The organism is Paraburkholderia domus (genome assembly GCF_905220705.1).
GTDB lineage: Bacteria > Pseudomonadota > Gammaproteobacteria > Burkholderiales > Burkholderiaceae > Paraburkholderia > Paraburkholderia domus.
Genome location: NZ_CAJNAT010000036.1, coordinates 1 through 57,130, shown reverse-complemented (window position 1 = coordinate 57,130; position 57,130 = coordinate 1). Strand labels below are relative to the sequence as shown.

The 57,130-nt window shown below is 62.5% G+C and carries 53 protein-coding genes and 1 pseudogene (1 of these 54 cut by a window edge); 29 read left to right on the top strand and 25 right to left on the bottom strand.

Going from position 1 to position 57,130, the window contains the following annotated elements; all coding sequences use genetic code 11:
* Together KHO31_RS34405 and KHO31_RS34400 are read left to right on the top strand one after the other, a co-directional pair.
* A protein-coding gene (locus tag KHO31_RS34405) for an alpha/beta fold hydrolase (protein ID WP_201086566.1) crosses the window boundary here: on the top strand, positions 1–2,041 show its 3' portion. 1,370 nt of this gene lie to the left of the window's left edge; the window shows 2,041 of its 3,411 coding nt (coding positions 1,371–3,411); the start codon falls outside the window, past its left edge; the stop codon is at positions 2,039–2,041.
* Positions 2,042–2,139: 98 nt separating this feature from the next.
* Positions 2,140–2,919 carry a hypothetical protein gene (locus KHO31_RS34400; protein ID WP_201082225.1) on the top strand — a complete coding sequence of 260 codons (780 nt, stop codon included), beginning with the start codon at positions 2,140–2,142 and terminating at the stop codon, positions 2,917–2,919.
* A gap of 19 nt (positions 2,920–2,938) precedes the next feature.
* Here the strand turns inward: KHO31_RS34400 and KHO31_RS34395 are convergent, their stop codons facing one another.
* Positions 2,939–4,399, bottom strand: a complete 1,461-nt coding sequence (locus KHO31_RS34395; RefSeq protein WP_236071650.1) for an FAD-binding oxidoreductase — start codon at positions 4,397–4,399, stop codon at positions 2,939–2,941.
* Entirely contained in the window at positions 4,396–5,385 is a 990-nt protein-coding gene (locus KHO31_RS34390; protein ID WP_201086567.1) for an isopenicillin N synthase family dioxygenase, read from the bottom strand. Before KHO31_RS34390 ends, KHO31_RS34395 begins: the two co-directional genes overlap by 4 nt.
* 274 nt (positions 5,386–5,659) lie before the next feature.
* Between KHO31_RS34390 and KHO31_RS34385 the strand changes: the two genes are divergently transcribed.
* From KHO31_RS34385 to hutC (KHO31_RS34365), 5 genes are all read left to right on the top strand, one after another.
* Complete coding sequence (locus KHO31_RS34385; protein WP_201082229.1) at positions 5,660–6,487, top strand: transporter substrate-binding domain-containing protein; 828 nt, start codon at positions 5,660–5,662, stop codon at positions 6,485–6,487.
* 111 nt (positions 6,488–6,598) lie between these two features.
* Positions 6,599–7,249, top strand: a complete 651-nt coding sequence (locus tag KHO31_RS34380) for an amino acid ABC transporter permease (protein WP_201082231.1) — start codon at positions 6,599–6,601, stop codon at positions 7,247–7,249.
* A 30-nt stretch (positions 7,250–7,279) separates the two neighbouring features.
* Positions 7,280–7,942, top strand: coding sequence for an amino acid ABC transporter permease (locus KHO31_RS34375; protein WP_211621313.1), 663 nt, complete (start codon positions 7,280–7,282; stop codon positions 7,940–7,942).
* 19 nt (positions 7,943–7,961) lie between these two features.
* The gene (locus KHO31_RS34370) at positions 7,962–8,831 is read left to right on the top strand and encodes an amino acid ABC transporter ATP-binding protein (RefSeq protein WP_321207338.1); all 870 of its coding nucleotides are present in this window, start codon (positions 7,962–7,964) and stop codon (positions 8,829–8,831) included.
* Positions 8,832–8,883: 52 nt separating this feature from the next.
* A complete protein-coding gene (gene hutC / locus KHO31_RS34365; protein ID WP_211625415.1) occupies positions 8,884–9,684 on the top strand; it encodes a histidine utilization repressor in 801 nt (266 codons plus the stop codon).
* Between the two features lie 26 nt (positions 9,685–9,710).
* On the opposite strand, the gene hutC (KHO31_RS34360) is transcribed toward hutC (KHO31_RS34365), so the two are convergent.
* The 8 genes from hutC (KHO31_RS34360) to KHO31_RS34325 all read right to left on the bottom strand — a co-directional run bounded on the left by hutC (KHO31_RS34360) (position 9,711) and on the right by KHO31_RS34325 (position 17,449).
* Positions 9,711–10,394 (bottom strand): histidine utilization repressor, encoded by a 684-nt coding sequence (gene hutC / locus KHO31_RS34360; protein WP_144025849.1) that lies wholly within the window; start codon positions 10,392–10,394, stop codon positions 9,711–9,713.
* A 215-nt stretch (positions 10,395–10,609) separates the two neighbouring features.
* Positions 10,610–12,253, bottom strand: a complete 1,644-nt coding sequence (locus KHO31_RS34355; protein ID WP_201082237.1) for an HAL/PAL/TAL family ammonia-lyase — start codon at positions 12,251–12,253, stop codon at positions 10,610–10,612.
* A 54-nt stretch (positions 12,254–12,307) separates the two neighbouring features.
* Complete coding sequence (locus KHO31_RS34350) at positions 12,308–13,099, bottom strand: ABC transporter ATP-binding protein (RefSeq protein WP_115777702.1); 792 nt, start codon at positions 13,097–13,099, stop codon at positions 12,308–12,310.
* 34 nt (positions 13,100–13,133) lie between these two features.
* On the bottom strand, positions 13,134–13,889 hold the full coding sequence (locus KHO31_RS34345; RefSeq protein WP_211625413.1) for an ABC transporter permease: 756 nt from the start codon (positions 13,887–13,889) through the stop codon (positions 13,134–13,136).
* Positions 13,890–13,904: 15 nt separating this feature from the next.
* Positions 13,905–14,627 (bottom strand): ABC transporter permease, encoded by a 723-nt coding sequence (locus KHO31_RS34340; protein ID WP_201082241.1) that lies wholly within the window; start codon positions 14,625–14,627, stop codon positions 13,905–13,907.
* 91 nt (positions 14,628–14,718) lie between these two features.
* The gene (locus KHO31_RS34335) at positions 14,719–15,543 is read right to left on the bottom strand and encodes a transporter substrate-binding domain-containing protein (RefSeq protein WP_236555793.1); all 825 of its coding nucleotides are present in this window, start codon (positions 15,541–15,543) and stop codon (positions 14,719–14,721) included.
* 326 nt (positions 15,544–15,869) lie between these two features.
* The gene (locus KHO31_RS34330) at positions 15,870–16,550 is read right to left on the bottom strand and encodes a methyltransferase family protein (protein ID WP_201082246.1); all 681 of its coding nucleotides are present in this window, start codon (positions 16,548–16,550) and stop codon (positions 15,870–15,872) included.
* A gap of 59 nt (positions 16,551–16,609) precedes the next feature.
* On the bottom strand, positions 16,610–17,449 hold the full coding sequence (locus tag KHO31_RS34325) for an arylamine N-acetyltransferase family protein (RefSeq protein ID WP_201082248.1): 840 nt from the start codon (positions 17,447–17,449) through the stop codon (positions 16,610–16,612).
* A gap of 501 nt (positions 17,450–17,950) precedes the next feature.
* On the opposite strand from KHO31_RS34325, the gene KHO31_RS34320 reads away from it, so the two are divergent.
* From KHO31_RS34320 to KHO31_RS34295, 6 genes are all read left to right on the top strand, one after another.
* Complete coding sequence (locus KHO31_RS34320) at positions 17,951–19,450, top strand: carbohydrate porin (RefSeq protein WP_407945981.1); 1,500 nt, start codon at positions 17,951–17,953, stop codon at positions 19,448–19,450.
* A 100-nt stretch (positions 19,451–19,550) separates the two neighbouring features.
* Positions 19,551–20,702: an NHL repeat-containing protein gene (locus KHO31_RS34315; RefSeq protein ID WP_201082250.1), complete on the top strand. Its 1,152-nt coding sequence runs from the start codon at positions 19,551–19,553 to the stop codon at positions 20,700–20,702.
* Between the two features lie 81 nt (positions 20,703–20,783).
* A complete protein-coding gene (locus KHO31_RS34310) occupies positions 20,784–22,142 on the top strand; it encodes a Dyp-type peroxidase (protein WP_201082252.1) in 1,359 nt (452 codons plus the stop codon).
* Positions 22,143–22,230: 88 nt separating this feature from the next.
* Positions 22,231–23,262 carry an iron ABC transporter substrate-binding protein gene (locus KHO31_RS34305; RefSeq protein ID WP_201082254.1) on the top strand — a complete coding sequence of 344 codons (1,032 nt, stop codon included), beginning with the start codon at positions 22,231–22,233 and terminating at the stop codon, positions 23,260–23,262.
* On the top strand, positions 23,263–24,867 hold the full coding sequence (locus tag KHO31_RS34300) for an ABC transporter permease (RefSeq protein WP_201082256.1): 1,605 nt from the start codon (positions 23,263–23,265) through the stop codon (positions 24,865–24,867).
* A 40-nt stretch (positions 24,868–24,907) separates the two neighbouring features.
* Positions 24,908–25,966, top strand: coding sequence for an ABC transporter ATP-binding protein (locus tag KHO31_RS34295; protein ID WP_201082258.1), 1,059 nt, complete (start codon positions 24,908–24,910; stop codon positions 25,964–25,966).
* Between the two features lie 26 nt (positions 25,967–25,992).
* Here KHO31_RS34295 and KHO31_RS34290 read toward each other — a convergent pair whose 3' ends face one another.
* On the bottom strand, positions 25,993–26,856 hold the full coding sequence (locus KHO31_RS34290) for a LysR substrate-binding domain-containing protein (protein ID WP_201082259.1): 864 nt from the start codon (positions 26,854–26,856) through the stop codon (positions 25,993–25,995).
* Between the two features lie 101 nt (positions 26,857–26,957).
* On the opposite strand from KHO31_RS34290, the gene KHO31_RS34285 reads away from it, so the two are divergent.
* On the top strand, positions 26,958–27,878 hold the full coding sequence (locus KHO31_RS34285) for a DMT family transporter (RefSeq protein ID WP_201082260.1): 921 nt from the start codon (positions 26,958–26,960) through the stop codon (positions 27,876–27,878).
* Positions 27,879–28,009: 131 nt separating this feature from the next.
* On the opposite strand, the gene KHO31_RS34280 is transcribed toward KHO31_RS34285, so the two are convergent.
* Entirely contained in the window at positions 28,010–29,308 is a 1,299-nt protein-coding gene (locus KHO31_RS34280; protein ID WP_201082334.1) for an MFS transporter, read from the bottom strand.
* Between the two features lie 187 nt (positions 29,309–29,495).
* On the opposite strand from KHO31_RS34280, the gene KHO31_RS34275 reads away from it, so the two are divergent.
* Genes KHO31_RS34275 through mdcH form a run of 8 tightly spaced genes read left to right on the top strand, consistent with a single transcriptional unit; the run spans position 29,496 to position 36,658 of the window.
* On the top strand, positions 29,496–30,269 hold the full coding sequence (locus KHO31_RS34275) for a GntR family transcriptional regulator (protein ID WP_201082264.1): 774 nt from the start codon (positions 29,496–29,498) through the stop codon (positions 30,267–30,269).
* Positions 30,270–30,277: 8 nt separating this feature from the next.
* On the top strand, positions 30,278–31,948 hold the full coding sequence (gene mdcA, locus KHO31_RS34270) for a malonate decarboxylase subunit alpha (protein WP_201082266.1): 1,671 nt from the start codon (positions 30,278–30,280) through the stop codon (positions 31,946–31,948).
* A 2-nt stretch (positions 31,949–31,950) separates the two neighbouring features.
* Positions 31,951–33,048 (top strand): triphosphoribosyl-dephospho-CoA synthase, encoded by a 1,098-nt coding sequence (locus tag KHO31_RS34265; protein WP_236071647.1) that lies wholly within the window; start codon positions 31,951–31,953, stop codon positions 33,046–33,048.
* Positions 33,036–33,350, top strand: coding sequence for a malonate decarboxylase subunit delta (locus tag KHO31_RS34260; protein WP_201086571.1), 315 nt, complete (start codon positions 33,036–33,038; stop codon positions 33,348–33,350). Before KHO31_RS34265 ends, KHO31_RS34260 begins: the two co-directional genes overlap by 13 nt.
* A complete protein-coding gene (locus KHO31_RS34255; RefSeq protein ID WP_201082274.1) occupies positions 33,347–34,222 on the top strand; it encodes a biotin-independent malonate decarboxylase subunit beta in 876 nt (291 codons plus the stop codon). The genes KHO31_RS34260 and KHO31_RS34255 overlap by 4 nt, the downstream gene beginning before the upstream one ends.
* Complete coding sequence (gene mdcE / locus KHO31_RS34250; RefSeq protein WP_201082276.1) at positions 34,219–35,034, top strand: biotin-independent malonate decarboxylase subunit gamma; 816 nt, start codon at positions 34,219–34,221, stop codon at positions 35,032–35,034. The genes KHO31_RS34255 and mdcE overlap by 4 nt, the downstream gene beginning before the upstream one ends.
* On the top strand, positions 35,034–35,726 hold the full coding sequence (locus tag KHO31_RS34245; RefSeq protein WP_201082278.1) for a malonate decarboxylase holo-ACP synthase: 693 nt from the start codon (positions 35,034–35,036) through the stop codon (positions 35,724–35,726). Before mdcE ends, KHO31_RS34245 begins: the two co-directional genes overlap by 1 nt.
* A complete protein-coding gene (gene mdcH / locus KHO31_RS34240) occupies positions 35,726–36,658 on the top strand; it encodes a malonate decarboxylase subunit epsilon (RefSeq protein ID WP_201082279.1) in 933 nt (310 codons plus the stop codon). The genes KHO31_RS34245 and mdcH overlap by 1 nt, the downstream gene beginning before the upstream one ends.
* Positions 36,659–36,699: 41 nt before the next feature.
* Here the strand turns inward: mdcH and KHO31_RS34235 are convergent, their stop codons facing one another.
* From KHO31_RS34235 to KHO31_RS34225, 3 genes are all read right to left on the bottom strand, one after another.
* The gene (locus KHO31_RS34235) at positions 36,700–37,020 is read right to left on the bottom strand and encodes a type II toxin-antitoxin system PemK/MazF family toxin (RefSeq protein WP_201082281.1); all 321 of its coding nucleotides are present in this window, start codon (positions 37,018–37,020) and stop codon (positions 36,700–36,702) included.
* A complete protein-coding gene (locus tag KHO31_RS34230) occupies positions 37,014–37,262 on the bottom strand; it encodes an AbrB/MazE/SpoVT family DNA-binding domain-containing protein (RefSeq protein ID WP_074287847.1) in 249 nt (82 codons plus the stop codon). The genes KHO31_RS34235 and KHO31_RS34230 overlap by 7 nt, the downstream gene beginning before the upstream one ends.
* Before the next feature lie 123 nt (positions 37,263–37,385).
* Entirely contained in the window at positions 37,386–38,324 is a 939-nt protein-coding gene (locus tag KHO31_RS34225) for a LysR family transcriptional regulator (RefSeq protein WP_211625411.1), read from the bottom strand.
* Positions 38,325–38,497: 173 nt separating this feature from the next.
* Between KHO31_RS34225 and KHO31_RS34220 the strand changes: the two genes are divergently transcribed.
* Positions 38,498–39,277, top strand: coding sequence for a putative hydro-lyase (locus tag KHO31_RS34220; protein ID WP_201082285.1), 780 nt, complete (start codon positions 38,498–38,500; stop codon positions 39,275–39,277).
* Positions 39,278–39,354: 77 nt separating this feature from the next.
* Positions 39,355–40,656, top strand: a pseudogene (locus KHO31_RS34215) (MFS transporter).
* Positions 40,657–40,678: 22 nt separating this feature from the next.
* On the opposite strand, the gene yjfF reads toward KHO31_RS34215, so the two are convergent.
* The 5 genes from yjfF to KHO31_RS34190 form a co-directional block, all read right to left on the bottom strand.
* Positions 40,679–41,779, bottom strand: a complete 1,101-nt coding sequence (gene yjfF / locus KHO31_RS34210; RefSeq protein ID WP_201082289.1) for a galactofuranose ABC transporter, permease protein YjfF — start codon at positions 41,777–41,779, stop codon at positions 40,679–40,681.
* Entirely contained in the window at positions 41,776–42,807 is a 1,032-nt protein-coding gene (locus KHO31_RS34205) for an ABC transporter permease (RefSeq protein WP_201082291.1), read from the bottom strand. The genes yjfF and KHO31_RS34205 overlap by 4 nt, the downstream gene beginning before the upstream one ends.
* Positions 42,804–44,423: a sugar ABC transporter ATP-binding protein gene (locus tag KHO31_RS34200; RefSeq protein ID WP_201082298.1), complete on the bottom strand. Its 1,620-nt coding sequence runs from the start codon at positions 44,421–44,423 to the stop codon at positions 42,804–42,806. The genes KHO31_RS34205 and KHO31_RS34200 overlap by 4 nt, the downstream gene beginning before the upstream one ends.
* A gap of 209 nt (positions 44,424–44,632) precedes the next feature.
* On the bottom strand, positions 44,633–45,619 hold the full coding sequence (locus KHO31_RS34195; protein WP_201082300.1) for an ABC transporter substrate-binding protein: 987 nt from the start codon (positions 45,617–45,619) through the stop codon (positions 44,633–44,635).
* Between the two features lie 360 nt (positions 45,620–45,979).
* A complete protein-coding gene (locus KHO31_RS34190) occupies positions 45,980–46,579 on the bottom strand; it encodes an alpha-ketoglutarate-dependent dioxygenase AlkB family protein (protein ID WP_211625409.1) in 600 nt (199 codons plus the stop codon).
* Between the two features lie 146 nt (positions 46,580–46,725).
* Here KHO31_RS34190 and KHO31_RS34185 point away from each other — a divergent pair, with 146 nt between their 5' ends.
* A complete protein-coding gene (locus KHO31_RS34185) occupies positions 46,726–47,310 on the top strand; it encodes a malonic semialdehyde reductase (RefSeq protein WP_211625407.1) in 585 nt (194 codons plus the stop codon).
* A 23-nt stretch (positions 47,311–47,333) separates the two neighbouring features.
* Here KHO31_RS34185 and KHO31_RS34180 read toward each other — a convergent pair whose 3' ends face one another.
* Positions 47,334–47,663: a hypothetical protein gene (locus KHO31_RS34180; RefSeq protein ID WP_201082306.1), complete on the bottom strand. Its 330-nt coding sequence runs from the start codon at positions 47,661–47,663 to the stop codon at positions 47,334–47,336.
* Between the two features lie 367 nt (positions 47,664–48,030).
* Here KHO31_RS34180 and KHO31_RS34175 point away from each other — a divergent pair, with 367 nt between their 5' ends.
* Positions 48,031–49,194 carry a metallophosphoesterase gene (locus KHO31_RS34175; RefSeq protein ID WP_211625405.1) on the top strand — a complete coding sequence of 388 codons (1,164 nt, stop codon included), beginning with the start codon at positions 48,031–48,033 and terminating at the stop codon, positions 49,192–49,194.
* Between the two features lie 125 nt (positions 49,195–49,319).
* Here the strand turns inward: KHO31_RS34175 and KHO31_RS34170 are convergent, their stop codons facing one another.
* Positions 49,320–49,844: a hypothetical protein gene (locus KHO31_RS34170; protein WP_211625403.1), complete on the bottom strand. Its 525-nt coding sequence runs from the start codon at positions 49,842–49,844 to the stop codon at positions 49,320–49,322.
* Between the two features lie 651 nt (positions 49,845–50,495).
* Between KHO31_RS34170 and KHO31_RS34165 the strand changes: the two genes are divergently transcribed.
* Positions 50,496–51,203 carry an MgtC/SapB family protein gene (locus tag KHO31_RS34165; RefSeq protein ID WP_201082312.1) on the top strand — a complete coding sequence of 236 codons (708 nt, stop codon included), beginning with the start codon at positions 50,496–50,498 and terminating at the stop codon, positions 51,201–51,203.
* A 162-nt stretch (positions 51,204–51,365) separates the two neighbouring features.
* Complete coding sequence (locus KHO31_RS34160; RefSeq protein ID WP_201082314.1) at positions 51,366–51,620, top strand: GlsB/YeaQ/YmgE family stress response membrane protein; 255 nt, start codon at positions 51,366–51,368, stop codon at positions 51,618–51,620.
* A 65-nt stretch (positions 51,621–51,685) separates the two neighbouring features.
* On the opposite strand, the gene KHO31_RS34155 is transcribed toward KHO31_RS34160, so the two are convergent.
* The 3 genes from KHO31_RS34155 to KHO31_RS34145 form a co-directional block, all read right to left on the bottom strand.
* Entirely contained in the window at positions 51,686–53,200 is a 1,515-nt protein-coding gene (locus KHO31_RS34155) for an acetyl-CoA hydrolase/transferase family protein (protein WP_201082316.1), read from the bottom strand.
* A 192-nt stretch (positions 53,201–53,392) separates the two neighbouring features.
* The gene (locus KHO31_RS34150) at positions 53,393–53,608 is read right to left on the bottom strand and encodes a hypothetical protein (protein WP_201082318.1); all 216 of its coding nucleotides are present in this window, start codon (positions 53,606–53,608) and stop codon (positions 53,393–53,395) included.
* 170 nt (positions 53,609–53,778) lie between these two features.
* Positions 53,779–55,944: an FUSC family protein gene (locus tag KHO31_RS34145; RefSeq protein WP_211625401.1), complete on the bottom strand. Its 2,166-nt coding sequence runs from the start codon at positions 55,942–55,944 to the stop codon at positions 53,779–53,781.
* A 199-nt stretch (positions 55,945–56,143) separates the two neighbouring features.
* Between KHO31_RS34145 and KHO31_RS34140 the strand changes: the two genes are divergently transcribed.
* Positions 56,144–57,130: LysR family transcriptional regulator (locus tag KHO31_RS34140; protein WP_211625399.1), on the top strand; the 987-nt coding region annotated here is incomplete at its 3' end.

Sequence of the window (57,130 nt, the reverse complement as noted above, 5' to 3'; positions counted from 1 at the left end):
GACCGTCGAAGAAACGCTCGAGAAGTCGCAGGTGCCGCTCGGCGGCAAATATGTGCGCAACCCGATTTCGACAAAAATGCTCAAAAACCGCATCGTCACCGTGCATCCGCTCGGCGGCTGCGGGATGGGCGAGAACGCGGAGCGCGGCGTCGTCGACCATGAGGGTCGGGTTTTCAGCGGCACGACAGGAAATGCGGTACACGAAGGCCTGTATGTGATGGATGGCGCTGTCATGCCGATGTCGCTCGGCGTCAATCCGCTGTTGACGATTTCCGCGCTAGCGGAACGCAATTGCGCGCTGCTCGCCGACGCACGAGGCTGGAAAATCGACTATCTGGCCAAGGGTACAGCCAGCACGCCGACGCCCCCAAAAATCGGCCTGCACTTCACCGAAACGATGATCGGCACCTACACGCCGGCGGTGGCGGGCGCAGCCGCCACCAGTCCGATCGAATTCACGCTCACCGTCGAATCAGACGATCTGGCCGACATGCTGAGCAATTCGCAACATCTGGCCCACACCACGGGCACGCTGACCTGTCCTGCACTCTCCGCGCAACCGATGACGATCACGGGCGGCACCTTCAACCTGTTCGTGGTCAACGAATCGGACGTGGACGAGCGCAACATGAATTACCGCATGAGGCTCGATTCCACCGAAGGCAAGACGTACTACCTGAGCGGACAGAAGATCATCACGCGTACGTCACCGATCAATCTATGGGATCAGACCAACACGCTCTACGCCGAAATTCGCGAGTCGGTGCAAGCGGATGCGCCTGCGATCGGCAAAGCAACGCTGATCATCACGCCCGAGAATTTCCTCAAGCAGCAACGCACGCTCGAAGTCACCAATGCCCCCGATCTGACAACGCGCCTTGAATGGACCCTGAAGTTCGGCAAGTTTTTTGCGGGCGTGCTGTTCACCGAATATGGCGGCGTGGCGGCACCCCTGCAGTTTTACGATCCGAAGGCGCCGCCGCGTCTGAAGCGCGTGCTGCGCGCACCCGTGCCGCAAATGGTCTTCTTCGACACGCCCGATGGGACCACGCTGCGACTTACACGCTACGCCGGGCCGCCCGACAAACCACTGCGTCCGGTGCTGTTGATCCACGGCTCAGGCGTATCGAGCCGGATCTTTTCCACCGATCTGACGCCGACCAACCTGGTGGAATATCTCTGTGCAGCGGGTTACGACGTGTGGCTCGTCGATCTGCGCGTCAGCATCGAAATGCCGAGCGTGCTGGTGCCGACCAACGTCGACAAAGTCGCTCGCGAGGACATTCCGGCCGCGGTCGCCAAAGTGCGGGCGTTGACCGGCCTGCCGGACATTCAGGTGCTGGGCCACTGTATGGGTGGGTTGGCGCTCACGATGTCCCTGCTGTATGGCCTCGAGGGCGTGCGCTCGGTCGTTATCTCGCAGGTCTCGGCGCATCCGGTGCCAGGCACGCTGGAAAAGATCAAGTGCGGGCTGCACGTCCCGGACATCATGGAACATCTCGGGGTACTCGACCTGACCGCATTTACGGAGCACAGGTCGTGGCCCCACAACCTGCTCGACGAAGCATTGCGGCTCTACCCGATCAATCACAAACAGGGCTGCGGCAACCCGATCTGCCATCGGGCGACCTTCCTTTACGGCCTGCTCTACGAACATGGACAATTGAACGAGACGCTTCACTCGAACCTGCAGGAATTGCTCGGTGTGCATGACGTCGAGGTGTTCAAGCATCTCGCTGCAATGGTGCGGGCGGGCAAGGTTGTCGATGCAGAAGGCAGAGACGTCTACCTGAGCGGCGCGGACGGCATGAGGGGTCTTGAAGGCATGCGCCTGCCGATCGGCTTCATCCACGGTGAAAAAAACGAAACCTATCTGCCGAAGAGCACCGCGCTCACGTACGACATGCTGGTCAATCGCTTCCCCGAGCAGCCGTATGAGCGGCATCTGATTCCCGGCTACGGACACATCGACTGTATCTTCGGCAAAAACGCAGCGGTGGATGTTTATCCGGTGATTGCCAGGTATCTGAATGCGCATTGATGAAGGTTGAGTGAAGCGCTCTCCATAGCATGAGAGAATCCGGCTGAGACCGGCGCGTGCAGCCGCACATCGATCCCATCAACCACTAGAACAATGCTATGGAACAGTTGACCTTCGGGGCCTGCATCAAGAAAGGATGGATCAGTTCGTGGCAAGCCGTCACGCAGATGCCCTGGTTGTTCCTCGGCGTTTGCGCCGTGTTCGCCTGCACGTCGCTGCTGACCGCGCAACGCCCCTCCGCCGCTGCCGGCGATATCGACACGATGACGCGCGTCGGCCACGGCCTGCTTTCGCTGGTCTGGCTCGTGCTGCAACTGGTGGTATCCGGCACGCTCACCATCAAGGTCCATCGCTTTGTGCTGCTCGGCGAAGGCGCGCACCCGCTCGTGCCGCTGAACGGCAAGCCGCTTGGCCGCTATGCGCTGGTGTGGCTCGCCGTCGTGCTGGCCATGCTGGCAATGGCGGGGCTCACCTATATCGCCGTGCGGGCGTTCAAGATGGGATTCCTGGTTTATGTGCCGCTGCTACTCGTTTATGTGTTCGTGCTCATCCGGCTAAGCCTGCTTTATCCGTCTATCGCACTCGGCAGCCGGCTCACCCTGCGCGCGGCGTGGCAGGACAGCCGTGGGCACGTATGGAGCATCATCGGTGTAGGCTTCGTCACATACCTGCCGCTCTTCATCGTCACCGCCCTGTTCTTCATCGCCGCCGGCCCGAAGATACTGCACGCGCACCAGACCCAAGGCATCGCCGTCATTGCGATCGTTCAGGCGCTGCTCAATGCCGTGTTCATCGTGTTCGCCGCGGCCTCGCTGTCGTGGCTGTACCGGCGTTACGCCCGCGAACTGCTGACGCACGCGGAAAACGCTCCGCAGTAAATCGCGCGGCGCGTCCCGCTCAAAACAGCTTGCCCGGATTCAGAATGCTGTGCGGGTCGAGCGCGTGTTTGATCGCCACCATGGCGGCCAATTCAGCCGGCGAGCGCGAGATCGGCAAGAACTCGCGCTTGAGCAAGCCGATCCCATGTTCCGCCGACACCGAGCCGTGCAACGGCCCGAGCATCTCGTAGACGAACGCGTACACCGCATGATGATCGACGCCGGGGATCGAATGGCCGTCGACAGTGACATGCAGATTCGAATCGCCGATATGGCCGAAGAAATACGACGCGTTGCCCGGCCAGCGCTGATCGAGCGCCGCGCGGCAACGGTCGACGAAAGCACCGATCTCGCCGATGGGCAAACTCACGTCGAAGTTGATCGCATCCAGCCGCACCGGAAACTCGGCGGTGCACTCGCGAATCGCCCATAACGCCCGTACGTCGGCGACCGATTGCGCGATCACCGCGTCACGGATCGCATTGGCGTCGAGCGCTTCAGTCAGCGCGGCGGAGAAGCGTTCGCCGTCGTCGCTTGCGTCGAAGCTCGCGTGTTCAATCAGTGCATAGAGCGGGTGCGCGTCGGAAAATGGCGAGCGCGTACCCGTCAGCTTCACGCCGAAATCGTAGAAATCCGGCCACATGATCTCGAACGCACCGATGTCGTTGCCAAAACGCGTCGACAGGCGGCGCAGCAAGTTCACGGCGGCAGCGTAATCGTCGAGTGCGACGAGCGCCGTGTGGCGCGCCGCGCGTTGCGGATGCAGTCGCAGCACCGCGCGCGTGATCACGCCGAGCGTGCCTTCCGACCCAATGAACCAGTGTTTCAGGTCATAGCCGGTGTTGTTCTTGACCATCTTGCCGAGCGAAGTCAGCACGTCGCCGTTGGCGAGCACGACTTCGAGGCCTAGCACCTGATCGCGCGCGGTGCCCGACTGGATCACGCGATTGCCGCCCGCGTTGGTCGCCAGATTGCCGCCGATCTGACACGAGCCACGTGCGCCCAGATCGAGCGCAAGTTCGAAGCCGGCTTCGGCGGCGGCTTCCTGTGCGGTTTGCAAAGTGGTACCGGCGCGCACGGTTAGCGTCGCCGAAGCAGTGTCGATTTCTTCGACGCCGTTAAGCCGTTCAAGCGACAACGCAATATCGGTCGCGCGCGCAATCGCGCCACCCGCGAGACCGGTCATGCCGCCCTGCGGCACCACCGGTTGATGCGCCGCGTGGCAAATCGCCAGCGCGCGAGAGACTTCTTCCGTACTGCGCGGCAGGAGCAGCGCGGCGGGGCGCGTCGGATCGTGGCGTGTCCAGTCGGTCATCGCGTGTTCACCGATCTGCTCGCCAACCCGCACCGCGTCGGCACCGAGCGCGGCACGCAGCGCGTCGAGCGTTGCGGAAAGCGGCGCTGCGCTGTGAGTTGCGCCTTTGTGCGCGCTACTGCTTGCGCTGCTCGTTGCGCCGTTTGCCACACTGTTATCTGTCATGCAGGGGTTCCTTGCGTTCCTTCAACTGCCGCTTTCTTCCGATAACCCATCGAATCGTTGATCCGCCCGAGGATATAGTCACCCGCGGCGACCGGCTGGTACTTGAGGTCGGCGTCGCTTGTGCCGAGTTCCCGTGGATCGACCGTCGCGCCGTAAGTGGGATCATAGAACGTCGCAATCGAATAGCGCTCGCGCCCCGACGCATTGATCACGCGATGCAAGGTGGAGCGGCAGCGATCATTAGTCCAGCGTGCCAGCAGATCGCCGACGTTCACCACAAAGCTGCCTTCGATCGGCGGCGCATCGACCCACGTATCGTTGGCGATCTCACGCACCTGCAAGCCGCCCACCTGATCCTGCCACAACAAGGTAATGCAGCCGTAGTCGGTATGCGGCGCGACGCCGAATTGATCCGCGTCCGACTGGGGTGGCTGCGGCGGATAGTAGACCATCTGCGTGCGCTGCATCCGCTTCGTATAGCGTGGCGCGAAAAAATGCTCGTCGACGCCGAGACTGAGCGCCACGGCCCGCAGCAGATCGGCGCCGCATGCGGCGACCGCTTCGTAATAACCGTAAAGCGCGGGCCGCAATTCAGGCATGAAATCCGGCCAGTTGTTCGGCCCACGCAGCGCCTGTCCGGCGAGCACATCGGGATCGTCCTCCGGCAACTCGAGGCCGATGCTGAAGAACTCCTTATAGTCGGGGCGCTTGGCCTGATACATGGTCGCGTCGCCGAGCGCGTTGAAACCTCGATGCCTTTGATTGACCGCCGCGCGCCGCTTCGTCTCAACAGGAAATGCAAAGAACGTACGCGCCGCCTGTTCGACCGCATCGATGGCCGTTTGTGGCACGCCGTGATTGACGATGTAGAAGAAGCCAATCGTCGTGCACGCTTCGCGGATTTCGTGCGCCACGCGCGTCAAAGCCTGCGGGTCGCCGGCGCGAACGCCGGCAAGATCGATGATCGGAATGCGGGTCACGGGCATTGCGTTGCTCCCTGGTAGGCCGGCCAATTCAACTGACGAAACACGCTTGCAAATCGTTTCCAACAAGCTCGCGCGTCTCGCGCACCTTCGTTGTATATACCGCCAAAAGCGCACCTGCAAGTTGCTTCACGGAGCTTCACGTAAGGGCTTTTCTCTACTCGCGTGATTATTTATTTTGCGTGGAAAGTGCGGTATATACTGCCTCGAATGACTCGCGCGGGGTCCGCTGACGAACCGCTTTCGCGCGACACCGCTTTGCCAACCGGAGAATCCCATGAGCATCCTTGCAGGCTGGAAGTGTCGTTTGGTCGTGCTGGCGCTGTGCGCCGCAAGCGTCACCGCCCACGCGGAAGATCAGCTCGCCAAAGTGAAGAAAGCAGGCGAACTGGTGGTCGGTACCGAGATGCAGTTCGCGCCCTTCGACTTCCTTGAGAACGGCCAGCAAGCAGGTTTCAATAAGGATCTGTTCGCCGAGATCGGCAAGGAAATGGGCGTGAAGGTGCGCTTCATCGACTTGCCGTGGCCGAGCGTGCTGCCTGGTCTCGAAGCCGGCAAGTTCGATATGGTGGGCGGCCCGCTGACCGTCACCAAAGCGCGCATGGAACGCTACACGTACACCTTGCCGATCGCGGACGCCACCGACGCGCTGCTCAAGCGCGCCAACGATACCGCCGTCAAGCAATCGTCGGATATCGCGGGCAAGACTGTCGGCGCGGGCAAAGGCTCGGCCCAGCTCGACCAGTTGAAGACGTACGTCGCCACCTTGCCGAAGCCGCCTGAAATCCGCGAATACGTCGACAACAATCAGGCCTACGCCGATCTCGCCGCCGGTCGCATCGCGGCGGTCGCGAACTCGATGACCAACATTGCGTACGTCGCCAAACAACGCCCCGAAACTTTCGCCGTGGTACAGCCGCCGTTCGGCGCGAAAGTGTACTTCGCTTACTGCCTGCGTAAAGACGCGGATAGCAAGTCCCTCGCCGATGCTTTCAACGCGGCGCTCGTGAAAATGCACAACGACGGGCGCCTCACGGCCTTGCAGAAAAAGTGGTTCGGTGTCGCGATGGATGCGCCGACGACGATGCCGGAGCCAAACTATTGATGGCTCGATGCATGGACAGCCTGACGTTTTAACGCAAACGTTTTTGAAGTACGCGATGCGCCTCTCCCGACGAGCCGCATCGCCCTCCCCGTTCCAACGAGTGCGACGCTTATGTTCAGCACAACCGTGTTTCTACAAGGCTTGCCGCTGCTGCTGCACGCGGCGCTCGCCACCATCGGCATTTCGCTTACGGGTCTCCTGATCGGTTTCTTCGTCGCGATCGGCGTGTGCGCGGCACGCCTCTCCCCGAAGCGCGCCGCCCGCATGTTCGGCGGCGCCTACGTGTTCTTTTTCCGCGGCGTGCCGATGCTGGTGCAACTGCTGCTGGTGTATTACCTGCTGCCGTTCGCCGGAATCAACGTGTCGCCCATCGTTGCGGCAGTCAGTGCCGTATCGCTGTGTTCCGCTTCCTATATTGCCGAAATTCTGCGCGGCGGCTTCCTCAGCATTCCGCCGGGGCATATCGAAGCCGCACGCATGCTCGGGCTGTCACCGTTCGATATGCTGCGGCGCATTCTCGTGCCGCAAGCGTTCCGCTTGACGCTGCCCTCGCTCGTCAATGAAATGGTGCTGTTGATCAAGGCTTCGTCGCTGATTTCGGTGGTGGGTGTGGCCGAGTTGACGCGCACCGCGCAGAATATCGCGGCCAGTACCTATCGGCCGCTCGAAGCCTACCTCGCCGCCGGGCTGATTTACTTCGTGATCTGCGGAAGCCTGGCGCTCGTCGCGCATGCCGCCGAATACCGTTTGCAGCACGCCTGACCGACTCTGAGCTTGAGATTGAAATAAGCCATGCAACAGCTCGACCCCACTGTCATCACGCACAATCTGCAGCCGATTGCCGCCGGTCTCGCGACCACACTCGGCACCTGGGCCGCAGGCGTCGCGATCGGCATCCTGATCGGCTTTCTGATCGCCGTGCTGCAGCTCTTTTGTGGACGCTGGGTGCGGGGTGCGTTGCGCTTCTACATCGAACTATTTCGCGGCACGCCATTTCTGGTGCAACTGTTTTTGCTGTACTACGGCGGCCCATCCATCGGCCTCACGCTCGAACCGATGACGGCCGGCGTGCTCGGCTTAGGCCTCTACGGCAGTGCGTATTTCGCCGAAGCCTTCCGCTCGGGCTTTCAATCGGTGCCGCCGGGTCATCTCGAAGCGGCATCCTGTCTCGGACTGACCCGCTGGCAAGCCGTCCTGCGCATTCAGGTGCCGCAAATGCTGGTGCTGATCGTGCCCGCACTGACCAATCTGATCATCGTGTTGAGCAAGGAGACCGCGGTGCTGTCGATCGTCACCGTGCCCGAGCTCACGTTCGTGTTGACCGGCATCGGTTCGGCCACCTTCGCTTTCGTCGAAACGCTGCTGGTGCTGTGCGTGTGCTATCTCGCGCTGGTCGAGCTGACCTCGCGCGTCGGCATGTGGGCCGAAACCCGCATTGCGCGCTTCATGGCATGAACGGAATCCGGACCACCCTATGAACGCCATCGCCGACATGCCCTCCTCCGCGTCCCCCGCTGCCTTCGAGACGCCGCCCGGCGCGCCGCTGATCGAAGTGCGCGACCTGAAGAAACGCTTCGGCGAAGTCGAGGTGCTGCGCGGCGTCGATCTCGAGATCGCCCGCTCGGAAGTAGTCTGCATCATCGGCCCCTCGGGCTCGGGCAAGAGCACGCTGCTGCGCTGCCTCGCCGCGCTCGAGACCTACGATCAAGGCGACGTGCGCATCGAAGGCGAACTGCTCGGCTATAGCGAGCGCAACGGAAAACGCGTGCGAGCGTCGCAAAGCGAGATCAATCGCGTGCGGCGCAACGTCGGCATGGTGTTTCAGCAATTCAATCTGTGGCCGCACATGACGGCGCTCGGCAATGTAACGGAAGCGTTGCTGCGCGTACGCCATCTGTCGCGTGAAGAAGCGCGCCGCCGCGGCAATGCAATGCTGGAAACAGTCGGCCTTGCGCATAAGGGCGATGCCTACCCGTCGAAACTCTCGGGCGGCCAGCAGCAGCGCGTTGCAATTGCACGCGCCCTGGCGATGGAGCCGCATATCATGCTGTTCGACGAACCGACTTCGGCGCTCGATCCGGAGCTGGTCGGTGAAGTTCTGCAGGTGATGAAGCAGCTCGCGCGCGACGGCATGACGATGGCTGTGGTCACGCACGAAATGGGTTTTGCCGCACAGGTCGCCGACAAGGTGATGTTCATCGACCAGGGACGTATCGCCGTGCAAGGCAAGCCACGCGAAATCTTTCACGATGCGGGGCAGCCGCGTTTGCGGCAGTTCCTGCAAAACTACTTCGACCGCAATGCCTTCTGGGCGCGGGGCTCTGACGATGCGGAGGTAATATGAACCCGCGCCGGTGCCCTCCCGGTTCGCGCGGACTATAGCGCAAGGGCCGCCAATGTCATCCACAGTTCGCAGCAAAGCTCACGACAAACCGCCCACCGCGACGACGAAAACCGCGCGCGTGGAGACCGACGCACCGGCCGCCCGCTACGAGCAGGTCAAAAACCACATCCGCCAGATCATCGAATCGGGTGGGCGGCAAGCGGGCGACCGTCTGCCGTCCGAGCAGGACCTGGTCGCGACGTTAGGCGTGTCGCGCATGACGGCAAATCGCGCGCTGCGCGAACTCGCCGATGATGGCCTCGTCACCCGTGTGTCCGGCGTCGGCACCTTCGTCGCGCAAACCAAGCCGCAATCGACACTGCTGATGATCGCCCATATCGGCGACGAAATCCGCTCGCGGGGTCACGAATACAGCTACGACACGGTCCTGGCTCAACGCGAGACCGCGCCGGTGACGGTGTCGAACGCTTTAGGGCTGGCGCCGGGCACTTCCGTATTCCATGTGATTTGCGTGCATCGCGAGAACGGCTTGCCGGTGCAGCTCGAAGACCGCTACGTCAATCCCGCAACCGCGCCGGACTTCCTGAAGCAGGATTTCTCCACGACCAAGCCGTCCGAGTATCTGTACGAGACCGTGCCGGCGCACGACGTCGAGCATGTCGTCGACGCGGGTTTGCCGACGCACGCCGAAGCCGGCTTGCTGGAGATTCGTGCCGATGAGCCGTGCCTGACGCTGATGCGCCGCACATGGACGAGCGGCGTTGCGGTCACGTTCGCGCGGTTCGTCCATCCTGGCTCGCGGTATCGGCTGGGTTGCCGGTTCACGCCGGATCTGTCGCAGCGCCAGGGTTAGCGGCGCAAGCGCCGCCACACGTGCCGCTAAACGTTGCCCGCCAGATGGAAACGCGACGCCGGATGCCACAACTGCACCGACGTCGCCACATCATCACCGACCCAGGTGCGGCGCCATAGCTGCAAGCAGGGCTCGCCGATATCCATCATCAAATGCCGGCGCACATACGCGTCGGGCTTCTGCGCATAGATGCGAAACTCCGCGCGCTGGATCGGCGCGAGCCGCACCATGTAGTGATTCGGCGTCTCGACGGTGAAGTCCTGTTGCAGGTAGTCGGGGAACACCTTCGGATTGACGTAGCGATCTTCGTACTGAATCGGTTCGCCCTCTTCGCTGTGCACGATGCACGAATGAAACGCCGGGCCGCTGGCGAGGCCGAGCGCCTCGAGCGCGTGCGGATCGTCGCTCGGTTCGAGCGTCAGCACACGTGCCGAATGACGATGGCCACGCGCGGCGATTTCGTCGGCGATATTGCGGATTTCCAGCACCGTCGATTCGTAGCGTTGCGGCGCGACGAAAGTGCCGGAACCTTGCACGCGAGTCAGCACGCGTTCGGTGGTGAGTTCGCGCAGTGCGCGCGATACCGTCATGCGCGCGACGCCGAATTCCTTGACCAGCTCCGTTTCGGACGGAATCAAGCCGCCCGGCTTCCAGTCCCCTTCGCTGATGCGCCTGATCACGTAGCGCTTGATCTGCTCATAGGCGGGCATCGCCTTGGCGGGTGTCTCCTGAGTACGACCAGGACGGTCCTGCGTGTCTGCGGTTTGCGCGTTTGTAATAGTGTTCACGTCGACCTCGTGGGTGGTACGCGGGTGGTACACGTCAGCCCGGCTCACCGGCGGGTAAGCCCGCTCACCGGCTTTGTCTCCATCAATTCGAGTCCATCGACTCGAGTCCATCAATTCAATTCCAGCAACTGGGCGCTTCAACCTGCGTGGGCAGCTCCCCGACCGTCGTTGGCCGCCGGTTCGGCGCCGAGCTTGCCCACGGCGGCAATGCCCGTCAGGCTCGCCAATGCGGCGAGAGCTGCATCGCTGACTGAATCGTCCGGCCCGGGCCGAATATTACCAGGGTTTGGCAGCGGCGGCGGCATTCCGTCGGCGATCATGCGAAACGCGATCGTCATGTCGTCCGCGAGCGGCCGGTCGTCGCGATAAGTCGGCACGGCGAGGCGTACGCGTTGCCAGAGCGCATTAGTGTGCGGTGCGCGCGGTGCATCGATGCTTTGCAGATCGTAGGCTTGTGCCGCCGCCAGCAATTCGATCGCGACGATGCGCCCGGCGTTGTCGATGATCTCGAGCGCTTTCAGCGCAGCGGGCGTGGCATGGCACAGATGGTCCTCCTGCAGGCCGGACGTGATGCCGCCGTCGAGACTCGCGGGCATCGCGAGGCGCCGGTTCTGCGCGACCAGCGAGGCCGCCGTGTACTGTGCGATCATGAAACCGGAACAGGTGCCGCCCGGCTCCGCGAGAAACGCCGGCAAGCCGCTGACGAGCGGATTGACGAGGCGATCGAGACGCCGCTCTGCCATCGCCGCGATCTGCGCAATGGCGGTGGCGAGGCTATCCATCGCGAGTGCGATCGATGCACCGACCGCGTGCGCCTGCGAATAGACGCGCGGCGCCTCAGGGGTGCCGGCGACGATCGGGTTGTCGGTAATCGATGCGAGCTCGCGGTTGAGCACATCGGCGGTCGCGGCCAGCACGTCGCGCGCGGCGCCATGCACGTGCGGAATGGTCCGCAAGCTCAACGGGTCTTGCGTGCGCTGACCGACCACTGCAGCGAGGATGCCGCTGTCGGCGAGCGCCGTGCGCATGCGTTCGCCGACCAGCTTCAGGCCGGGTGAGATGCGCAATGCCAACGATTCGGCATCGAACGCGGCGAGCTGGCCGCGCAGATTCTCGAAGCTCATCGCGGCAACGATGTCGGTCCAGTCGAGCAGGCGCTCGGCGCGCGCCAATGCCAGCGCCGCGAGACCTGTCACGCACGGCGTGCCATTGACGAGGCTCAGGCCTTCCTTTGCTTCGAGCACCAGCGGTTCGAGTCCGAGCATCTGCAACGCGTCGCGCCCCTTGAGCCGTTCGCCGCGATAACGCACATGGCCTTCGCCGATGCAGACCAGCGCAATATGCGCCATATGGCTCAGATAACCGACCGAGCCAAACGTCGGCACTTCGGGCAGGCAATCGGCATTGATCAACGCGACCAGCCGGTCGGCGACTTCGAGGCGAATCCCCGAGTGTCCGTGTGCGTAATTGTTGACGGCCGCCACCATGATCGCGCGCGTTTCAGCCGCGCCGAGCGGCACACCAACGCCAACTGCATGGCTCATCAGGATGTTGCGCGACAGCGTGTGCTGCTCGGACGGCGACACGATCACGTCGCACAACGCGCCGACGCCGGTATTCACGCCATACGCGCGAATGCCGCGCGCGACGATCTGCTCGACCAGTTCGCGCGACGCAGCGATCCGCGCACGCGCACTGGCGGAAAGCTCAAGCGGCTCGCCGGCGGCAACCGCGGCGACCTGAAACCAGTTGAGAGGACGATCGGAACGGATGACGGCCATGATAGTGCTCTGCCCGGTAAAGTAACGAGGTGAGGACCAGCTAACGCTGATCAGTTAGTTAGTCGTGCGATCCTGATGGCTCGACACGAATTGGCGAAAGCGATCGGACTTGCATTCGACGAACACTTCGTCCGGCGTACCGTCGGCTTCCACCTGACCTTGGTGCAGGAACATCACGCGATTCGACACATGGCGCGCGAAACCCATCTCGTGTGTGACGACCAGCATCGTGCGGCCTTCTTCAGCCAGCGAGCGCATCACCCGCAAGACTTCGCCGACCAGTTCGGGGTCGAGTGCCGAGGTGGGTTCGTCGAACAGCATCACCTTCGGATGCATCGCCAAAGCACGCGCAATCGCCACACGCTGCTGCTGACCGCCGGACAAATGTGCCGGATAGTGAGCGCGTTTTTCCGCGAGGCCGACTTTCGCGAGCAATGCTTCCGCTTCTTCAACCGATTCGGCGCGGCTGCGCTTTTGTACGCGCATCGGCCCTTCGATCAGATTCTCCAGCACGGTCATATGCGACCAGAGGTTGAAGTTCTGAAACACCATGCCGAGTTGCGAGCGCACGCGGTCCACCTGGCGGCGGTCGCTCGGTTGCAGCTTGCCGTCGCCGCGACGTTTCATTTTCAGCTCTTCGCCACCGAGCGCCACCGAACCGTCATCCGGCGTTTCCAGCAGATTCAGGCAGCGCAGGAACGTGCTTTTGCCGGAGCCGCTCGCGCCGAGAATCGAAATCACGTCGCCTTGATGGGCGTCGAGCGAAATGCCTTTGAGCACGTGGTGGTCGCCGAACGACTTGTGAATGTTCTTGACCGACAGTGCAACAGGTGCCGTAGCGTTCATGGAATTCTCCAGATTCTGCAAGATATGCGATCGTTCAGGGCGCAGCGCGGCGTGCTTCGGTCGTGGTTGAAACCGGCCGCTTCGGCGCGCTTTGCGCGGGCGCCGCACGCAGATGGCGCGACAAACGCGTCTCGAGGAAGCCGAGCAGGCGCACGATGACGAAATTCAGGAACAGATAGATCAGCGCGGCGCAGATGAATACTTCAGTGGTGCGGTACGTTTGCTGAATGATCTGCTGCGCAACGCCGGTCACTTCCCACACGGTGACGAGACTGGCGAGCGCGGTCGATTTGACGAGCAGCACGGCCTCAGTCGAATACGCGGGCAAACACTGGCGCAAGGCAATCGGACCGATCACGCGACGCAGCAGCGCGAAACCCGACAAGCCGATCGAATAGCCCGCTTCGATCTGACTGACCGGCACGGCCATCAACCCGCCGCGAATAATCTCAGCGGTATATCCGGCGGTGCACAGCGCCAGGGATAAAACCGCGCACATGTATGGCTCGCGCAACACCGGCCACAGAAAGCTCTCGCGAATCACGCCGAACTGGCCCATGCCGTAGTAGACGAGGAACATCTGGATCAGCAGCGGCGAGCCGCGGAACACGAGGATATAAGCGCGTGCGAAGCGATTCGGCAGCCAATGCGGCGACACACGCATCGTGACGATCACGAGCGAGAGCAGGCCGCCGAGAATCAACGAGCAGAAGAACAGCCCGAGCGTAGTCGGCACGGCCGCAAGCAGCTGTCGCAGCGTGTCGAGCAGGAAATCGAAGTCGAAATGCATGATGTCCGGTCCTCGTCAGTTGCGCGCGAAGTTGCGCTTGAAGGATCGGCCCACGCGCGCTTCGGCGCGGTTGAAGATCCGGTTCGAGATGCTGGTCATCAACAGATACAGCGCGCCGCCCACCACGAAGAAGGTGAAGTACTGATGCGTCGAACCCGCCGCCACCTGGCTGGCGCGCAACAGTTCAGCGAGTCCCGTGACGGAAATCAGCGCTGAATCCTTCAGACTCAATTGCCAGACGTTGCCGATACCCGGCAACGCGAAACGCAGCACTTGTGGAATCAGAATGCGCCGCGCCATCGTCATGGTGGGCATCCCGATCGAACGCGCCGCTTCGAGTTCGCCACGCGATACCGCGAGTACCGCCGAGCGATACACCTCGGCCTGATACGCGCCGGAGATCATGCCGACCGCGAGCGCGCCGATCACGAACGGTGGCACGCCGACAAAGCCGTCCGCGCCGAACCATTGACCAATCGTGGTCACGAGCGTCGAGCCGCCGAAATAGAACAGATAGATGACGAGCAACTCAGGCACGCCGCGAAACACCGTGGTGTACACATCGCCGATTACGCGCAGCGTGCGAAACCGCGACAGCTTGGCCGCCGCGATCAGCGCGCCAAACACAGCGCCAACCGCGAGCGCTGCCAGCGTGAGCGCGACTGTCATCAATGCCGCGAGCAGCAACACGCCGCCCCAGCCTTCCGGCCCGAAGCCGAGCATCTCTATCAGAGCCATTCCCTATCCCTCATCCATGACGGCGGATCTAACCAGCCGGCATGCGCGGCGTGACGCCGCGCAAACCGCTACAGCTGAACGCTCAGGCGATTCAAGGCGTGACGTCGGTGTTAAACCACTTGGTCGAGAGTTTCTTGACGGTGCCGTCTGCAAGCGCAGCACTGAGCGCGGTATCGAACTTCGCTTTCAGGTCGGCGTCCTGCTTGCGGAATGCGAGGCCTTCACCCGGCCCCCAGATCGGGCCGCCGATCTTCGGGCCTGCCAGGAAGATCGACGTGGCATTTTTCTTGTCGATGTTGGCGGCGTAGTAGGTCACGTCGTCGAACGAGGCGTCGATACGACCGTTTGCCAGATCGAGGTCGCGCTCAGGCGAAGTTTTGTAGACACGGATCGTGGCGACGTCCTTGAAACTGTCGTTGATGAACTTGGTGTAGACCGTGCCCGACTGAATGCCGATGGTCTTGCCCTTCAGTTGCTTGCGCAAGGCGTCGACGGTGGGTTGATCGGTTTTCGGATCGCCCGACAACTTGACGACGGCCGCGGTCGGCACGGCCTTGGGCAGCACTTTCACGTCACTCACGGCGAACGTGGCCGGCGTGGCGGCATACGGCTTCGAGAACGCGATGATCTTTTCGCGCTCCGGTGTGATCGAGATCGCGTCCATCAGGACGTCGAACTTGCCGGCCTGCAGACCGGGGATCATGCCGTCCCAGTCTTGCGCCACGAGGTTGCACTGCAGCTTGATGCGTTCGCACAGATTGGCGACCAGCTCAGGTTCGAAGCCACCCAGCTTGCCACCCGGCAGAGTCAGGTTCCACGGTGCGTAACTGCCTTCCAGGGCAATCGTCACCGTCTTCCAGTCTTTGGCCTGCACCGGTGCCGCGAAAATTGTCGCGGCGCCGAGAACGGCGCCCATCAATGCTTTTGCTAACGTCGTGCGCTTCACTTTCACGTCGAAACTCCTTTGATTGAGGAAACCGTCGAGCTGGATTTTTAACTGCGACTTAATTTGTATAGACAAGTCTGCATGAGTCAAAAGACCCTCGCAAGGGGATTTGTTCGAAATCACGGGAATCATCGGGTAAGCCCCTATAAGAGCCCGCCAGACAAGGAATTTAAGGGAGTTCTGAACGGAGAGAGGTGTTGCTCCGTTGGTGACCGGATGCGCCAGCGTGGTGCGCTTTGTCTAGACAGGTTGGCACATGAAGCGCAGATGTGCCTCGAGTTGGCGCATTGCGCGCCCTACCAGACGAACGGCACGAAGCGATAACGCACGCGCCCGGTGTAGTCGGTATAGCCCTCGAGTTGCGCGGCCAGCACACGCTCCTCGCGCACCGCGCGCCAGCCGAGACCGAGCACCAGCAGCGGTACGCAGGCAAGTCCCCACCACGAGCCGAGCAGCAATGGCGTGCCGATGAACAGCAGCAGCGCGGCTGCGTACATCGGATGACGGACGTGCGCATAAGGACCGGTATCGATGACTTTATGACCTCGGCTTGCCTGGATCTTTATGACGGGCGCGGCATAGCTATTGGCCCTGAAGACGATCAGGCACATGAAGAGGCACAGGAAGATGCAAAGCGAGCCAAGGCTCACCAGCCAGACCGGCAACGGCGCCGACCAGCGATAACGCATTGCGTCGAATCCCATCAGAACGAGCCAGGCGCACCACATTACCATCACGCCCACCATGAAGTAGCGGTCCCAGCGGCTTTGTTGCGCCTGAACGATCGGCGCGAGACGCTCGGCAAGCAGGCCGGGATCGTGACGCGCCAGCCAGAAACCGACCCATAAACTCAGCCCGCCAGTTTCGATCAGATACCACCACCCCGCAGGCCACGCGAGCGTGCCCGCGGCGCCGAACAGCAGCGCGCCCATGCAGGCCAGCCAGACCACCGTTTGCAGGATGAGGCGTGTGATCATGGTGGGTCGTGACACTCGCTGGCGGTGGTTGGTAGTTGCGGATCCTCGTTACGCGCGTCTCAGGCGGAGGCCGCCGTCGGTGAGCGCACGCGTCCGAATACTTCCGCCATATCGATGTCGCCCGTGTTCAGACCGAATAGATCGTGCAGGCAGGCTGCGAGTTCGGCTACGGACTTGAGTTGCCGTTCGCTGATGATCTGCCCGTCCGCCGCGCGTTCGTTCAGTTGGTCGTTGAGCAATGTCAGGCGCGATTCTGCGAGGACCCGGCAAACGATCAGATTGTTCAGGAAGACAGAATCCGGTGCGGTCGAGGTGTACCAGTTCGAGGTCTCGTAATCGATCCATTCAACCGGGTGCAGGTCGAAGCGGTAGACGCGGGCCCAGGTTTCATCGCGGGATTGGACTTCGAGGTAGAGCGCGCCGTGCGATGCATCGGCGAGGCGGAACGTGCTCAGTTGCGTAGGCTGAGCGGTGCCTGCGATCAGGCGCAGCGGTGCGATTAACGTCACGCTGCCGAAACCGACGTCGGCGATCCATGCCTCGCCTTTGATGTCGACTCGCAGGACCATGTGCGTGCGAGGGGGGACCGTGCCGGATTCACGGCCCCACAGGACCCGGCCCAGCAGAGGTGTTACCTCGAAGCCTAACTGGGTCAGGACGTTCGCGAAGAGTGCGTTCTGTTCGAAGCAATAGCCGCCGCGGTGTTGGGTTATCAGCTTGTGTTCGACTGATTCGAGATCGAGTTTTACCGCGCGCCGTGTGAGCGGGTTCAGGTTCTCGAAGGGAATCGATCTCGGATGCAGCTTGTGGAGCGCCTGGAGCACTTCCAACGTCGCCGCGCGAGGTCCTTTGTAGCCAATGCGGGTGAAGTAGTTTTCCAGATTCACGGTGTGTGACATCGGTGTCGTCCCGGTATGGTTTGGGGCGCTGGGCGCTTGAGGGCTTCGCGCTGCCGCGCGGCTTCGGAAGATGATCATAGCTTCTTTTGTTGTCTGCCCAGGACACCGGCCTTCCGCGTTTTCGTAGTGACCCATATCGGTCTATTGGCTTCGCCCCCAGTGCGAGGCGGCGCCTGCTTCAGAAAGCGCTCTTTACTTGCCGCCCTTCAACGCCGTCTACGCGCCGCCACATACAACTCAAACCATACTAAAACATTACGTTTTACCTCCATTTTATTTACATCTAATTCATCTTTATCGGCAGGACGTAAAGCCGGAAATTACATACTAGTAATATTGATGCGAATCGTTCTCATTAGTGTTGACGCACCCATTTCGCATGCGTACGATCTCGCCATCTGCTGCATCTGGCGTCGCGAACCGATGCGGCAAATCGCAGGCACACGGCGACGTAGTGCCGCGATGGTTAGATCAGTCGATACAACACAAATAAGGATTTCGATGAAGTTCGCCCAATCAACTGAGCCCGCCTGCAAGGCGCGTTCGCTTCGCGACTCCGTCTCTCGCGCCGGCGCCATGCGCCGCGCCGCGCTCTGCACGGCTTTGGCCTGGGCCTCGTTGACCGCCGGTGCAGCAATGGCCGACGCCAATCCCGATGCCACTCCAGAAGCGCCGGAAGCCGACCTGAACATCAAGGCAACGCAGACGGATCAGTGGACCGGCTTCTGGAATCGCCCGACCATGCTCGGCGACATCGGCGGCCTGCGCCCGTGGCTCGGCAAATACGGCGTGACGTTCGCGCTGACTGAAACCAGTGAAGTGCTGGCCAATCTCCGCGGCGGTCTGGCGCGAGGCGCGGACTACGACGGTCTCACGACCGCGACCGTGCAAATGGATACGCAAAAAGCGTTCGGTTTGCCTGGTGGCCTGTTTAATGTGAGCGCCTTGCAGATCCACGGGGCCAACCTCAGCGCCAACAAGCTGGGCACGCTGAATACGGCGAGCGGCATCGAAGCCGATGACGCCACGCGCCTGTGGGAGCTGTGGTATCAGCAGTCGTTCCTGAACAAGCGCGTCGACGTCAAAATCGGTCAGCAAAGTATCGACCAGGAATTCATCACCAGCACGAATTCGGCGTTGTTCGTCAACACGATGTTCGGCTGGCCTGCCCTGCCCTCCTACGACATGCCGTCCGGCGGTCCTGCTTATCCGCTGGCCGACCTCGGCGTGCGCGTGCGCGGACAGATCACCCCTTCGTTGACGGCGCTCGCCGGTGTATTCGACGGCGATCCGCTCGGCAACAACCCGAACAACAAGAGCGGCACCAACTTCAACCTGCACAACGGCACGCTGTTCATCGGCGAGTTGCAGTACGCGATCAACCAGCCGGCAGATGGCGAAATGGTCGGCGCGGGTGGCGACGGTTTGCCGGGTACCTACAAGCTTGGCGTCTGGTACAACAACGGCAGCTTCGCTGATCAGCGCTTCGACAACACCGGCCTCTCGCTGGCGAACCCGGCGAGCACCGGCGTCGCGCAGAATCATCATGGCGACTACAGCTTCTACGCGGTAGCCGACCAGATGATCTGGCGCCCGGATCCGGACGAGGCGCGCAGCCTCAACGTCTTCGCACGCGTGATGGGCGCACCGGGCGACCGCAATCTGGTGAGCGTCGCCGCCAACCTGGGCGTCGTGCTGAAAGCCCCGTTCGCAGGCCGCGACAATGACAGCGCCGGCATCGCGCTGACGTACATCAAGATCGGCAACCACGTAAATGGTCTCGATCAGGATAACCTGGCATTCAGCGGCGGCCCGTACGGCGTGCGCACCAGCGAAACCACGCTCGAAGCGACCTACCAGTATCAGGTCAACCCGTGGTGGCAGTTGCAAGCCGATGCGCAATACACGTTCAATGCCGGCGCCGGCCAGAACCCGAGCGACCCGACGCAGCCGCTGCGCAACACGTTCGTCGTCGGCGTGCGGACCAACATTACGTTCTGATGCCGTTCGCCATCACCCCATACGCTCAAGACAAATCGAATCCCATGCTTTCGATCATGACCGCAACTACCGCTTTGTGCGCAGGCACGGAGGCTCACTCATGAACAATCCCATGCGCAAATTTTCGCCGCGCGCCGCGCGGGCCCTGATCGCCGCTGCTGTCAGCACGGCCGCATTCGCCACGGCCGGCGTCGCGCACGCCGAGCCGCAAGGTTTCCTCGAAACCATCAAGCATCACACCACGCTGATCAACACCGTGCCGGACAACGGCGATCAGAATCCGTACGCGGTCGTGGTCGCGCCGGTCACGGCAGGCACCGTCAAGCAAGGCGACGTGCTGGTCGGCAACTTCAATAACTCGACCAATCTGCAAGGCACCGGCAGCACGATCATCAACTATCACCCGGACACCAAACAGATGACGGTGTTCGCCACGGTGCCGCGCAATCTGAAGGAATGCCCGGGCGGCATCGGCCTTTCAACCGCGATGACGATGCTCAAGTCGGGCTACGTGATCATCGGCAGCACGCCGAGCAATGACGGTACGACCGGCACAAAGGGCGCCGGCTGTCTGATCGTGATCGATCCGAACGGTAAGGTTGCGTCGACCATCACCAGTCCGAACATCAACGATCCGTGGGGCAACATGGCGGTCGTCGATAACGGCACGAGCGCGACGCTGTTCGTCAGCAATGCGGGCTTCGGCGTGGGCGGTGCGGACGGTAATCCGCCGGTGTTCAAGCAGGCCACCGTGCTGCGCCTGGACCTCGACGTGCCGGCCGGCAAACCGCCCGTCGTGAAGAAGGAAACCGTGATCGGCAGCGGCTTCGGCGCGCAGGCCGACAAGGGCGTGTTCCTCGTCGGTCCGACCGGCCTCGCGCTGTCGAGCGATCAGAAACTGCTGTACGTGTCCGATGCCATCGGCAACCGCATCACCGAAATCGACGAGCCGATGACGCGCGACACCAGCGCCGGCGTGGGCCGTCAACTGACCGCCGACGGCCTGCTGCACCGCCCGCTCGCAATGGTCACCGCGCCCAACGGCCACCTGCTCGTCACGAACGCGCTGAATGGCCAGATCGTGGAAATCGACCCCGCCAGCGGCAAGCAGATTTACGCTCGCTGGATCGACACCGACAAGGCACAATCGCCCCCTGGCAACGGCGATCTGTTCGGCCTCGCGATGACGCCTGAAGGCGACGGTTTCTACTACGTGCAGGACGACGTGAACACCCTGGTGCTCGCGAAGTAAACGAAGCAAAGACGGACGCAGATCCGGCCACCAAGCCGGACGCAACCCCGCCCCCCACGGCCAAATGAAGGTGAAGTGACCATGGCAAACGATCAACCCCCGCGGCCCTCACGGCGCGGCTTTCTGAAGGCCGGCAGTGCGGCGGTCGCAGCGGGCGCGAGCCTCGGTGCGACCGGCGTCGCCCAGGCCGCGCTCGGCAAGACGCCAGCGCACGCCGCCGATCCGACCATGGCGGTCGAGCCGTTCTACGGCTTGCATCAAGGCGGCATCGTCACGCCGCAGCAAAGCCACACCTATGTCGCCGCCCTCGATCTGACGACCGAGAAGCGCGACGACGTGATCGCCCTGCTGCGCGCCTGGACCAATGCTGCTGCCCGCATGACGCAAGGCAGCACGGCCGCGCCGTTGCCGCCGGCCGACGCGGCGAATACGGCTGCTAATACGACCGATGCGGCTAACGCCAATGGCACGTATGACGCAGCCAGCAATAAGGGCGCCCCGGATTCCGGCGACGTGCTTGGCCTCGGCCCCTGCGGCCTGACGATCACCTTCGGCTTCGGCCCGGGTCTCTTCACGCATGAAGGCAAGGACCGCTACGGCCTGGCCTCGCGCCGCCCCGCCGCGCTCGTCGATCTGCCGCGCTTTAACGGCGACCAGTTGATCGCCGAGAAGACCGGCGGCGACCTGTTCATTCAGGCCTGCGCGAACGATCAGCAGGTCGCGTTTCACGCGGTCCGGCAACTGTCGCGCCTCGCCAACGGCGTGGCGACGATGCGCTGGGGCCAGTCCGGTTTCCTGTCGGGTCCGCGCGGGCAGACGCCGCGCAATCTGATGGGCTTCAAGGACGGCACCAACAATCCGTCGACCGCCAAGCCGCAGTTGATGAACGAGTTCATCTGGGCCGGCGCCACCCCCGACGCACCGTGGATGGAAGGCGGCACCTATACGGTCTTTCGCCGCATCCGCATCACGCTCGAACACTGGGACAACACCGAAGTCGACTTCCAGGAGCAGGTGTTCGGCCGTCACAAGTACAGCGGCGCGCCGATCGGCAAGAAGAACGAGTTCGATCCAGTGGACCTGACGGAAGAGGACAAGGACGGTAATCCGGTGATTCCGGAGAACTCGCACGTGCGTTTGTCGAATCAGGCGAGCAACAACGGCGCGCAGATTCTGCGCCGTTCGTATTCGTATAACGAAGGCACGAATTTCTATATCGAGCGCTGGCCGCCCTGGCGCCAGGAGACCGAGTACGACGCGGGACTGATTTTCCTCGCTCACCAGAGCGACCCGCGCAAGGGCTTCATTCCGATCAATGACAAGCTCGCGAAGTTCGACATGATGAACCAGTTCACGACGCACGTCGGCAGCGCGGTATTCGCTGTGCCGCCGGGCGCGAAGCCGGGTTCGTATATCGGCGCGGGGCTGTTCGAGACGTAATGCAAGCCGCGAAGGAAGCCGCCTGACTAGCCACTAGGCAGGCGGCACGGCAAAGATCAACAACAACATCATTAACGGATTTAGGATCATGGCTCATTCCTGGTTTGGCACCCGCCTGCGCCTCGTCAGCAGCGCTGCCGCCCTCACGCTGGCTGCCTTCGCGACCGTGCCGTCGACGGCGCACGCTGCGTCGATCACGCTGTACAACGCGCAGCATGAACAAGTCGTCAGTCGGCTTGCCAAAGACTTTGAAAAGCAGTCGGGCATTTCGGTGAAGATCCGCAACGGCGAAGGCCCGGCAATGGCCGCGCAAATCATCGCGGAAGGCGCAGCGACGCCCGCCGACGTGTACTTCACGGAAAATTCGCCTGAGCTGATGCTGCTCGAAGAGAAAGGTCTGCTGAGCAAGGTGGATGGTTCGACGTTCGCAACCGTGCCGGCGCGCTTCAGCTCGCCGAGCGGCGCATGGGTCGGCGTGAGCGCACGCGAAAGCGTGCTGGCCTACAACACAACCAAGTTGCAGGCATCGCAACTGCCGCAATCGCTGTTTGATCTGGCCAAGCCGGAATGGAAAGGCAAGGTCGGCATCGCGCCGAGCGACAGCGACTTCCTGCCGCTGGTGAGCGCCGTACTCGCGCTGAAGGGCGAAGCGCAAACCGTGGCATGGCTGAAGGGCCTGAAAGCCAATGCGCAGATTTTCGACGACGACGAAGGCGTGGTGGCAGCCGTCAATCGCGGCGGCGTTGCGACCGGTCTGATCAACAATTACTACTGGGCGCGTCTGCACGCGGAACTCGGTGACGCGAAAACCCGCAGCGCGATCTATCACTTCGGCAATGGCGACGCCGGCGCGATGGTGAACGTGTCGGGTGCCGCGGTGCTGAAGTCGGCCCACAACACGGATGGTGCACAGAAGTTTCTGGCCTATCTGGTCAGCGAGCGCGCCCAGCAGTTGATGGCGACCAGCCACGTCATGTTCGAATATCCGCTGCATGCCGGCGTTGCACCGGACCCGATCCTCAAGCCCTTCGCTGAGTTGACCCCGCCGGCGCTGACGATTCAGCAACTCGGCGACGACAGCCAGGCCGGCAAGCTGCTGCGCCAGGCAGGCTTGCTGTAAATGAGCGATGCCGTGTCAGCCGGGCCTCCGGCTGTAACCCCCGCCCCGGCGCGCGCCCATGCGCGTGCGCCGCGCGGGTTGTTTGCGGCAGCAGCACTCAGCGCTTTGCTGGTGTTGCTGCCGATTGCGTTTACCTTCTGGCGCGCAGCGAGCTTCGGTATCGGCGAGGCGGTCGATCTGATCTTCCGGCCACTGGTCGGCGAACTGCTGGTCAACACGCTGTTGATCGTCATATCGACCACGCTCGTCTGCGCTGTCGTGGGCACGGCGGCCGCATGGTTTGTCGAGCGCACGCATTTGCCGGGACGCCGGATCTGGGCCGTGCTCGCCGCCGCGCCGCTCGCGATGCCGGCCTTTATCTCAAGCTATGCCTGGGTGTCGCTGAGCCTGGATTTGCAGGACTTCAACGGCGCGCTGCTGGTGCTGAGTTCCGCGTATTTCCCGCTCGTTTATCTGCCGGTTGCCGCGGCGTTGCGCAGCATGGACCCCGCGCTCGAAGAAAGCGCGCGCTCGCTCGGCTGCAATCGCTGGACCACGTTCATTCGCGTGGTGCTGCCGCAACTGCGTCCGGCGCTGCTCGGCGGCATGCTGCTGGTGGCGCTCGGCGTGCTGTCCGAATTCGGTGCGTTTACGCTTCTGCGCTTTCACACTTTCACAACGCAAATCTACGCGGAATACCGCACGAGTTTCGACGGCGGCGGCGCTTCACTGCTCGCGTGCCTGCTGATCGTGATCTGCCTGGTCGTGCTGGCGTTCGAGTTTCGCGTGCGCGGTGCGGCGCGTTATGAACGCGTCGATCGTGGCACCCGTCGTGCGGTCTTGCGCTATGAGCTCGGCGCATGGCGCTGGATCGTCGTCGCCGGCTTCGCCGCGCTGGCGATCGCAACGCTCGGCGTGCCGCTCGGCATGATCGGCTACTGGCTCACGCAACCGGGTGCGGCCGCCGTTACGCCGGCCGACGTGTCGCCCGAACTGCTGTTCAACGCGACGATCTCGTCGCTCGGTTTCGGGCTCGCCGCCGCCCTGCTGACCACGCTGCTGGTCGTGCCGCTCGCGTTCCTGCTGGTGCGCTATCCGACGCGTTTCGCGACGCTGTTCGAACGCACCGTGTTTCTGGCACAAGGTATCCCGGGACTGGTGATCGCGCTGGCCATCGTGTCGCTTGCGGTGCATGCGCTGCAACCGCTTTATCAAAGCGCGACGCTGCTGGTGATCGCTTACGCCATGCTGTTCATGCCGGTGGCGCTGGTGAGTGTGCGCGCCGCCTTCATGCAGGCGCAGCCGCGCCTCGAAGAGACTGCGCGCGCGCTCGGCCTGACCTGGACGCAGACCCTGTTCCGCGTGGTGTTGCCGCTGGCGGGCCCTGGACTCGGCGCGGCGGCGGCGATGGTGTTCATCTCGGTCGTCACCGAGCTGAATGCGACGTTGCTGCTCTCCCCCATCGACACGCAAACGCTCGCGACGCAAGTCTGGGCCGATACCTCGACGATGGCGTTCGCCGCCGCCGCGCCCTATGCGGCGCTGCTCACCGGTATTTCGCTATTCGCCTCCGGCCTCCTGTTCGCGTTGCTCGGCAAATCGGCGCTACTCGGCGAACGCAGCTGAACGTCGCAGATCATCGCGCGCATTTTTCCATCGGATTTTCATGAGCGAACTTCGTATCCGCGGACTGCAAAAATCGTTCGACGGCCATCCGGTGCTTCACGGCATCGATCTCTCCGTCGAGCGCGGCACCTTGCTCGCGCTGCTCGGACCGTCAGGCAGCGGCAAGACAACCTTGCTGCGTCTGTTGTGCGGCTTTGAACGCGCGGATAGCGGCAGCGTCGAAATCGACGGCAACCGTGTCGTCGGCGACAATCTGCATGTGCCTTCAGAGCAGCGCCGCATCGGTTATGTGCCGCAGGAAGGCGCGCTGTTTCCGCATCTGTCCGTGGCGGACAACATCGTCTTTGGCTTGCCGCGCACGCAGCGGCGCGCACGGCATCGTGTGGCTGAATTGCTGGAGCTGGTCGGCTTGCCGGCGAACTTCGGCGAGCGTGCGCCGCAGCAGTTGTCGGGCGGTCAGCAGCAGCGTGTCGCACTGGCTCGCGCGCTCGCGCCGTCGCCGACCCTGGTGATGCTCGACGAGCCATTCTCTTCGCTCGACGCCGCCTTGCGGCTCGAAACGCGGCAAGCGGTGGCAAGCGCCCTGGCCGCGACCGGCGCGACCGCCGTGCTGGTCACGCACGATCAATCGGAAGCGCTGTCGCTCGGCCATGAGGTCGCCGTGCTGTGGAACGGCCGGCTGATCCAGACCGCGACGCCGGAGACGCTGTACCGCAGGCCGGTGACGCGCGAGCTCGCATCGTTCGTCGGTGAAGCGGTGCTGCTGCCGGGCGTCGTCAACCAGGATCGCGTGAGTTGCGAACTCGGCGACTTGCCGCTGTGCGCGCCGACAGGCAACGGCGCGGTCGACGTCATGGTGCGGCCTGAACAGATCCGTCTGCTGCGTGCTGATGAAACGATGCCGAACGGCGCGGCGTCGCATGACGCTGTCGTGCAGGAAGTGATCTTCCAGGGACAGGACGCAGGCGTCACGCTGCAATTGCAGTCCGGCGCGCGGACCGTGGTGCGCGCCCGGGTGCCGGGGTATCAGTCGCCGCGGCCGGGGGAACGCGTGCGGCTTGCCGTAGATGGCGAGGTGACGGCTTATCCGCGAGGTTGAGCGGCGCGCGCGGTGCAGTCGCGCGCTCAAGTCGTGCGCAGCGACAAATCCTGCACCATCTGCGCGGCCAGATAATCGCACGTAGGCCGGTCCGACTTAGCGCTGCGCGCCACCACGATTTCCAGCGGCGCGATCTTCGGCAAGCCTTGCGCTTCGCCGAGAATCGCCAGCCGCGGCGGCACGCTGCAACGCGTGAGCGCAACTACCGAAAGCCCTGCATCCACCGTCGCGACCAGCCCCATCAGGCTGGCACTGCTAAACGCTGCCCGATAGCGGATACGCGCACCGTCCAGCGCCGCCAGCGTATGCTGGCGCGCCACACAGCCCGGCTCGTAAAGCCCGACCGGCAAAGGCGATACCGCCAGCACCGGCGTATCCACCGACGCCCCCACCCACACCATCGGCTCGCTGCGCACGAATTCGCCGCGCAATTGGCGGTCACGCGTGACGAAGGCGAGATCGATCTTGTTGTCCGCCAGCATCGGCGCGAGCGACGTGCTCTGCGCACAGACGATCTCGATCTCCACGTGCGGATACAGATTTGAAAAGCGCCGTAACACCGGCGACAGCAGCGACGACACGTAATCGTCCGGTGCGCCGAGCACCACGCGCCCGGTCACCTCGGGCCGCACAATCGCCGACCACGCCTCCTCATGCAACGCCAGCACGCGCCGCGCGTATTCGAGCAGCGTATTGCCGGGCCGGGTCAGCGAGAGATTGCGCGTGTTGCGCGCAAACAGCGTGGTGCCAAGCATGGTTTCGAGCCGCTTGATCTGCATACTGACCGCCGCCTGCGAGCGGTGCACGGTAGTCGAGGCCTTCGTGAAGCTGCCCGTTTCCACCACCGCGACGAAGGTGCGCAGCAAATCGACGTCGAATTCGGGGTGCATAATTTATCAATCCAGCTTATGGAATTACTCAATTTAATTCGTTTGCCGGTGCGGTGCAAGCCGCGCAATACTTGTGACTCCACCTGACGGAGCCGCTTCGCATGTCCCTCACCCAACGTCAACAAGGCGCCATCACGCTGGCCAGCGGCGGGCTTTTGATGGGCACGATCGGCATCTTCGTCGAGGAAGCGAGGCTCGGCGCGCTGACGCTGGTGTTCTTTCGCTGCCTGTTTGGCTTCCTCTCGCTCGCCGCGTATTGCGCGTGGAAAGGCTTCTTCACACGCGCGCATTTCACGCGGCGCACCGTCGCGCTGGCGTTGATCTCCGGCGTGTTGATGGTCACGCAATGGGTCGGTTTCTTCGACGCGATTCATCGCACCAGCATTGCGGTGGCGACAGTGGTGTTTCATGTGCAGCCGTTCTGGGTCGTGCTGATGGGCGCGGCGCTGTTCAACGAGCGCCTCGGCGTCGACCGGCTCGGCTGGATCGCGACCGCGTTCGTCGGGCTTGTTTTGGCCTCGGGCGTCGCGGCTACCGCGAATCTGCAGGGGCATGCGAGCTATCTGATCGGGATCGGCGAGGCATTGGCAGGGTCGGTGCTGTATGCGAGTGTCACGCTGATTGCCAAAGGACTCGGCAATTTGCGGCCGCATTTGCTGACGCTCGCGCAATGCGCGGTCGGCGTAGTGTGCCTGCCGTTCATTGCGCCGCTCACTGCTGTTCATATCGGACCCATGCAGTGGTTCTGGCTGGTCGGCATGGGCGTGCTGCATACGGGGCTGTCGTATGTGCTGATCTACGGCGCGCTGCCCAAGCTGACCACGCCGATCATCGCCGTGCTGCTGTTCGTCTATCCGCTGACGGCGATCGTTGTCGATGCCGTCGTGTATGGGCGGGCACTATCGCCGCCGCAACTCGCGGGCATGGCGTTGATCGTGATCGCAAGCCTTGGCGTGAATCTCGGCTGGCCGCTACTTTCGATGTTGCGTCCCGGCGGACGGGCGCGGCATCACGCGGATTGAGATCCGCCTCCTCTCGCATGTCCCAATCACCTGTTCGACCGCAAGTAATTTATCGCGGCGCACGGCAACGCGGATATGTAGAACATGCTGGGCGCGCCGCTCACGCCCGCCACTCAGCCAATCGGCCAGTATCACTGCGGCAGCACCTCACCTTTAGTCTCAGGCGCGAACGGAATCACAAACAGACCGACGATAAACGCCAGCGCCGTAAGTGCCACCGGCACCCCGAGCGTATGCATATGCAACACGGCTGCGCCAAGCAGAAAGTTGACACCCGCCCCAACAAATCGTCCGAACGACGTGCAGAACGCAAACGCCGTGGCCCGCACGCGGGTCTCGAACTGCTCCGGCAGCCACAAGCTGAACAGCGCGAAATTACCGCCGAAGAAGCCCAGCACACAGAGCCATGCGATAAACGGCGCTAGGCCATTCGGCAGATAGAACGCCCAGCCGAAACTGCCGGCAATCGCCACCGCCATGCCGAAGAAATAGATCGCCAGCGTCTTCTTACGGCCGATGCGTTCGGCCATTGGCGGCAAGGCGAGACACCCGACGATCGTCGAGATCGACAAGAGCCCCGTCGCCAGCGACGCCGTCCTGAGCGCATCGTTCTTCGCCATGCCGGCTTTCGTCGCCAGTTGAATCACGGCCGACGGCTCGTACACCGCACCCGCCCACAAACCGATGATCGCGATCGTCAGCAGAATGCACGCAACCCACGTGCGGCGCCGATACACCGGTCCAAAGATTTCGCGCAGCGGCTTGACATGCTCGGTGCGCGCTTCCGCCTTCTGCCACTTCTCTGTTTCCTTCACGCGCAGCAGCACGATAATCGCGACCACGACCGGCACCGCACCGGTCAGGAACATCGCGCGCCAGCCGTAATGCACGCCGATTGTGTAGTTGAGCGCGGCCGCCAGAAAGAACCCGGCGTAGTAGCCCGTTTGCAGATAACCCGCACCCATCTTGCGGCGATCTTCCGGCCATGACTCCGCCACATAGGTCCCCGCCAACGCCCACTCGCCGCCAATGCCGACCCCGGCAATGAAGCGATAGATGGCGAGCTCCCACACGTTATGGGAGGTCGCGGCAAGTCCCGTGAAAATCGCGAAGGTGAAAATGGTGCCCGCCAGCACCTTGGTGCGGCCGAAGCGGTCCGCCAACGGCCCCCAGATGAACGACAGCCCCCAGCCGACCAGAAACAGCGCGAACAGGATCGAGCCGGCAAGGCCGACATTCGCCGGCGTGGCGGCGTACCCCGAGCGCGGTAACAACTCGGTCAACGCCGGCGTCAACACGAGCGCGTAGATGAACGAGTCCATTCCGTCGAGCGTCCAGCCGGCCCACGCTCCCCAAAACCCTGCAATCTGCGAACGATTGAGCGGCGTGCGGCGCCGCGCAACTGACGTGCTGTCAGTGAGTGAATTCATCATGCTCCTCCGGCCCTGCGGTTGGCTTACCAGGCTTACGTAAAGGGAACGACAAGATGGCGCGTTTGCGAGTGGATCGATGTGCCTCGTATAACGATGGGAGGTCACCGCAGGCCGCCGGTGGTGAAAAACTTTCCGGGTTTGCCCGCCTGTAAAGCGCACTATTTCATATATAATATTCGATATCATGAGCGACGCAATCGATGGTTTTCCCCTGGACGCCCCGGCGCACAGCCCGCTTCTACCGGCGGCGGCGCCGCGTGAGAGCACGTCCCACGTCATCGCGGAGGCGCTGCGCGCGGCGATTGTCGACGGCACGCTGGCGCCTGGTGCACCGCTACGGCAGGACGCGATCGCGCGGCATTTCTCGGTTAGCGCAATTCCTGTGCGCGAGGCCTTGCGCCAACTCGAAAGCGAAGGCTGGGCGAGAGCTGCCTTGCATAAAGGCGCGACCGTCGCGCCTTTGTCGGCGGATGAAGCGCGCGAAATCTATGAGATCCGCTCCGCGCTGGAGAGCCTCGCCATCGGCCTCGCCATTCCGAATCACACCGCCGCCACGCTGCGCGAATCCGCCAGCCTCTGCCGCGCCGCCGAACGCGAGCCGGACCCGTCGTTGTACGTCGCGCGCAATGTGGCCTTTCATATGAGCCTGTATGCGCCCGCCGCCCGTCCGCAACTCGAGGACATGATCGGCACGCTGCATCGGCGTGGCGAACGGTATTTGCGCCTGAAGTTCGGCTTGCCGTCGTACAAGGGCGAGTCGGACAACGAGCACGCCGCCTTGCTCGACGCAGTACAACGCCGTGATATTCCTGCCGCACAGTCCCTGGTCGTCGCGCATCTGCTCGGCACCGGCGACCTGCTCCATCGTTTCCTGACCGAACGCGCGCAGGCAGAAGCCGCGCTTGCGAATCAACCCAAGCCGCGCGCCAGACGCACGCGCACCACCTCCGGGAGTTGACTCCGCCGATGAACCGCCCCGCCGAAGCCGCCGACGCTTCCACCACCGCACGTTCCTGGACCACGCGCCGCGACGAAAAGAACCGTCGCCTCGCGGCCATTGCACCGTGGCTGGAAGACGGCGTCCTACCGACAAACCGCATCGTCGATGCGCTCGAAACGCTGATTCAACCGGGCGACCGCGTCGCACTCGAAGGCGACAACCAGAAGCAGGCCGACTTCCTGTCCCGTTCGCTCGCCAAGGTGGATCCGCAAAAAATTCACGACGTGCATCTGCTGATTTCGAGCATCAGTCGTCCTGAGCATCTGACGCTGTTTGAACGCGGCATCGCGCACAAGGTCGATTTCTCGTTTGCCGGGCCGCAAAGTTTGCGCGTCGCGCAATTGCTCGAAGACGGCCAGTTGGAAATCGGCTCGATCTACACGTACGTCGAGTTGTATGCGCGGATGTTCGTCGATCTGACGCCGCACGTCGCGCTGTTGTGCGCGGAAAAGGCCGACCGTCACGGCAATCTGTACACCGGTCCGAACACGGAAGACACGCCGACCATCGCCGAAGCCGCCGCGTTCCGGCATGGCATCGTGATCGTGCAGGTCAACGAAATCGTCGACGAACTGCCGCGCGTCGATATTCCGGGTTCCTGGGTCGACGTGGTCGTAGAGGCGGATAGGCCCTTCGCCGTCGAGCCTCTCTTCACGCGCGACCCACGGCATATCGGCGACCTGCAGGTGCTCACGGCGATGATGGTGATTCGCGGCATTTACGAACCGTACGGCGTGAGCTCGCTGAATCACGGTATTGGCTTCGATACCGCGGCGATCGAATTGTTGCTGCCCACTTACGGCGAATCGCTCGGTCTGAAAGGCAAAATCTGCCGCAACTGGACGCTTAATCCGCACCCCACCATGATTCCCGCGATCGAATCGGGTTGGGTCGACAGCATCCATTGTTTCGGCAGTGAAGTCGGCATGGAGGCATACATCGAAGCGCGCCCCGACGTATTCTTCACGGGCAACGACGGTAGCCTGCGCTCGAACCGCGTGCTGTGCCAACTCGCCGGCCAATACGGTGTCGATCTGTTTATCGGCTCGACCCTGCAGATCGACGCGGACGCGAATTCGTCGACGGTCACGCGTGGCCGTCTTGCCGGTTTCGGCGGTGCGCCGAACATGGGCCACGATCCACGCGGCCGGCGTCATTCGAGTGAAGCATGGCTCAAGCTGCTGAAGGACCAAGGTCCGGTCTCGCGCGGCCAGAAGCTGGTCGTGCAGATGGCCGAGACCTATAAGAAAGGCGGCGAACCGACCTTCGTCGATGAACTCGATGCGGTCGCCGTCGGCGCGAAGAGCGGCATGCCGATCGCCCCGGTGATGATCTACGGCGACGACGTGAGCCATGTCGTCACTGAAGAAGGCATTGCGTATTTGCACAAGGCCGAAGGGATCGACGAGCGGCGTGCGGCGTTGGCTGCAGTAGCCGGTGTCACACCGATCGGGCTGCGCGCGAAGCCGGAGAAAACGGCCGAGTTGCGCCGGCGTGGCATCGTCGCGTATCCGGAAGATCTCGGCATTCGGCGTGGCGAAGCGAAGCGTTCGCTGCTGGCGGCACGCAGCATCGACGATCTGGTGACGTGGTCGGGTGGCCTGTACGCGCCGCCGGCGCGTTTCAGGAGCTGGTAACGATGGCGCCCGCTGCTTTGCTTGCGCGCGAGGCCGACGCCATGCCGGAGGCGAAAGCTGAACACACTTCCCGTGCTGCCGCGCTGACTGCGCAAGAGACCGGCACGGTCAGATTCAGGAGCAATTCCGCGCCGACGACTGACGTCGATGTGCATTGGCGCATCGCGCCGGCACGCCAGTACGCTACGGTTTTGCCCGTGACAAGCACGGCAAATAGGCCGGCGGTTAGCGCGCCGACAGCCCTGTCCGATGCGCAACTTGCACGCTATGCCGTCACCGCGCTGATCGAAGAAGCTCAACTCACGCCGAAACCCGCCCTAGTCGACCGGCGCGGCAGCGGCGCGCATCGCGACCTCGATCTCGCCACCATGCTGCGCTCGGCGAATGCACTCGAACCGACTTTCGCGGCGCTCGCACGCGTGGCACGCCGCCGTAGCGAACCATCCGCGCTGTTGCGTGCTGAACTCGCGCAAATCGGCCGTGCCGGCGAACAGGACATGCTGCATGCCACCGGCGGCAGCAACGCACATCGCGGCGCGATCTGGATCGTCGGCTTGCTGGTGGCGGGTGCCTCGATGCCTGGCCGTGGCCCGCGTCTGAACGCTTCGCAGATCTGCACGCTCGCTGCGCAGATTGCCTGCTTCCCGGATCGCTTCGCCGCCCCCTCCGATAGTCACGGCGAGCGCGCGCGGCAGCGTTATCAGGCAGGCGGAGCACGTCGCGAGGCACAAGACGGTTTCCCGCACGCCATCGATATCGGTTTGCCCGCGTTGCTCGCGGCGCGAGCCAGCGGAGTCGACGAAAACGCCGCACGCATCGACGCCCTGCTTTCGATCATGGTCTCGCTCGACGACACCTGCCTGCTGCATCGCGCGGGCCTGCCCGGCTTGCACGCTGCGCAACAAGGCGCGCGCCGTGTGCTGCAAGCGGGTGGAAGCTCGACGCCGGACGGGCACACCGCCTTCGTCGCACTCGATCGCGCATTGCTGTCTCTCAACGCATCCCCTGGCGGCGCAGCCGATCTGCTCGCCGCCACCCTCTTTCTCGATATGCTGGCGCATCACGACGCCAGCGGGAGCTCAGCCTCATGGAACACCTGACCTTCGACTATCCGGCGCAACGCGCCGTCACGACCCGCGCGCATGTCGGCGTGGTCGGTTCGGGCGATCTGGAAGTCCTCCTGTCGCCGGCTGAAAACCGTGCTGGCCTGAGCGCGCATGTGGTCGTGCGCACCAGTGTCGACGGCTACAGCCACATCTGGAAGAGCGTGCTCGACCGCTTCTTCACCCGTTACGACGGTGCCGCGCAAATCGAAATCAACGACTTCGGCGCGACACCCGGCGTCGTGGCGCTGCGGCTCGCGGAAGCCATCGAGGCGGCGGAACAGGGAGACGACGCATGAATACTGTCGCCACCGCACGTCCCGCGCCCATGCTGCGCGACAGCTTCATCGAACTGCCGGCGCGCGAACGCGCCCGCTCGCTGCTCGACGCGGGCACGTTCCGCGAACTGCTCGGACCGTTCGACAAGATCGAGTCGCCGTGGCTGCCGCTGCAAGGTGTCGTCTGCCAGGCGGATGACGGCTGCGTGATCGCGCGCGGCACGATCGACGGCGAGCCGGCCGTCGTCGCCGCGATCGAGTCCGCGTTCCAGGGTGGCAGCATCGGCGAAGTGTCGGGTAGCAAGATCGCCGCCGCGCTCGAAATGGCCTTACGCGACTGCGAACGCGGCAAGATCGTGCGTCCTGTCGTGCTGTTCGAAACCGGCGGCGTGCGGCTGCAGGAAGCCAACCTCGGCCTCGCGGTGATCGCCGAGATTCAGGCAGCGATCGTCGCGTTGCGCCGGCACGTGCCGGTGGTCGGCGTGATTGCGGGGATGGTCGGTTGCTTCGGCGGCATGTCGCTGGCGGCGGCCTTGTGTTCGTATCTGGTCGTGACGAAGCAGGGGCGGCTCGGCATGAATGGCCCTGAAGTGATCGAACAGGAAGCGGGTATTGGAGAACTCGACGCGAGCGATCGGCGCCGCGTGTGGCAGTTGATCGGCGGCGAACAACGGGCCGCAACCGCACTCGCCGATCAACTGGTCGACGACGATGCGCACGCCGTGTGCGCCGCCGTGCGTTCAGCATTTCTGCAAGGCGTGCCGGCTGCGCATCGCAGCGAACAGGTCGACATTTTCCTTAACCGCCTCGCGCAGATCGACCCGGCCAGCGTCACGCCGGAAACGATGCGCGACGTGTACAACCCCCATGTCCCCGGCAAGGAGCAGGCATGAGCGATACCACCCTCAGCCGCGGCGCGCGCTGGTTCCGTGCACTGGCCGGCGAACCTTCAGGTAAAGCACCCATATGGAGCGGCGATGCGTCGCTCGGTGGCGAGACCGCGCGCTTCATTGCGGTCGTCCCTGATGCCGACAACCGCTTTCCGCGAGCGACCGACAACGTCGTCGGTCTCGAACAAGGCTGGCAGCTCGCGCGCGCTGTACGCGAGGCTATCGCGCAGGACGCTGCGAGCGGTACGCGCCGCCCAATCGTCGCGATCGTCGATGTCAAAAGTCAGGCGTATGGCTACCGCGAAGAAATGCTCGGCATTCACCTCGCCTGCGCCGCTGCGGTCGATGCGTATGCATCGGCGCGCGATGCCGGGCATCCGGTGATCGCGTTGATCGTCGGACCAGCCATGTCGGGTGCGTTTCTCGCGCACGGCTATCAGGCCAACCGCATCGTGGCACTCGACGCTCCCGGCACGATGGTCCACGCAATGGGCAAGGAAGCGGCCGCCCGCGTCACACGGCGCACCGTCGAAGCACTCGACGCGCTCGGAGAAACCATTGTGCCGATGTCGTACTCGATGGCGTCGTTTGCCAAACTGGGCCTGCTCGATCAACTGATCGAAGGTGTCAACGCCGATGCACCGGATGCCGCGCAAATCGAGCGCGTGCGACAGGTGTTGACCGAACAGATTCACAGCGCGCGCGATGGAAGATCCGATCTGTCGCATCGTCTGGAATCGGCTGCGGCTCAGAAGAATCGTGCAGCGTCGATCGAAGTGCGGCGGCGCCTCGCGGAACAATGGGATGCCGTGTAATGCAGGTCTGCGCAGCGCCGCCATTCGCAGCCGATCACGCGTTATCGTGCGATGCGCGGTGGCAACCGCATGATCTGCTGCGCTTGCGCCGTTTGCCGCAGTTTGACGGCGAACCGGCGTGGGTTCGTGAGTCGTTCGAATGTACGCCTTGGGCGGTCGTGAGACGCGCGCTGGCCGCTGATAGCTTCGTCGCGATCGGCTTGCGTGGTGTGGAGCGGTCGCGGCGTTATGGCACGTGGGTGCATGTTGACGATATTGAAACCGCTGTGCCGCCGGAAACGTTAGCGCGACGCGACCCTCTTGCGGAGCGCAATGCCTTGCCTGCTTTCGCAGCCCTTGCCTCATTACAATGCGACACGGCCGGCGCATTGGCCGGATTCGTCTGGGGACCAACCGGCAGCACAGGCTTCGAACTGGCAACTCAGGCACCCACAGTCACTTTGACGAGCGATCTCGATCTACTGATCCGCGCGCCGGAGAGACTCTCGCGCAACACCGCCATGCAGTTGTTCAACCATCTGCAAGCAATCGCACGACACGTCGGCATTCGCGTGGATGCACAACTGGAAACGCCAGCAGGCGGTGTAGCGCTAGCCGAGTGGGCAGCGGACAAAGCACGCGTGATGGCGCGCCACGCTCGCGGCCCGCAGTTGATTGCCGATCCGTGGGCGCCAGCTCACGGCGATATCTGATGTTTGCCCTTCTGTTTCCCGGCCAGGGCGCGCAGTCGGACGGATTTCTGCACCGCCTGCCGCAGCACCACGCCGTGACCGACACACTCGAAGAAGCGTCTCAGGTGCTCGACATCGATGTACTTTCACTCGACACGCCGAACGCACTGCGCTCGACCGTAGCCGTTCAGATCGGTTTGACAGTCGCCGGCGTGGCTATCACGCGCGCACTGGCAGATGAATATCTCACGCCTGAGATTAGCGCCGGTTTGTCGGTGGGCGCGTATGCAGCAGCGGTCAGTTGCGGCGCGATTCGCTTTGGCGACGCGTTAAAGATGGTTCGCAAACGTGCCGAATTGATGGAGACGGCGTACCCGTCCGGCTACAGTCTCGCGGCTGTATCGGGTTTGACTGAACACCAACTGGAAACACTCGCCACCCAGCACGAAGATGCGGGTAATCAACGTGTCTATATTGGCAACGTGAATGCGCCACGTCAGATCGTCATGGCGGGGGAGAATGGCACGCTGGACAGGTTCATCGAACGTGCTCTGGCGGCAGGCGCACGCAAAGCCATCCGTCTTGCGGTAAGCGTGCCGTCACACTGCGAACTGCTCGCGCATGCCGCGGACGAGCTGGTGGCGTACGCACAGGACGTACCCTTTTACACGCCGCAAAGCACCTACATCGGTAATCGCGGCGGCCGCCCCTTGTACACAGCAGATGCCATTCGCGACGATCTCTCGACCAATATGCGCTACACCGTACGCTGGTTCGACGCGCTCACAGTCATGCAGGAAATGGGCGCCCGCGTACTAATCGAAGCCCCGCCGGGCCAGGTGTTGACAGACATTGCGCGCGAGAACTTTCCGGATACCACTGCGCTCGCTGCGAGTACCTTTACTTTCGAAAGACTGGTGGCGACCACCCAACGGCGCCTCGAGGCAAATTGAGCATGGGCACGCCGCCACTCGGCTGACGGACGATTCATTGCTCACTCGACAAAAATTTCCTGCAGCGTGGACAACGCATTCGATAGCGCCGTATCTGACACCGCGCCGGCCCGCTTCACGAGTCGCGTCTTGTCCACCGTGCGAATCTGATCGAGCAAGATCAAACCCTTCTTGCGCAAGAACGTAAGCGGAACACGAAAAGGTGCCGCGCGACCGGCGGTGGTCATGGGCGCGACAATCACGGTCCGCAGGTGATCGTGCAACTCTGCTGGCGAAACCACGACACAAGGACGCGTTTTCTGAATCTCGCTGCCGACGGCCGGATCCAACGCAACGAGCCAGACGTCGCCGCGCGCTACCACTCGAGCCCCGCGTCATCGGCGTTGGGAAATTCGCCCATCACCAGCGTGTCGTCTTTCGATGCTGCCAACGACCGGCTTGCGTCGGCCCATCCCGCACGCGCTTTCTTTTGCGGACGCCGTATCACCAGCGCGTTTCCTTCCACTTGCATATCCACTTCGTCCTCCAGCCCAAGTTGGGTCAAGATCGGTTTCGGAATCAGTACACCATGGGAATTACCCATTCTGCGGATGGTCGTTTTCATGGCTGAACCTGAAGTGGAATCCTAAACGGTCGAAGCATTAAAGTAAACACAATGTTATTACAGTGTAGCACGGCAAATGGCATAAGACGAATGACGTGTTTTGCGTGCTTTTGATCGCCGGCCTCACCGCCGCTCAATCAACTGCCGCCCCATTGCCTTCGCATACTGATCACACGCACTACGCGCGACACGTGATGCCATCAGCACGCCGACGTCGGCGTCGTCGCGGTAATACATGGCAACGTCGATCGGCGGTGGCAGCGGACGCACCTGCAATTGCCCCAGTTCGCCGCTGCTCAGGAAAGGCTCGACGAACAAGGCTGGCACGGCCGCAATTCCGTAGCCGTCGCGCAACAGTTTCACAATCACCGCCACCGACGGCATGCAGGTCACCTGGGTATCCGCAAGCGGCACACCGGCGCGCTTCGCGAGCGTCTCCACGATCGCTTCCACGGCGACTTGCGGCGCGGTGCCACGGCCGAACGTCAGCACGGGTTTCTGCAATACCGTCTGCACATGTCTCGTGCGGCTCGCCGGAATCAGATCGTGGCGAGCGATCCAGCGCACCGGATAGCTCGCCAGCAAGGTCGAAACGATCGACGCTTCCTGCTCGCCGGTTTCCTCCACCTGAATGACGAGATCCAGTTCGCCAGCGCGCAACCGGGGCCCAAGCATGGCACTCGAGTCGACGGTCAGGTCCACGACGATGCGGTTGTACTCGACGTTCAGCATCCGGATGTAGTCCGGCAGCCAGCTATGCACCACCGTTTCGATGACGCCGAGCCGCAGCCGCTTCGTCACCTGGGTTTCGTCCTGCGCGGCCAGTTGCAGCGAGCGCGTGGCCTGCACCACCGATCGCGCATGCGCGAGCAGCCGTTCGCCATTCGCCGTGAGTTGAAACTCCGCTGCGTCGCGCTCGATCAACTCTACGCCCAACTCGGCTTCAAGCGTTTTGATGCGCAGCGAAATCGCGGCGGGCGTCGCGTGCATGGCAGCGGCGGTCGCGCGAAAACTGCCCAGACGGGCGAGCGTCAGAAACGTCTCGACAAAGCGGGTATTCATTGCATCAGCTCTCCCAGCAACGACTCGAAGCATTCGATCATCGCCGCAAAACCACTCCGGCGCTGTTAAGTTTAATTTAACGAAACACAAGAATAACTCGCTGGATGGATATTTTTGGCGTTACTAATCTGGTTTCCATCAGTCCCCCGGACCTAGCTGGAGTCGAGCCGTTCATGCCCTACACGCCATCCGAGTTTCGTCAGCAGATTCGCAGCCGCCGCCTGTCCGGCCCGACTGCGGGCTACTGCGGCGACTATGCGCAAGCCAATCTCGCCATCCTGCCCAGGCAATATGCTGACGACTTCCTGCGCTTCTGCACGCTCAATCCGAAGGCTTGCCCCTTGCTCGGTATCGGCGAACCGGGTCAATGGCGCGTCCCGTCGCTCGGCATCGATCTCGACATCCGCAACGACGTCCCCGCGTTTTACGTGTACCGCCACGGCGAACGTGCCGAGGAAGTGCGTAGCTTGGACGAGCTGTGGCGCGACGACCTGGTGGTTTTCGCGATCGGCTGTTCGTTTTCGTTCGAGGAAATGTTGCGGCGCGAAGGCATTCCGCTACGCCATATCGAACAACAGGTCAACGTGCCGATGTATCGAACGCGTGAGCGCAACGTGGCCGCAGGCGTGTTCGGCGGCAACCGCGTGGTCTCGATGCGGCCGATGAAAGCCGCCGACGCGATCCGCGCCATCCAGATCACCAGCCGTTTTCCCGCGGTACATGGCGCACCGGTTCACATCGGCGATCCCTCGCTGATCGGCATTCGTGACCTCACGCGGCCCGATTTCGGCGACGCAGTAGAAGTACGTAGCGACGAGTTGCCCGTGTTCTGGGCCTGTGGCGTCACGCCGCAAGCCGCGATAGAAAGCGCGCGGTTGCCGTTTGCCATCGCGCACAAGCCGGGACACATGCTCGTCACCGATATTCCCAACACCACGCTGGCGGTTCTCTAGCCGTGGCGTTATTTGAGTTGTCCCAACCATGAGCCGCGCGGCAAGACGCGGCCACTGACTACCACCGGAGCCCATGCATGAAAACCGAAGCGCAATTGACCGCAGACGCCGAGTGCTACGACGCACCCGGTACAGGGAAAGGACCGTTCGCGTGGTATCGGCAGATTTCCGCGAGCGAGAAGCGTGCGTTCTGGAGCTGCAAGATCGGCTACGTGCTCGACGCAATGGACACGCAATTCCTGAGCTTCGTGATCCCGACGCTGATTGCGACGTGGGGCATCACGCGCGGCGACGCCGGTCTCATCGGGACGGTCACGCTGCTGAGTTCGGCGCTCGGCGGCTGGGCGGCCGGCGTCATGTCGGATCGCATCGGCCGGGTGAAAACCTTGCAGATCACGATTCTCTGATTCGCGGTGTTCACGCTGGCTTGCGCGTTGGCGCAGAACTTCTCCCAGTTGCTGTGGGCGCGCGGGCTGATGGGGCTCGGCTTCGGCGGCGAGTGGACGGCGGGCGCGGTGCTGATCGGCGAGGTGATCCGTCCGCGTGACCGCGGCAAGGCCGTCGGTCTGGTGCAGGCAGGCTGGGCGATCGGCTGGGGCGTATCGACGCTGTTGTTCATGGCTGTGTTTTCATGGGTACCGGCCGATTACGCCTGGCGCGTGCTGTTCGCGATCGGTATTGCGCCGGCGCCGTTCGTAATCTGGATCCGCCGCTTCGTCGAAGAGCCAGCGGTGCATCTGCAGCAGAAAGAAGCGCAAGCCGCGGCACACATGCGCCCTTCACTGCTCGACATCTTCCGCGGCGATATCGTCTGGACGACGCTGCGCGCGTCCATTCTCGCGACTGGCGTGCAAGGCGGCTACTACGCGGTGACCACGTGGCTGCCAACGTATCTGAAGACCGAGCGGCATCTGAGCGTGATCGGCACCGGCAGCTATCTGGGGGTGGTGATCGTCGGTTCGTACTGCGGCTATCTGACGGGCGCTTACGTCAGCGACAAAATCGGCCGCAAGCGCGCGTTCATCGCGTTCGCGCTGGCCTCGTGTGCGATCGCGCTGATCTACACGCAATTGCCGCTCGATAACCTCACGATGCTCGTGCTCGGTTTCCCACTCGGTTTCTGCGCGTCCGGCATTTTCTCGGGAATGGGCGCGTTCCTCACCGAGCTGTTTCCGACGCGCATTCGCGGCTCCGGCCAGGGGTTCTGCTACAACTTCGGGCGGGCTATCGGTGCGACGTTTCCGTTCCTGATCGGCTACGTCTCGCAGACCATGACACTCGGTCACGCGATCGGTGTATTCGCCGCCACGGCATACGGTGTCGTGATCCTCGCCGCGTTGACGTTGCCGGAAACCAAAGGACGTGAACTCAACCCGTAAGCCGCGTTACCACGCATTGGCGCTACAACGCCTGCTCTGGCGCGCGTCCGATCACATGTGAATCGGACGCCGCGGCTGCGTCGCCCCGACCGCGCTCTCGGCCTGGCGTCACGACAGCACCCGTGCCGCCCGGGCGCCCCACCGATCTTGCATGCCGTTCGATCAGTCGTTGCAGCAGGCAGAACGCGCATAGCAACGCGCCGATCACGATACGGGTCCACCACGAACTGAGCGTGCCGTCGAAGGTGATCAGCGTCTGGATCGTGCCCAGAATGCCGACGCCGAACAGCGAGCCGATCACATAGCCGACGCCACCCGTCAGCAAGGTTCCGCCGATCACCGTCGCCGCGATCGCGTCGAGTTCCATCCCCTGCCCTTGCAGGCCATAGCCCGACAGCACATAGAACGTGAACACCGCGCCGCCGAGGGCCGAACAGAACCCGCTCAGTGCATACACGCCGATCCGCGTACGCGCGACCGGCAAGCCCATCAGCAACGCTGAACGCGGATTGCCGCCAATCGCATACACGTTGCGGCCAAAACGCGTGAAATGTGCCACATAGATCGCCACCGCAAGCGTGAGCAGGGCGATCAACACATTGGCGGTAACCGAACCGACGCCGATGCTGAGGCGAAACGCGGAAATCTTCTGGAACGTCGGATCGTTGATGGTGATCGACTGCGTCGTGATCAGAAAGCACAAACCACGTGCGAAGAACATGCCGGCCAGCGTAACGATGAATGCCTGCAAGCGGAAAAAGTGAATCAGCGCACCCTGTACCGCGCCGAACGCTGCGCCCATCAACAACACGATCGGCACGATCAGCCAGACCGGCAGATGCATGTGTTCGGACAGCACCGCTTCGACGATGGTGGTCAGCGCGACCACCGAGCCCACCGACAGATCGATCCCGCCGGATACGATCACAAACGTCATGCCAATTGCGACGATCAGCAGGAAGGCGTTATCCACCAGCAAATCGAGCAGCACTTGCCACGAGAAAAAGCCGGTGTACATCACCGAACCGAAACCGAACAGCGCGCAAAACAGCAGAATGGTGACGGTGATCGGCAGTGTGCGCGGGTCGACGATATGGGCCCAGGCGTCGAGGAGTCGTCTCATCGCGCCACCCCGCGCTGCGTGAAAAGCGACATGGCGAGCGCGCGCGCCGAGGGCGACTGGATCACACTCACCGCAAGCACCACGGCCGCCTTCACGACGAGCGTCGCTTCCGGCGGCACGCCGATCGAATAGGTCGTATAGGTGAGCGTCTGGATGATCAGCGCGCCCAGCACGGTGCCGGTGAGACTGAAGCGGCCGCCGAGCAGCGACGTGCCGCCGAGCGTCACCGCCAGAATCGCGTCGAGTTCGAGCAGCAGACCCGCGTTGTTGCCATCGGCGCTGCGCACGTTCGAACTGATCAGGATGCCCGCCATCGCGGCGGTCAATCCCGAGAAGCTATACACCGCGAATACCAGCGCTTTCGAGCGCAGGCCGACAAGGCGCGTCGCCACCGGATTGACGCCGATCGCGCGAATGAAGAGTCCGAGCGCGGTGCCTTCCACGAGTACCGCGGTAGCCAGCACGGCAACACTCGCGATCCACACCGAGCAGGGCACGCCTAGCCAATAGCCGCCACCCACGAACAGATAGCCGGGTGCGCCGATCGGTATGATCTGCCCCGCCGTCAGCAATTGCGCAATGCCACGGCCGGCGACCATCAGGATCAAGGTTGCGATGATCGGCTGCATGCCGACGAACGACACCAGCAGCCCGTTCCACATGCCGCTCAACACACCGACGATCAACGCCGCAACCAGGGCTTGCGCGATCAATCCGGCGCTCGGTGCGGGTTGCGTTGTGAGTATCGTGGCCGCGGCGGCGCCGGCAATCGCCACTACCGCGCCCACCGAAATATCGATGCCGCGCGTCGCGATCACAAGCGTCATGCCGGTAGCCACCAGCACCAACGGCGCCGCGCGATTCAATACGTCGATCGGCGCGCCGAACAAGTGGCCATCCAGCATCCGCAGCGACAGAAAATGCGGATTCACCAACAGGTTCAGGCCGCATAACAGCGCCAGCGTGACGCACGGCCAGATCAGCGGGCGCTCGGTCCCGTCGCGCACGAACCAGTTCGATAGCTTCATTCGCCGCTCCCCGCGATGAGTCGATAGATGTTGTCCTCGTTCGAAGCCTTGCCGGCCACTTCCGCAATCTTGCGGCGGTCGCGCAGCACCGCCACGCGATGACTCACGCGCAGCACCTCGCCGATCTCCGATGAAATGAACAGGATGCTTAGACCGTTCGCACACAGCGCCAGCAAACGGTCCATGATGTCGAACTTCGCGGCGACGTCGATCCCGCGGGTGGGCTCGTCGAGAATCAGCAGCTTGGGGTCGGTGGCGAGCCAGCGCGCGAGCAGCGCTTTCTGCTGGTTGCCGCCAGAGAGCAGTCCGATCGGCTGTTCGGCGTCCGTCGCTTTGATGCCGAGACGCTCGATCCACAGGTCCGCGATTTCATGCGCGCGCTGCCGTTTGATCTTGCGCCACCAGCCGCGTCGCGCCTGCAACGCCAGCAGAATGTTCTCGCGAATCGACAGTTCGGCGACGATGCCCTCTTTCTTACGATCCTCCGCGCAGTAACCGATGCCATGACGCACGGCGTCCCGTGGCGAACGCAGCCGCACGGGCCGGCCGTCGATCAGGATGGTGCCGCTGTCGGCGCGGTCCGCGCCGAACAACAGCCGCGCGGTCTCCGTGCGGCCTGACCCCAGCAGTCCGGCAAGGCCGAGGATCTGACCCGGCTGCACATCGAGGTCGATCGGCTGCAGCGTGCCGCGCCGTCCGACGCCGCGCAATTCGACAAAGGGCTGAACGGCTTCCTTGCCCTGCGGCCCTTCATGGGCAGCGTGTCCGTCATGTGCCGCTTCGCGCAAGCGCGCGCTCATGCGCTCGTGACCAACCATCTTCGCGACCAGTTGATCGGCCGGCAGATCGCGTGCGAGGTATTCGCCTTCACGCTCGCCGTTGCGCATCACCGTGATGCGATCGGAGATGGCATAGGTCTGCTCGATAAAATGCGTAACGAACAAAATGGCGATGCCAGATTGCTTAAGATGACGAAGTATTTTGAAAAGCTGGGCGACTTCACTATCGTCGAGACTGGAGGTTGGTTCGTCGAGAATCAGAACGCGCGCGTCAACCGAAAGCGCTCTGGCGATTGCCACCATCTGCTGCACGGCGATCGGGTAGGCGTCGAGCGATCGGGTGACGTCGAGCGTCACGTCGAGACGAAGAAGCGCGGCCTGCGCACGGCGCTTGATGTCGGGCCAATCGATCGCGCCAAAGCGCTTTGGCTGCCGGCCCGCAAAGATGTTCTCCGCCACCGAGAGATTCGGGCACAGGTTCACTTCCTGATACAGCGTGCGCACGCCGGCCGCCTCGGCCTCCTGCGGCGAAGCAAACGCCACGGTCTCGCCACCCAGACGGATCGTGCCGGCGTCAGGTGCAAGTACGCCGGTCAGCACGTTGATCAGGGTCGATTTGCCGGCGCCGTTCTGCCCCATCAGCGTGTGTATCTCGCCGGGGAACAGGCGGAAGTCCACCTGCTGCAGCGCTTTCACGCCCGGGAACGTCTTGCTCACGCCAGCGGTAGCCAGGATGGGCTCAAGTGCATTCGAGGCGGCGCCGGTGCGAGCGTCTCCTGTGATGGCGCCGGTCGTGCCGGCGGGCGGCGGATTCGGTTCTGAAGCGGGATGCGTCATAGACCTCGCTCGATCGGCGGTGCGTTGGTCGGGTGGGCACAGGTACGCCAGGTTGGGCGCAACCTGATTCTGCGGAAAAGAGACCGCCCGTTGCCGAAGCAGCCAGGCGGTCAGGCACCACTGGAGAAACCCGTGCGATCTGTCCGTACTTCGTTTGCGTTTTGCGTATGTCGCATGGATAGCTAATCAGTTTTCCACCACACGCGGCCTCAGTACTTGCGTGTCGGCAGAGTCTGCGCCGCGACGCTCATTGGGAAGACGGTCTCCTGGGTCAGAATACGCTTAGGAAGCGGCTTGCCAGCCACCACGTCCTTGACCGCCGACATCAGTTGCGGCCCCAGCAGTGGGCTGCACTCCACATCGACATTCATCTTGCCCGCGGCCATCGCCTGGAAGCCGCCCTTGGTCGCATCGAACGAGACGACGGTGATGTCCTTGCCGGGATGCATGCCGGCCTCTTCCATCGCCTGGATGGCGCCGAGCGCCATATCGTCGTTATGCGCATAAACTACATTTATTTTATTTCCATAAGTTTTTATAAATGCTTCCATCACCTGCTTGCCACCGGCAAGCGTGAAGTCGCCGCTTTGCGACGCGATGATCTTGAATTTGGGATCGCTCTTGATCACTTCGATCAGGCCGGCATGCCGGTCGTTGGCAGGCGCCGAGCCGACCGTTCCCTGAAGTTCAGCGATGTTGATGGGACCTGGATCATTTTTATAGTGATCGGCCAGCCAATGACCACCGCGCCGGCCCTCTTCCATGAAATCCGAGCCGATCATCGTCACATACAGCGAAGTGTCCTTCACATCGATGTTGCGGTCGGTCAGGATCACCGGAATTTTTGCGGCTTTAGCTTCGAGCAGCACCGGCTCCCAGCCTGATTCGACAACCGGAGAGAATGCGATCACGTCGACTTTCTGCGCAATGTAGGAGCGGATCGCCTTGATCTGGTTTTCCTGCTTTTGCTGGGCATCGGAGAATTTGAGCTTGATCTTCGCGTCCGCTGCCGCGGACTTCACCGATTCAGTATTGGCGGTTCGCCATGCGCTTTCGGCGCCGACCTGCGCAAAACCAAGGGTGATCTGTTTGTCCTGCGCGTAAGCGCCCGGCGCTGCCAGCGTCAGCGCACCGATGCTCGAGCAAAGCGCGAGCGCGCCCAACGCACGGCATGCGGCGCGTCGTGTATTCGCCATGACTGTCTCCTGATCGTTGTTGTGTAGGCGATCCATCGAACCCGCCCAGCGTTTGCGGCCCTCACGGTGCGTGGATCGTGATGTAGCGTAGTGTCTGGGGCGTTAACCGTCCAATCATATGATTCGCGTCGGCGATACCAATTTTGATATCGCGAGCGGTATCGGCTGCGGTGTGGACGCGGAGCGATGCTGCTGGCTCGCTCGGGCATGGGCGCTGCTGGAGTAAGGCGATGGAGATGCTTTTTATGCGCTTAAGTGCTCGACATCACGCTTGGGCAGGCGGAGGGTGGGCGTCGGGCTTTCGGTTTTCAGGCAGACGCCAAGGACCAAACGGCTAATGGCTAAGGGCCAGCCCACAAGCTAGCGGTATGCCGCGCGCGGCGTCACCCAGCGGAACGTCAGATTGATTCGCTCGCCGGCCACACGCGGTTCTTTCGGCACGCGATGCCGCCAGTCGGCCTGCGTGCCGCCCTTCATCACCAGCAAGCTGCCGCCCTTGAGCAAAAAAGACTGCATGACGCCGGTCCTGTTGTGTCGCAAGTCGAAAGTGCGCGCGACGCCCAGGCTGATCGACGCAATCACCGGCTCGGCGCCGAGCTCCGGCTCGCGGTCCGCGTGCCACCCCATGCTGTCGGTGCCGCTGCGGTAGCGGTTGAGCAGCACGCTGTTAAAGCGCACGTGGCAGCTTGCCTCTGCGGCGGCCCGCAGTTCGGCGACGGCCGGGGTCCACGGTCGCGGCACGTTGCGAATTCCAGAGTAGACGTAGACCGCATCCGGCTCGCCCTGCCAGGCCGTCAGCCGCGGCAGCGGCACACGCCCAGCAGGCGTGCCGATCATGTCCTGACGCCATTCCACTTCGCCGATGAGTTGCGTTAGAGCGTCCGCCGCGGCCTCGGGCGCGAGCCACTCGGGATACCAGTCCACGTCTGGCGCGGGAAGGTGGTCGAAAAGGTCCGCCATGAGATTTGCCTGAATGCGATACGCGCGCGAGTGAGAACCCTGGCTATTATGGCGGCAACGACGATGCCGCCCATGCCAAGGGCTTGCTCTGTCATCCGCCGCATTCATCCTGCTTTCTCACTCTGCTACTTCAACGGACTACCACCATGACTCTTTCCGATCAGGCTCTCGATCAGCTCTTTCGCGAAGCGCGCACACATAACGGCTGGCAGCCCAAACCGGTCGACAACGCCGTGCTCAAGCAACTCACCGAGCTCGTGCTGCTCGGTCCGACCTCGGCCAATTCGAGCCCCGGCCGCTTCGTCTACGTGAAAACGCCCGAAGGCAAAGAGAAGCTGCGTCCGGCCTTGTCGCCGGGCAATCTCGAGAAGACGATGGCGGCGCCGGTCACGGTGATCGTCGGCATGGACATGGCGTTTTACGAGCATCTGCCGAAACTGTTTCCGCATGCCGACGCGCGCAGCTGGTTCGCCGGAAACGATAAAGCGATCGCGGATACGGCCTTCCGCAATTCGACGCTGCAAGGCGGCTATCTGATTCTCGCCGCCCGCGCGCTCGGTCTGGACACCGGTGCGATGTCGGGGTTCGACGCCGCCAAGGTTGACGAGGCCTTCTTCGCCGGCACGACCGTGAGATCGAATTTCCTGATCAATTTAGGCTACGGCGATCCGTCGAAGCAGTTCCCGCGCAGCCCGCGCTTCTCCTTCGACGAAGCCGCCCGGATCGTCTGACAGGCCTTAGGTCACCGGTGCGTTTATCCAAAGAGCGCTACGTAGAACACCACCGCGCCGATCACCGCACCGACAAAGCAGAAGCCTTCGTCAGCGTCGTCGCCATTGGAACGCAACCATGCACCGACGGCGCCGAACAGTCCCGCGATGCCGAGCGCAACGCATACCATCACGACGTCGAATAATGCGTTTTTGCCCAGTTCGGAGAAGTCGATGTCGCGCACGCCGAAGTACAAGGCGAGCGCCATCAACGATATGCCCACCAGCGGCAGCATGACATGGCTGCCCTCCCGTCCGACGTGATGCGAGTGAAGTACGTGACGGACGCGATTGTCTGATCCAAGCAGTTTCATGATGCGTCTCCTGCCTCTCCCGCTACCGACAACAAAACGAACCACCGCTCGGCCGTCATGGCCCTGAAACGAGCCGGTTCTATTTGAGAATAGTCCACCCGAAACACAATTCAAAGTCCATTTAATTAGCGTGCCGCGACAGTTCAGACGCGCGGCATGCGGCAGGGAATTGCTGCACCGCGATATCCGCCCGTCGTGTCAAACAAGGACGTGCTCGCCGGCCCCTCGGGAGCAAATCTGGCGCCGCCGGCAAGGGGTTGCACATCTCGGTAGAATGATCCGGCTCGTCCGCTATTTCAGGGTTGCGGTTGACGAGCCGCCGCCGTTGCTCCGCTCGTGTCGGCCCCTTCCCGCCTCTATCCTCTCTATGCGCCGCTCATCGTTTCTTGTTCGCTTCATCCTGATTGGCATCCTGCTGCATATCTATGTCGGCTTGCGTCTGATTCCCGACATGCCAGTCAGTGCCGCCGGCCGATGGCTGTGCGCGTTGTGGCTGGTGCTGTCGATCTTTCTGATACCGCTCGGCATGCTGGCGCGCACCATCAAACAGCAGCCGCTCAGCGACCGCCTCGCGTGGATCGGCCTGCTGGCGATGGGCTTCTTCTCGTCGCTGCTGGTTCTGACGTTCGTGCGCGACCTGGCGCTCGCTTCGCTGCTCACCGTCGATGCAATCTGGCCGAACACGATTGCAATCGCCCACTGGCGCACCAACTCGGCTGCGGCGGTACCGTTGCTTGCGTTGCTCTCGACACTCGTTGGCCTGTTCAACGCACGGCGTCGCGCCAAGGTGGTGACGATCGAGGTGCCGATCGACGATTTACCGGCAGCGCTCGACGGCTTTACGATCGTCCAGATCAGCGACATCCACGTCGGCCCGACCATCAAAGGCCGCTATGTGGATGCAATCGTCGACGCGGTGAATCGTCTAAAACCGGATCTGATTGCTGTCACCGGCGACGTGGTGGACGGCAGTGTGCCGCAGCTGACCAGGCACACGCAGCCGCTGTCACGGCTCAGCGCGCGTCACGGCGCGTTCCTCGTGACCGGCAATCACGAGTACTACGCCGGTGCAAACGCCTGGATCGACGAATTCCGGCGCCTCGGGTTGAACGTTCTGCTGAACGAGCACGTGATCGTGGAACACGACGGCGCGCGCGCCGTGATCGCCGGGGTGACCGATTACTCGGCGGGCCATCATGATCCGCTGCATCGCAGCGACCCGGTTGCAGCCCTCGCCGGCGCGCCAGGCGACGTGCTGATCAAAGTACTGCTCGCGCACCAGCCACGCTCGGCCGAAGCAGCTGCAGCAGCAGGTTTCACACTGCAGCTATCCGGCCATACGCACGGCGGCCAGTTCTTCCCGTGGAATTTCTTTGTGCGTTTCCAGCAGCCGTTCACGGCTGGTCTGGCACGGCTGAACGGCCTGTGGGTCTACACGAGTCGCGGCACCGGCTATTGGGGACCGCCGAAGCGCCTGGGGGCCCCCTCGGAGATCACGCGATTGCGCCTCGTGCCCGGCGAGCCCGACTGAAGCGTCGAGCCGGGCGTCAGATATCGCCGCACCGAAGTCATATTGGATTGCGCGATAAAAAAGCGCGGATGTCCGCAAAGGATATCCGCGCTTCGGCGCTTACGCGCCGCTTCAGCTAGTTTGAGTTATTGCGCGGGCGCCACGGCCACGCTGACCTGCGGTGCATACGCCACCGACACTTGCATACCCGGCGTCACGCCGGCGACCTTTGCCGGCTCGCGGCCCTGGATGTGGAACACTGAGCCATCATGGCCTTTCAAGGCCATGATGCCGGACGTGTGGTCGATGGCCTGAACTTCGGCGGTCACGTTCTGCGCAGTGTTCTGCTGTGCCGGTTGAGCAGCCGTGCCGTGGCCGTCAGCACCACGCGTAACGCTGACCATGGCGTTGCGCATCATACGGATGTGAACCTTGCCGCCCTGCTTGATCTGCGCCAGATTGCTCGTATCGGTGATGTTGAACGAAGCTTCGCCGCCCTGTGCGTCGAGCACGGTCACCGAATGTTTAATCTGGTCGACCGACTTCACGACACCATCGGCCTGCAGTGTGCTGCTGCCTTCAAACGGCGCGGGCAGACCGGCGGCAAACGACACGAGCGGTGCAGCGGCAATCAATGCACCGGCAATGATGCCAAGAGCCTTATCTTTCATACATTCCTCAATTGGGTAGACAACGGAAAAGAGACGATGTTGTGCGGATCGGATGCGCCTGACATTGCGCAAGGACAACCGAAAAATTTCTTTGCGAAACCGTAAGAAGTGAAACGCGGATTGAGCGCAAAAACCGCACGACGAGCTTCGAAGTGTGCAAACAGTGTGTTTTCCGGGACGGACACCGTCAATATTCGGAGTCCGTATTTATGCAAGGAAAATTCTGAGCTTGCCGCGGAAAATTCCACAAGCATCCGAAAAGGCATTCCGCCGTCCGGCTTGACTTAATTTTTCAGAGCTGCCTAAAATTCGCCAGTTCACTTAACCGGAATTACGATCTTGGACAGTAGCAGTAGTACCAGTCGAGCTTCGATTCGCCCGATCGCCTGATCGGCAAGATTTCCGCGCCAGCCTTTACCTGTCGCCGTCTTGCCTTCGGGCCCGACGGTGCACGTCGTTTATACCCTCGCACTGCCAATGAAGCGTCGCATGGCACCATGCCAGGCCGATGCTCCGTAACTTTCAGCGCGCGAGCCTTGCGCTCGCTTGCCTCGTCACGCCTGACCGCGGCCGCATCTCACGTGCGGATACGTTCGGCTGTCACGCGTGAGGTTCACACTGTGCGAACACGCGCCCCAACCTTTCTTCCTGATGACAATTGAATTCGTCTTGCGGCTCTTTGCCGCCTTCAGCTGCGGCGTCGCGATCGGCCTCGAACGGCAGATGCGCCAGCGCAACGCCGGCCTGCGCACCATCACGCTGGTCGCCAGCGGCGCGTGCCTGTTCGTCACGCTTGGCGTGCTGACTGGCAACGGCACCGCCGGCATCACGCAGATTGCCGCGTATGTCGTATCCGGCGTCGGCTTTCTCGGCGGCGGCGTGATCATGCGCGACAAGGGCTCCATTCAGGGGATCAACACCGCCGCGACCTTGTGGTGCTCGGCGGCGGTCGGCGTATTGTGCGGTGCGGGGCACTACGGCCCAGCCCTCGCCGGCACCGCGGTCGTACTGCTGACCAATACGGTGCTGCGTGAAGTGAGCCGTATGATCAACTCGACGCCTGTTTCGAATGCGGACCTGGTGCGTGAGTACGTGCTGACGATCGTATGCCGGGAGGCTGACGAGATTCACATTCGTACCGCGGTGTCCAACTCGATGTATTCGACGCCGCTGTCGTTCCAGAGCCTGACAAGCGAAGACGTCGATGACGATACGGGACGCATTCGCGTGACGGCAACATTAAAGCTGCATCCGAAAGATCAGCCGAAACTCGAACAGATGGCAAGCCGCATCAGCATGGAAAAGAGCGTATCGAGCGTCAGCTGGACGGCCAAAGAAGCGGAGCCGACGCCAGAGTGAGCCACCACGCGTAAGCTCCCCATATTCGCGCGCATCGTCTACACTTAGTCTGCAATAGATTTAGACAATGTTAATTCCGCGTCCTGAATATGGACTGTCCCATAACCTTCGACTAAGCTCTGTCACCGTGAATTTTTCACACTCAACCATGGAGTCTCGATTATGGAACACGGCATCATTGCATGGCTCATCATCGGCGCAATCGCCGGCTGGCTGGCTGGCGTGCTCGTCAAGGGCGGCGGCTTCGGCCTGATCGTCGATATCATCGTCGGGATTGTCGGCGCATTCATCGGCGGCTGGCTTGCCGGTGTGCTGCACATTTCGCTCGGCGGCGGCTGGATCGGTTCGATCATTACCGCTGTGATTGGCGCGGTCATTCTGCTGTTTCTTGTCCGGCTCGTCCGGCGCGGCACCTGAGCGTAGCACCTGATGTCTTACGGCGTCAGGGGCGAATGCCACCTGACGCCGGTTTTACTTAGCGTTTAGAGACGCGCTTCAACTGCCGGCAACATCGTGCCGGTGTCACGCAGCCGCGTATGCCAGGCGAAAGCCTGGTCCAACCGATGCGGCGTTTGCCCACCCCATTGCAACGCGTCCCGATAGTAGTCGCGAAGCAGATCGCGATAGAGCGGATGCGCGCAGTTCTCGATGATCAATGTGGCGCGTTCTCGCGGCGCCAGTCCGCGCAGATCTGCCAGGCCCTGCTCCGTCACGACCACGTCGACATCGTGTTCGTTGTGATCGCAGTGCGGCACCATCGGCACGACGCTCGAAATGCGGCCACCCTTCGCCATCGACTTCGTCGCAAAGATCGCGCATGACGCATTGCGCGCGAAATCGCCCGAGCCGCCAATACCGTTCATCATGTGCGTGCCGCCCACGTGTGTCGAATTTACGTTGCCGTAAATGTCGAACTCCAATGCAGTATTCAACGCAATCAGACCGAGCCGGCGAATCACTTCAGGATGGTTGCTAACCTCCTGCGGACGCAACACCAGGCGATCGCGATAGCGCTCGAGTTCGCCGAACACCTGCGCCTGACGCGCGGCCGACAGCGTAATCGACGCACCCGAGGCAAACGTCACCTTGCCAGCGTCCATCAGGTCGAAGGTCGAATCCTGAAGCACTTCTGAGTAAATTTCGAAGGCATCGAAAGGCGAATCGACAAAGCCGGCCAGCACCGCATTGGCAATCGTGCCGATGCCCGCCTGCAACGGCGGCAACTGGCGGGGCATGCGCCCGCTCGCCACTTCGTGCTGGAAAAATTCAATCAGATGGCCGGCAATCAACTCAGTTTCCGTGTCAGCAGGCAACACGGTGGATGGGCTGTCTGCCATATCGGTAATCACGATCGCCGCGATTTTGTCGAGCTGGATCTCGATGGCCTGCGTGCCGACACGGTCTTGCGGATGCACGATCGGCAGCGGTTCGCGATTCGGCCTGCGGCCAGGAATCCAGATGTCGTGCAACCCCTCGAGGGCGCGCGGCTGGGCAAGATTGATTTCGACGATGACTTTGTCGGCGAGGATTGCGAAGCTGGCAGAGTTGCCAACCGAAGTGGTCGGCACAATGCCGCCGGTCTCGGTGATCGCGGCCGCTTCGATAATGGCAATGTCGAGTTTGCCAAGCTGATTGGCGCGCAGCATCTCGACCGTTTCGGACAGGTGCTGATCGACGAACATTACTTCGCCGCGATTGATCGCGTCGCGCAGAGTCTTGTCGACCTGAAACGGCAAGCGGCGCGCCAGCACATGCGCCTCGGTGAGCATGCGATCCACGTCGTGACCGAGCGATGCGCCGGTCATCAACGTAATTTGCAGCGGCTTGCCTTCCTGACGGACCCGCTCAGCGAGTGCGACTGGGACTGCTTTAGCGTCGCCCGCACGCGTAAAGCCGCTGGCGCCGACGCGCATACCGTCTTGAATCAGAAGCGCCGCCTCGGCGGCTGAGGTGATCTTTCCGCGCAACGCGGAACAACGAATCCGGTCTTGATACATGAAACTGAGTCTCTCCATAGTCACCAGCCCAGTCTACCGGTGCGCACGTCTGCGGTGTGCTTCGCTCAGTAGCCAGATTGTCGCACCAGCCGCGGCGTCTCGATGGGACGGCGTCGCGGCCAGGCGTTTCGTCGCGCGCAAGATTCCCGCGACAGGTCATGCAGATACTGCGGGTGTTGCGAGTGGCGCTGCTTAGCTGCCGAAGTAGATGTTGCAGAAGCTCACCGGTCCGACGCACTCTTCAGCTTTGATCTTCGGCGCTGCAACGCGGCTTTGCTCGGCGAGGCTGTTGGCGCGCGGCGCATTCGCTTGCGCGACCTGTTGTTCCGGGGCGGCCGGCGCCGTTTGCGCATGAGCGACAACAGCGGACAAAGAGCAGGCAATCAAGACAATCTTCAACACGTTCATTTCGTTCTCCAGTACTTACGGTCCCACCCCGCAGGAAGTCCCCTTGTGGGACTGCGTGGCAGTGATAAAACTATATGACCGCCACCTGCGCAGATAAACGGGGCTGGACGGAAGTGATCTTTCCATCTGGCAGAAGGATCGGGACGCACATCCGATCCAATGCGCGTAGGTCAACGCACATTGAAAGGCGCGTCTTTGTCGAGCAACGCAGTGCGGATGAAGTGCAGGCAACTCAGAATGCGCTGCAGGTCGTGCCGCCTGTCGCGGTCGGCATGAACGGTTTCCAGAATGTCCTGCGCGATCCACGTGGCCGAGCGCACGGATAGGAGCGCGTGCTCGAGACGACGCGCATCAGGCCGCTCGAAAAGCCGCGCGAGGTCGTCGCAAGTCCGCGCGAGGCTGCTGCTCCAGCGCGAATGAAGCGCTTGCACGTAGCCGGCATGTACCGCTTCATTGCGCAGATCGATCACGGCGTGCCCTACTTCCAGGGTGACGAGCATCCAGCGCAAGGCATCACGGCGGCGTCGTGAGCGCCGCGTTAGCAGCATGCGCAACTGCGAGGCCAGATCGTGTGTGCTCGACTGAAAGCGCTGATTGAGCCCGGGCAGTTCGTCCTTGCACGCAGACACGACTTGCGCACGCAAATCACCTTTGATTCGCTCGGTAAGCCATGGCATATCGGCGGGGAAAACCACCGCCAAAACAAGCGCCGAAAGCAATAGCGACGCAGTGATCGCTATGCCGTTGTTGATCAGCAGATCGGGCGCATACGTGACGACGTTGTCTGGCCCCGCGAGCAGGCAGAAGAATACCGAAAAGCCGATGCCATAGCCTGCTGACAATTTGCGCGATGCAATGAAGGCGCCGAGCGCAAGCACTGGGGCGAGCATCGCGCAAAGCAGCGGAAAGCCGTCGATGTTCGGATACACGTAGCACGTGAAAAGGTAGCCCGTCATAGTCGCCAGAACGGCGCCGACTGTCATCTGCAAGGCCATTTTCGATGCGTTCGGTGCGGTCGACGTCAACGCACAGACCAACGCCGCGCCGATCACCGCCAGACCGCCACTCGGCCAGTCAGTGGCGATCCAGAACCAGCCTGCAATCGCCATAACCGCCGCCGATCTGGCAAAGGTAAACGCGACCACAAAGCCGTTCGTCCTGCTCACGTAGCGACCGGCGGTTCGCGGCCCGGCTCCCGGCTTTCGTAGCGCCAAAGACCCGTAAGTGTCGGAATAACGGACCCATTCATCGACAAATCGATATAGCAGTTCCGCGGCCGTATCGAAGTCCGCTAGCGATTCAGCGGATGCGGCTTCCAGCGGCCGTCTCGTTTCGCGCACGCGCCTTGGCAAGCTCGCCTGAAAGAGCCGCAAACCAGCGACTGCACGCGATGCATCGGCATTCATGCCTTGTGTGGGCGCCAGCTGTGCCGACAGCTCGCGGAAGTACGGCGTGATGGCGTCGACTATGCGGCTCGGGCCGCTCAAGCGCAGACGTTTGAGCAACTGGTGCAGCGCATGCAGCCGCGCGCATGCGTCCATAAACTCGCCGTTCAGACGGCCGAGATGCTGGCTGCGCGAACGCATGGCCGGATCTTCGAAGGCAGCAAATGTTCGCGTCGCTTCAAAGCCGACGATCTCGTCCACGAGGTCCGCGAAGCGCCGTTCGAACTGGCCGCGCTCGATTCCACGGCCCAGCACGTCGGCAGCGAACGCAGTAAAATTTGAATATCGAATGTGGAGCGCGCGCCGCAATGTAAGGCTGGAACGCTGCGGCACGATCAGTGCACTCACCGCGCTTGAACACACGATACCGACTGCTACCTCCGCGGCGCGCGTGAGCGCCGCCAGAAACAGATCGTGAGGCGCCGTGACATTCGGAATGCCGATCAGAGCGGCGGTATAACCTGCCAGCACAAAACCGTACCATCTGAAATGCCGATACCGGACCGCTGCCGCGATGCAGGCGCTTACCCAACCGATCATGCCGAGCATGTACAACTCGGGCTGCTGGACAAACAGCGCGCCGAGCACCAGGGCCGCGACCGTACCCACCGCGGTTCCGAGAATCCGATAGAAACTCTTGGCGAGCACCATGCCGCTGAACGGCTGCATCAGCACGAACACCGTGGTCATCGCGATTCGTGGCTGCTGGAGATCCAGCAACATGGCAATGCCCAGCGCCAACAGACCTGCGGTGACCGTTTTCAACAGATGCAGCCAGATCAGACCGTCGCTGTTCGCCCAGTCGCGAATGGCCAGACTGAGCGTTGGCAACATGGCGCTCCACTGCCGACGGGAATCCGCCGTCGGTTTGATCGCATGTTGGCGTTTCATCAGAAAGCAACGCGTCCCGGTTTGTCGCTGAAAGAGGCACCGGTGAACGCTGCGCACACCGGCAGGCAAGGCGCCGATTGTAGGAGCATGTGCTGCGCGCATTAATACGACGGACGCGGAACGTCCCTTCCAGAACGAACAACAATGGGCTTGCGGGACAGGCGGACAATACGGCTTCTGCCGTGAAAAAGAAGGATCGATGGATACGTTACAAAATATGCGAGTGTTCGTGCGCGTGGTTGAAGCCGGTAGTTTTACCGCCGCCGCGCAGTCGCTCAATTCGACGACTGGCGCGATGTCCCGCGCCGTCTCGGAACTCGAAGCGCATCTGCGTACGCGCTTGCTGAACCGGTCGACGCGGCGGCTCGCGCTCACCACAGCGGGCGAGCGTTACCTGAAGCGATCGCAGCAGATCCTTGCGGACGTCGATACGGCGGAAGAAGAAGCAAGTTGCGCGCATGAACGCCCGACCGGCGCGTTGCGCATGCACAGCTTTGCGAGCATCGGCCAGCATTACGTGCTGCCGGCCATCTCGCGCTATCGCGCGCTCTATCCCGAGGTGACCGTCGAACTGACGCTGTCGCAGCGCATGCCCGATCTGTTCGAAGGCAGCGCCGACGTCGCTGTGATCAGCGCCTCAACTCTGCCGAACTCCGAACTCGTGTCGCTCCCACTCGGTACAACTTTCAGCATCCTGTGCGCATCTCCTGCCTACGTGCACGCTCATGGCGCGCCGCAACAGCCCTGCGACCTGGCGCATCATGAGTGTCTGATCCTGCACACGCCGGCATTTCCGCCCCACGAATGGGTACTCGACGGCCCCCACGGCAGCGAGACTATGGAAGTGAACGGACCCGTGCACGTGAATATCGCCGAATCGCTGATCGTCGCGATTCGCGAGGGAATGGGCATTGGTATGGTGCCACTTTATTCCGCGATCGCCGGGTTGCGTGACGGGACCTTAGTCCGCGTGTTGCCTGAATATACACTGCAGAAGACGAACGTTTATGCGCTGTATCCGTCACGCAAGTTCATCGATGCGAAGACGCGAACGTGGGTTGAGTTCTTGCGTACGCATCTGCCGAAAGTAATTGCACGCGACGAGGCGTTACTTGCGGAAGTCGGCCAGATGTATGCAGCCGATGGCGCGGCGTCTGTGGACGCGGCCAGCATTGGGGATGGGGAC

Coding starts and splice junctions, on each gene's coding strand:
- KHO31_RS34345 (WP_211625413.1), bottom strand. CDS start 13,889: ATGCATTTCGACTTCGATTTCCTGCTCGACACGCTGCGACAGCTGCTT.
- KHO31_RS34190 (WP_211625409.1), bottom strand. CDS start 46,579: ATGGCGGACCTTTTCGACCACCTTCCCGCGCCAGACGTGGACTGGTAT.
- KHO31_RS34260 (WP_201086571.1), top strand. CDS start 33,036: ATGGAACACCTGACCTTCGACTATCCGGCGCAACGCGCCGTCACGACC.
- KHO31_RS34315 (WP_201082250.1), top strand. CDS start 19,551: ATGAACAATCCCATGCGCAAATTTTCGCCGCGCGCCGCGCGGGCCCTG.
- KHO31_RS34390 (WP_201086567.1), bottom strand. CDS start 5,385: ATGCCCGTGACCCGCATTCCGATCATCGATCTTGCCGGCGTTCGCGCC.
- mdcE (WP_201082276.1), top strand. CDS start 34,219: ATGAGCGATACCACCCTCAGCCGCGGCGCGCGCTGGTTCCGTGCACTG.
- KHO31_RS34290 (WP_201082259.1), bottom strand. CDS start 26,856: ATGCACCCCGAATTCGACGTCGATTTGCTGCGCACCTTCGTCGCGGTG.
- KHO31_RS34295 (WP_201082258.1), top strand. CDS start 24,908: ATGAGCGAACTTCGTATCCGCGGACTGCAAAAATCGTTCGACGGCCAT.
- KHO31_RS34325 (WP_201082248.1), bottom strand. CDS start 17,449: ATGTCACACACCGTGAATCTGGAAAACTACTTCACCCGCATTGGCTAC.
- KHO31_RS34230 (WP_074287847.1), bottom strand. CDS start 37,262: ATGAAAACGACCATCCGCAGAATGGGTAATTCCCATGGTGTACTGATT.
- KHO31_RS34160 (WP_201082314.1), top strand. CDS start 51,366: ATGGAACACGGCATCATTGCATGGCTCATCATCGGCGCAATCGCCGGC.
- KHO31_RS34145 (WP_211625401.1), bottom strand. CDS start 55,944: ATGAAACGCCAACATGCGATCAAACCGACGGCGGATTCCCGTCGGCAG.
- KHO31_RS34375 (WP_211621313.1), top strand. CDS start 7,280: ATGCAACAGCTCGACCCCACTGTCATCACGCACAATCTGCAGCCGATT.
- KHO31_RS34280 (WP_201082334.1), bottom strand. CDS start 29,308: ATGAATTCACTCACTGACAGCACGTCAGTTGCGCGGCGCCGCACGCCG.
- KHO31_RS34355 (WP_201082237.1), bottom strand. CDS start 12,253: ATGGCCGTCATCCGTTCCGATCGTCCTCTCAACTGGTTTCAGGTCGCC.
- KHO31_RS34220 (WP_201082285.1), top strand. CDS start 38,498: ATGCCCTACACGCCATCCGAGTTTCGTCAGCAGATTCGCAGCCGCCGC.
- KHO31_RS34265 (WP_236071647.1), top strand. CDS start 31,951: ATGGCGCCCGCTGCTTTGCTTGCGCGCGAGGCCGACGCCATGCCGGAG.
- hutC (WP_211625415.1), top strand. CDS start 8,884: ATGTCATCCACAGTTCGCAGCAAAGCTCACGACAAACCGCCCACCGCG.
- KHO31_RS34400 (WP_201082225.1), top strand. CDS start 2,140: ATGGAACAGTTGACCTTCGGGGCCTGCATCAAGAAAGGATGGATCAGT.
- KHO31_RS34225 (WP_211625411.1), bottom strand. CDS start 38,324: ATGAATACCCGCTTTGTCGAGACGTTTCTGACGCTCGCCCGTCTGGGC.
- mdcA (WP_201082266.1), top strand. CDS start 30,278: ATGAACCGCCCCGCCGAAGCCGCCGACGCTTCCACCACCGCACGTTCC.
- KHO31_RS34340 (WP_201082241.1), bottom strand. CDS start 14,627: ATGGCTCTGATAGAGATGCTCGGCTTCGGGCCGGAAGGCTGGGGCGGC.
- KHO31_RS34185 (WP_211625407.1), top strand. CDS start 46,726: ATGACTCTTTCCGATCAGGCTCTCGATCAGCTCTTTCGCGAAGCGCGC.
- yjfF (WP_201082289.1), bottom strand. CDS start 41,779: ATGAGACGACTCCTCGACGCCTGGGCCCATATCGTCGACCCGCGCACA.
- KHO31_RS34175 (WP_211625405.1), top strand. CDS start 48,031: ATGCGCCGCTCATCGTTTCTTGTTCGCTTCATCCTGATTGGCATCCTG.
- KHO31_RS34310 (WP_201082252.1), top strand. CDS start 20,784: ATGGCAAACGATCAACCCCCGCGGCCCTCACGGCGCGGCTTTCTGAAG.
- KHO31_RS34380 (WP_201082231.1), top strand. CDS start 6,599: ATGTTCAGCACAACCGTGTTTCTACAAGGCTTGCCGCTGCTGCTGCAC.
- mdcH (WP_201082279.1), top strand. CDS start 35,726: ATGTTTGCCCTTCTGTTTCCCGGCCAGGGCGCGCAGTCGGACGGATTT.
- KHO31_RS34245 (WP_201082278.1), top strand. CDS start 35,034: ATGCAGGTCTGCGCAGCGCCGCCATTCGCAGCCGATCACGCGTTATCG.
- KHO31_RS34155 (WP_201082316.1), bottom strand. CDS start 53,200: ATGTATCAAGACCGGATTCGTTGTTCCGCGTTGCGCGGAAAGATCACC.
- KHO31_RS34300 (WP_201082256.1), top strand. CDS start 23,263: ATGAGCGATGCCGTGTCAGCCGGGCCTCCGGCTGTAACCCCCGCCCCG.
- KHO31_RS34330 (WP_201082246.1), bottom strand. CDS start 16,550: ATGATCACACGCCTCATCCTGCAAACGGTGGTCTGGCTGGCCTGCATG.
- KHO31_RS34195 (WP_201082300.1), bottom strand. CDS start 45,619: ATGGCGAATACACGACGCGCCGCATGCCGTGCGTTGGGCGCGCTCGCG.
- KHO31_RS34285 (WP_201082260.1), top strand. CDS start 26,958: ATGTCCCTCACCCAACGTCAACAAGGCGCCATCACGCTGGCCAGCGGC.
- KHO31_RS34275 (WP_201082264.1), top strand. CDS start 29,496: ATGAGCGACGCAATCGATGGTTTTCCCCTGGACGCCCCGGCGCACAGC.
- KHO31_RS34305 (WP_201082254.1), top strand. CDS start 22,231: ATGGCTCATTCCTGGTTTGGCACCCGCCTGCGCCTCGTCAGCAGCGCT.
- KHO31_RS34370 (WP_321207338.1), top strand. CDS start 7,962: ATGAACGCCATCGCCGACATGCCCTCCTCCGCGTCCCCCGCTGCCTTC.
- KHO31_RS34200 (WP_201082298.1), bottom strand. CDS start 44,423: ATGACGCATCCCGCTTCAGAACCGAATCCGCCGCCCGCCGGCACGACC.
- KHO31_RS34255 (WP_201082274.1), top strand. CDS start 33,347: ATGAATACTGTCGCCACCGCACGTCCCGCGCCCATGCTGCGCGACAGC.
- KHO31_RS34320 (WP_407945981.1), top strand. CDS start 17,951: ATGAAGTTCGCCCAATCAACTGAGCCCGCCTGCAAGGCGCGTTCGCTT.
- KHO31_RS34150 (WP_201082318.1), bottom strand. CDS start 53,608: ATGAACGTGTTGAAGATTGTCTTGATTGCCTGCTCTTTGTCCGCTGTT.
- KHO31_RS34180 (WP_201082306.1), bottom strand. CDS start 47,663: ATGAAACTGCTTGGATCAGACAATCGCGTCCGTCACGTACTTCACTCG.
- KHO31_RS34350 (WP_115777702.1), bottom strand. CDS start 13,099: ATGAACGCTACGGCACCTGTTGCACTGTCGGTCAAGAACATTCACAAG.
- KHO31_RS34395 (WP_236071650.1), bottom strand. CDS start 4,399: ATGACAGATAACAGTGTGGCAAACGGCGCAACGAGCAGCGCAAGCAGT.
- KHO31_RS34165 (WP_201082312.1), top strand. CDS start 50,496: ATGACAATTGAATTCGTCTTGCGGCTCTTTGCCGCCTTCAGCTGCGGC.
- KHO31_RS34385 (WP_201082229.1), top strand. CDS start 5,660: ATGAGCATCCTTGCAGGCTGGAAGTGTCGTTTGGTCGTGCTGGCGCTG.
- hutC (WP_144025849.1), bottom strand. CDS start 10,394: ATGCCCGCCTATGAGCAGATCAAGCGCTACGTGATCAGGCGCATCAGC.
- KHO31_RS34335 (WP_236555793.1), bottom strand. CDS start 15,543: ATGGGCGCCGTTCTCGGCGCCGCGACAATTTTCGCGGCACCGGTGCAG.
- KHO31_RS34205 (WP_201082291.1), bottom strand. CDS start 42,807: ATGAAGCTATCGAACTGGTTCGTGCGCGACGGGACCGAGCGCCCGCTG.
- KHO31_RS34170 (WP_211625403.1), bottom strand. CDS start 49,844: ATGAAAGATAAGGCTCTTGGCATCATTGCCGGTGCATTGATTGCCGCT.